General features: G+C 45.3%; 57 protein-coding genes, 1 tRNA gene and 2 pseudogenes (1 of these 60 running past the window's edge). 23 read left to right on the top strand and 37 right to left on the bottom strand.

Annotated features, from left to right (window positions below):
* A protein-coding gene (locus JCM23214_RS18815; RefSeq protein ID WP_025897447.1) for a methyl-accepting chemotaxis protein crosses the window boundary here: on the top strand, positions 1-1543 show its 3' portion. Its footprint begins 239 nt before the window's first position; the window shows 1543 of its 1782 coding nt (coding positions 240-1782); the start codon falls outside the window, past its left edge; the stop codon is at positions 1541-1543.
* Positions 1544-1592: 49 nt separating this feature from the next.
* Here JCM23214_RS18815 and JCM23214_RS02900 read toward each other — a convergent pair whose 3' ends face one another.
* The 6 genes from JCM23214_RS02900 to JCM23214_RS02920 form a co-directional block, all read right to left on the bottom strand.
* Positions 1593-2366 carry a GntR family transcriptional regulator gene (locus tag JCM23214_RS02900; protein WP_025897448.1) on the bottom strand — a complete coding sequence of 258 codons (774 nt, stop codon included), beginning with the start codon at positions 2364-2366 and terminating at the stop codon, positions 1593-1595.
* Positions 2366-3178: an enoyl-CoA hydratase/isomerase family protein gene (locus tag JCM23214_RS02905; protein WP_025897449.1), complete on the bottom strand. Its 813-nt coding sequence runs from the start codon at positions 3176-3178 to the stop codon at positions 2366-2368. The genes JCM23214_RS02900 and JCM23214_RS02905 overlap by 1 nt, the downstream gene beginning before the upstream one ends.
* Positions 3178-4962, bottom strand: coding sequence for an acyclic terpene utilization AtuA family protein (locus tag JCM23214_RS02910; RefSeq protein WP_025897450.1), 1785 nt, complete (start codon positions 4960-4962; stop codon positions 3178-3180). The genes JCM23214_RS02905 and JCM23214_RS02910 overlap by 1 nt, the downstream gene beginning before the upstream one ends.
* A gap of 63 nt (positions 4963-5025) precedes the next feature.
* A complete protein-coding gene (locus tag JCM23214_RS23265; protein WP_159104289.1) occupies positions 5026-5340 on the bottom strand; it encodes a permease in 315 nt (104 codons plus the stop codon).
* Complete coding sequence (locus tag JCM23214_RS18820; RefSeq protein WP_148301754.1) at positions 5297-6109, bottom strand: permease; 813 nt, start codon at positions 6107-6109, stop codon at positions 5297-5299. The genes JCM23214_RS23265 and JCM23214_RS18820 overlap by 44 nt, the downstream gene beginning before the upstream one ends.
* Positions 6102-6407 (bottom strand): ArsR/SmtB family transcription factor, encoded by a 306-nt coding sequence (locus JCM23214_RS02920; RefSeq protein WP_025897451.1) that lies wholly within the window; start codon positions 6405-6407, stop codon positions 6102-6104. Before JCM23214_RS02920 ends, JCM23214_RS18820 begins: the two co-directional genes overlap by 8 nt.
* 132 nt (positions 6408-6539) lie before the next feature.
* Here JCM23214_RS02920 and JCM23214_RS02925 point away from each other — a divergent pair, with 132 nt between their 5' ends.
* A complete protein-coding gene (locus tag JCM23214_RS02925; RefSeq protein ID WP_025897452.1) occupies positions 6540-7511 on the top strand; it encodes an NAD(P)H-dependent flavin oxidoreductase in 972 nt (323 codons plus the stop codon).
* Positions 7512-7528: 17 nt separating this feature from the next.
* On the opposite strand, the gene JCM23214_RS02930 is transcribed toward JCM23214_RS02925, so the two are convergent.
* The 5 genes from JCM23214_RS02930 to JCM23214_RS02950 form a co-directional block, all read right to left on the bottom strand.
* On the bottom strand, positions 7529-7957 hold the full coding sequence (locus JCM23214_RS02930; protein WP_025897453.1) for a YqaA family protein: 429 nt from the start codon (positions 7955-7957) through the stop codon (positions 7529-7531).
* Between the two features lie 162 nt (positions 7958-8119).
* The gene (locus JCM23214_RS02935) at positions 8120-8329 is read right to left on the bottom strand and encodes a cold-shock protein (protein WP_025897455.1); all 210 of its coding nucleotides are present in this window, start codon (positions 8327-8329) and stop codon (positions 8120-8122) included.
* Between the two features lie 592 nt (positions 8330-8921).
* On the bottom strand, positions 8922-9605 hold the full coding sequence (locus JCM23214_RS02940; RefSeq protein ID WP_025897456.1) for a hypothetical protein: 684 nt from the start codon (positions 9603-9605) through the stop codon (positions 8922-8924).
* Between the two features lie 236 nt (positions 9606-9841).
* Entirely contained in the window at positions 9842-10621 is a 780-nt protein-coding gene (locus JCM23214_RS02945; protein WP_025897457.1) for an SDR family oxidoreductase, read from the bottom strand.
* A gap of 30 nt (positions 10622-10651) precedes the next feature.
* A complete protein-coding gene (locus tag JCM23214_RS02950) occupies positions 10652-11497 on the bottom strand; it encodes a helix-turn-helix domain-containing protein (RefSeq protein ID WP_025897459.1) in 846 nt (281 codons plus the stop codon).
* A 161-nt stretch (positions 11498-11658) separates the two neighbouring features.
* On the opposite strand from JCM23214_RS02950, the gene JCM23214_RS26445 reads away from it, so the two are divergent.
* Positions 11659-11829 (top strand): DUF2061 domain-containing protein, encoded by a 171-nt coding sequence (locus JCM23214_RS26445; RefSeq protein WP_159104290.1) that lies wholly within the window; start codon positions 11659-11661, stop codon positions 11827-11829.
* Here the strand turns inward: JCM23214_RS26445 and JCM23214_RS23000 are convergent.
* Entirely contained in the window at positions 11819-12238 is a 420-nt protein-coding gene (locus JCM23214_RS23000; protein WP_084264529.1) for a TetR family transcriptional regulator C-terminal domain-containing protein, read from the bottom strand. The two genes, JCM23214_RS26445 and JCM23214_RS23000, sit on opposite strands and share 11 nt — an antisense overlap.
* Positions 12202-12396, bottom strand: a complete 195-nt coding sequence (locus JCM23214_RS21995; protein WP_051548001.1) for a TetR family transcriptional regulator — start codon at positions 12394-12396, stop codon at positions 12202-12204. Before JCM23214_RS21995 ends, JCM23214_RS23000 begins: the two co-directional genes overlap by 37 nt.
* A gap of 212 nt (positions 12397-12608) precedes the next feature.
* Between JCM23214_RS21995 and JCM23214_RS02965 the strand changes: the two genes are divergently transcribed.
* The 4 genes and pseudogenes from JCM23214_RS02965 (at position 12609) to JCM23214_RS02980 (ending at position 16139) form a co-directional block, all read left to right on the top strand.
* Positions 12609-13541, top strand: a complete 933-nt coding sequence (locus JCM23214_RS02965; RefSeq protein ID WP_025897460.1) for a choline ABC transporter substrate-binding protein — start codon at positions 12609-12611, stop codon at positions 13539-13541.
* A 47-nt stretch (positions 13542-13588) separates the two neighbouring features.
* Positions 13589-14421 (top strand): annotated as a pseudogene (gene choW, locus JCM23214_RS18830) (choline ABC transporter permease subunit).
* Between the two features lie 3 nt (positions 14422-14424).
* Positions 14425-15450, top strand: a complete 1026-nt coding sequence (choV, locus tag JCM23214_RS18835) for a choline ABC transporter ATP-binding protein (RefSeq protein ID WP_037492565.1) — start codon at positions 14425-14427, stop codon at positions 15448-15450.
* 119 nt (positions 15451-15569) lie between these two features.
* Positions 15570-16139, top strand: a complete 570-nt coding sequence (locus JCM23214_RS02980; protein ID WP_025897461.1) for a lysophospholipid acyltransferase family protein — start codon at positions 15570-15572, stop codon at positions 16137-16139.
* On the opposite strand, the gene JCM23214_RS02985 is transcribed toward JCM23214_RS02980, so the two are convergent.
* Positions 16136-17302, bottom strand: a complete 1167-nt coding sequence (locus tag JCM23214_RS02985) for a benzoate/H(+) symporter BenE family transporter (RefSeq protein ID WP_025897462.1) — start codon at positions 17300-17302, stop codon at positions 16136-16138. The genes JCM23214_RS02980 and JCM23214_RS02985 overlap by 4 nt on opposite strands.
* 109 nt (positions 17303-17411) lie before the next feature.
* Here JCM23214_RS02985 and JCM23214_RS02990 point away from each other — a divergent pair, with 109 nt between their 5' ends.
* From JCM23214_RS02990 to JCM23214_RS03020, 7 genes are all read left to right on the top strand, one after another.
* Positions 17412-17975, top strand: a complete 564-nt coding sequence (locus tag JCM23214_RS02990; RefSeq protein WP_025897463.1) for a helix-turn-helix domain-containing protein — start codon at positions 17412-17414, stop codon at positions 17973-17975.
* An 80-nt stretch (positions 17976-18055) separates the two neighbouring features.
* Positions 18056-19072 carry an NADPH:quinone oxidoreductase family protein gene (locus JCM23214_RS02995; protein WP_025897465.1) on the top strand — a complete coding sequence of 339 codons (1017 nt, stop codon included), beginning with the start codon at positions 18056-18058 and terminating at the stop codon, positions 19070-19072.
* Between the two features lie 248 nt (positions 19073-19320).
* On the top strand, positions 19321-20190 hold the full coding sequence (locus tag JCM23214_RS03000) for a hypothetical protein (protein ID WP_148301755.1): 870 nt from the start codon (positions 19321-19323) through the stop codon (positions 20188-20190).
* Positions 20109-21026 carry a hypothetical protein gene (locus JCM23214_RS03005; RefSeq protein WP_148301756.1) on the top strand — a complete coding sequence of 306 codons (918 nt, stop codon included), beginning with the start codon at positions 20109-20111 and terminating at the stop codon, positions 21024-21026. Before JCM23214_RS03000 ends, JCM23214_RS03005 begins: the two co-directional genes overlap by 82 nt.
* A 180-nt stretch (positions 21027-21206) precedes the next feature.
* Positions 21207-24617, top strand: a complete 3411-nt coding sequence (locus JCM23214_RS22000; protein ID WP_025897469.1) for a PAS domain S-box protein — start codon at positions 21207-21209, stop codon at positions 24615-24617.
* Positions 24610-25062, top strand: coding sequence for a response regulator (locus JCM23214_RS03015; RefSeq protein WP_199899255.1), 453 nt, complete (start codon positions 24610-24612; stop codon positions 25060-25062). Before JCM23214_RS22000 ends, JCM23214_RS03015 begins: the two co-directional genes overlap by 8 nt.
* Before the next feature lie 29 nt (positions 25063-25091).
* Positions 25092-26000, top strand: a complete 909-nt coding sequence (locus JCM23214_RS03020) for a diguanylate cyclase domain-containing protein (protein WP_148301757.1) — start codon at positions 25092-25094, stop codon at positions 25998-26000.
* A 153-nt stretch (positions 26001-26153) separates the two neighbouring features.
* On the opposite strand, the gene JCM23214_RS03025 is transcribed toward JCM23214_RS03020, so the two are convergent.
* Both JCM23214_RS03025 and JCM23214_RS03030 read right to left on the bottom strand, forming a co-directional pair.
* Positions 26154-27029, bottom strand: coding sequence for an SDR family oxidoreductase (locus JCM23214_RS03025; protein ID WP_025897472.1), 876 nt, complete (start codon positions 27027-27029; stop codon positions 26154-26156).
* A gap of 3 nt (positions 27030-27032) precedes the next feature.
* Positions 27033-27632: a TetR/AcrR family transcriptional regulator gene (locus JCM23214_RS03030; protein ID WP_025897473.1), complete on the bottom strand. Its 600-nt coding sequence runs from the start codon at positions 27630-27632 to the stop codon at positions 27033-27035.
* A gap of 626 nt (positions 27633-28258) precedes the next feature.
* Between JCM23214_RS03030 and JCM23214_RS03040 the strand changes: the two genes are divergently transcribed.
* Both JCM23214_RS03040 and JCM23214_RS22005 read left to right on the top strand, forming a co-directional pair.
* Complete coding sequence (locus tag JCM23214_RS03040) at positions 28259-28696, top strand: hypothetical protein (protein WP_025897474.1); 438 nt, start codon at positions 28259-28261, stop codon at positions 28694-28696.
* A gap of 111 nt (positions 28697-28807) precedes the next feature.
* Positions 28808-29695 (top strand): HNH endonuclease, encoded by an 888-nt coding sequence (locus tag JCM23214_RS22005; RefSeq protein WP_025897475.1) that lies wholly within the window; start codon positions 28808-28810, stop codon positions 29693-29695.
* Positions 29696-29862: 167 nt separating this feature from the next.
* Here the strand turns inward: JCM23214_RS22005 and JCM23214_RS26975 are convergent, their stop codons facing one another.
* Complete coding sequence (locus JCM23214_RS26975; protein WP_037492566.1) at positions 29863-30345, bottom strand: type II CBASS E2 protein; 483 nt, start codon at positions 30343-30345, stop codon at positions 29863-29865.
* Positions 30326-31594: a nucleotidyltransferase domain-containing protein gene (locus JCM23214_RS03055; protein WP_148301758.1), complete on the bottom strand. Its 1269-nt coding sequence runs from the start codon at positions 31592-31594 to the stop codon at positions 30326-30328. The genes JCM23214_RS26975 and JCM23214_RS03055 overlap by 20 nt, the downstream gene beginning before the upstream one ends.
* 205 nt (positions 31595-31799) lie before the next feature.
* Here JCM23214_RS03055 and JCM23214_RS22010 point away from each other — a divergent pair, with 205 nt between their 5' ends.
* Positions 31800-32900: an SAVED domain-containing protein gene (locus JCM23214_RS22010; RefSeq protein WP_159104291.1), complete on the top strand. Its 1101-nt coding sequence runs from the start codon at positions 31800-31802 to the stop codon at positions 32898-32900.
* 589 nt (positions 32901-33489) lie between these two features.
* On the opposite strand, the gene JCM23214_RS03065 is transcribed toward JCM23214_RS22010, so the two are convergent.
* The 6 genes from JCM23214_RS03065 to JCM23214_RS03090 form a co-directional block, all read right to left on the bottom strand.
* Entirely contained in the window at positions 33490-34053 is a 564-nt protein-coding gene (locus JCM23214_RS03065) for a recombinase family protein (protein WP_025897479.1), read from the bottom strand.
* Between the two features lie 346 nt (positions 34054-34399).
* A complete protein-coding gene (locus tag JCM23214_RS03070) occupies positions 34400-34909 on the bottom strand; it encodes a DpnI domain-containing protein (RefSeq protein ID WP_500801826.1) in 510 nt (169 codons plus the stop codon).
* Between the two features lie 70 nt (positions 34910-34979).
* Entirely contained in the window at positions 34980-35282 is a 303-nt protein-coding gene (locus tag JCM23214_RS03075) for a helix-turn-helix domain-containing protein (RefSeq protein WP_025897481.1), read from the bottom strand.
* A gap of 296 nt (positions 35283-35578) precedes the next feature.
* Complete coding sequence (locus JCM23214_RS03080; protein ID WP_025897482.1) at positions 35579-37420, bottom strand: hypothetical protein; 1842 nt, start codon at positions 37418-37420, stop codon at positions 35579-35581.
* 257 nt (positions 37421-37677) lie between these two features.
* Complete coding sequence (locus JCM23214_RS03085; RefSeq protein ID WP_025897483.1) at positions 37678-38670, bottom strand: integrase; 993 nt, start codon at positions 38668-38670, stop codon at positions 37678-37680.
* Positions 38671-38772: 102 nt separating this feature from the next.
* A tRNA-Arg gene (locus JCM23214_RS03090) sits at positions 38773-38849 on the bottom strand.
* Between the two features lie 249 nt (positions 38850-39098).
* Between JCM23214_RS03090 and JCM23214_RS03100 the strand changes: the two genes are divergently transcribed.
* Positions 39099-39848, top strand: a complete 750-nt coding sequence (locus JCM23214_RS03100) for a proteasome-type protease (protein WP_025897484.1) — start codon at positions 39099-39101, stop codon at positions 39846-39848.
* Here JCM23214_RS03100 and JCM23214_RS03105 read toward each other — a convergent pair.
* The 6 genes and pseudogenes from JCM23214_RS03105 to JCM23214_RS03130 form a co-directional block, all read right to left on the bottom strand.
* Positions 39845-40714, bottom strand: coding sequence for a transglutaminase family protein (locus JCM23214_RS03105; RefSeq protein WP_025897485.1), 870 nt, complete (start codon positions 40712-40714; stop codon positions 39845-39847). The two genes, JCM23214_RS03100 and JCM23214_RS03105, sit on opposite strands and share 4 nt — an antisense overlap.
* A 3-nt stretch (positions 40715-40717) precedes the next feature.
* Positions 40718-41683: an alpha-E domain-containing protein gene (locus tag JCM23214_RS03110; RefSeq protein ID WP_025897486.1), complete on the bottom strand. Its 966-nt coding sequence runs from the start codon at positions 41681-41683 to the stop codon at positions 40718-40720.
* Entirely contained in the window at positions 41673-43133 is a 1461-nt protein-coding gene (locus JCM23214_RS03115; protein WP_025897488.1) for a circularly permuted type 2 ATP-grasp protein, read from the bottom strand. The genes JCM23214_RS03110 and JCM23214_RS03115 overlap by 11 nt, the downstream gene beginning before the upstream one ends.
* A 129-nt stretch (positions 43134-43262) precedes the next feature.
* On the bottom strand, positions 43263-43463 hold the full coding sequence (locus tag JCM23214_RS03120) for a hypothetical protein (protein ID WP_025897489.1): 201 nt from the start codon (positions 43461-43463) through the stop codon (positions 43263-43265).
* A gap of 112 nt (positions 43464-43575) precedes the next feature.
* Positions 43576-44780, bottom strand: a pseudogene (locus tag JCM23214_RS18855) (metal-dependent hydrolase family protein).
* 96 nt (positions 44781-44876) lie between these two features.
* Entirely contained in the window at positions 44877-45848 is a 972-nt protein-coding gene (locus tag JCM23214_RS03130; protein WP_025897491.1) for an ABC transporter ATP-binding protein, read from the bottom strand.
* A gap of 165 nt (positions 45849-46013) precedes the next feature.
* Here JCM23214_RS03130 and JCM23214_RS03135 point away from each other — a divergent pair, with 165 nt between their 5' ends.
* The 4 genes from JCM23214_RS03135 to JCM23214_RS03155 all read left to right on the top strand — a co-directional run bounded on the left by JCM23214_RS03135 (position 46014) and on the right by JCM23214_RS03155 (position 50904).
* Complete coding sequence (locus JCM23214_RS03135; RefSeq protein ID WP_025897492.1) at positions 46014-46193, top strand: zinc-finger domain-containing protein; 180 nt, start codon at positions 46014-46016, stop codon at positions 46191-46193.
* A 32-nt stretch (positions 46194-46225) separates the two neighbouring features.
* Complete coding sequence (gene polA / locus JCM23214_RS03140) at positions 46226-49099, top strand: DNA polymerase I (RefSeq protein WP_025897493.1); 2874 nt, start codon at positions 46226-46228, stop codon at positions 49097-49099.
* A 32-nt stretch (positions 49100-49131) separates the two neighbouring features.
* Positions 49132-50076 carry an AEC family transporter gene (locus JCM23214_RS03145; RefSeq protein WP_025897494.1) on the top strand — a complete coding sequence of 315 codons (945 nt, stop codon included), beginning with the start codon at positions 49132-49134 and terminating at the stop codon, positions 50074-50076.
* A gap of 222 nt (positions 50077-50298) precedes the next feature.
* Positions 50299-50904, top strand: a complete 606-nt coding sequence (locus JCM23214_RS03155; RefSeq protein WP_025897495.1) for an Npun_F0296 family exosortase-dependent surface protein — start codon at positions 50299-50301, stop codon at positions 50902-50904.
* A 69-nt stretch (positions 50905-50973) separates the two neighbouring features.
* Here JCM23214_RS03155 and arfB read toward each other — a convergent pair whose 3' ends face one another.
* The gene (gene arfB, locus JCM23214_RS03160; protein ID WP_025897496.1) at positions 50974-51399 is read right to left on the bottom strand and encodes an alternative ribosome rescue aminoacyl-tRNA hydrolase ArfB; all 426 of its coding nucleotides are present in this window, start codon (positions 51397-51399) and stop codon (positions 50974-50976) included.
* 42 nt (positions 51400-51441) lie between these two features.
* On the bottom strand, positions 51442-52437 hold the full coding sequence (locus tag JCM23214_RS03165; RefSeq protein WP_025897497.1) for a 2-hydroxyacid dehydrogenase: 996 nt from the start codon (positions 52435-52437) through the stop codon (positions 51442-51444).
* Positions 52438-52589: 152 nt separating this feature from the next.
* On the opposite strand from JCM23214_RS03165, the gene JCM23214_RS03170 reads away from it, so the two are divergent.
* Positions 52590-53117, top strand: coding sequence for an SH3 domain-containing protein (locus JCM23214_RS03170; protein ID WP_025897498.1), 528 nt, complete (start codon positions 52590-52592; stop codon positions 53115-53117).
* Here the strand turns inward: JCM23214_RS03170 and JCM23214_RS03175 are convergent.
* The 5 genes from JCM23214_RS03175 to JCM23214_RS03195 all read right to left on the bottom strand — a co-directional run bounded on the left by JCM23214_RS03175 (position 53114) and on the right by JCM23214_RS03195 (position 57583).
* A complete protein-coding gene (locus JCM23214_RS03175) occupies positions 53114-53710 on the bottom strand; it encodes a DUF3501 family protein (protein ID WP_025897499.1) in 597 nt (198 codons plus the stop codon). The genes JCM23214_RS03170 and JCM23214_RS03175 overlap by 4 nt on opposite strands.
* A 10-nt stretch (positions 53711-53720) precedes the next feature.
* Entirely contained in the window at positions 53721-55061 is a 1341-nt protein-coding gene (locus JCM23214_RS03180) for a heterodisulfide reductase-related iron-sulfur binding cluster (RefSeq protein ID WP_025897500.1), read from the bottom strand.
* Positions 55062-55127: 66 nt separating this feature from the next.
* Positions 55128-55544 carry a rubrerythrin family protein gene (locus JCM23214_RS03185; protein WP_025897501.1) on the bottom strand — a complete coding sequence of 139 codons (417 nt, stop codon included), beginning with the start codon at positions 55542-55544 and terminating at the stop codon, positions 55128-55130.
* Between the two features lie 127 nt (positions 55545-55671).
* On the bottom strand, positions 55672-56091 hold the full coding sequence (irrA, locus tag JCM23214_RS03190; protein WP_025897502.1) for an iron response transcriptional regulator IrrA: 420 nt from the start codon (positions 56089-56091) through the stop codon (positions 55672-55674).
* A 91-nt stretch (positions 56092-56182) separates the two neighbouring features.
* Complete coding sequence (locus tag JCM23214_RS03195) at positions 56183-57583, bottom strand: NAD(P)H-dependent flavin oxidoreductase (RefSeq protein WP_025897504.1); 1401 nt, start codon at positions 57581-57583, stop codon at positions 56183-56185.
* Positions 57584-57671 lie beyond the last annotated feature (88 nt).

The raw sequence follows: 57671 nt of genomic DNA on the forward strand, positions 1-57671 counted from the left end.
GGAAGAGGAACTGCTTGCCAAGCAGCGTGAGGGATTACGCAAATATATTGCGGGTGCAAAAGAAAGCCTCGATAACTTCATCGCCAACGGTAGCTACACGGAAAGTGAACTTACGTTGCTTGAGAAGTTGCGTGTTGAGCTCGAAAATTACAGTGTTGACGTCAAAGATGTCATTGACATGACTGAAGTGGATGGCAGTACTGCTGTGATCATGATGATTGGTGCCGATGAGAAATTCGGCATCATGTATGCAACGATTAATGAACTCGTCAAAGTATGGCAGGAAGATAGTAAACTTAAATACTTGCAAGCAGTTGAAGACGGGGAAAATGCGGTTCAGCAGTTTATTGCGATCAGCGTTATTGCATTGGTTATCGCAGGTGCGGTTACCTATATCTTTGCACGGATGATCCGCCGACCAATTCTTGCTCTTACAGGTGCGATGACCGAACTTTCTAAGGGTAACAAGTCTGTGGAAATTCCATCACACGAAGAAAAGAATGAAATTGGTGAAATGGCCCGAGCTGTTTTGGTCTTTAAGGAAAATGCTATCGAGCAGGAACGCCTTGAAGCGGAAGCCAAACAGCGTGAGCAGGAGCAGGCTGAACGTGATCGTCTCGCTCGTGAGGAAGAGGAACGCCGTGAACAGGCTGAGCGTGAGCGCGAAAAGCGTGAAGCTGCCGAGAAAGAAGCCCATGCGCAGCGAGTTGCCAAGCTGATTGAGGATTTCGAAAACGAAGTATCTGAAGTTATGAGCACAGTTGCCTTGGCAACGCGAGAGTTGCAGTCTACTGCAAATTCCATGAGCTCAACCGCTGGTACGTCTCAGGAGCTTGCTGAAGGTGTTGCAAGCGCATCCAATGAGGCCTCACGAAATGTACAGACAGTAGCATCTGCGGCCGAAGAGCTAACGTCTTCGATCAATGAAATCAGTCGTCAGGTTCAGCAAGCAAATGAAGTTTCTGAAAAAGCGGTGGTTGAAGCAGGTAACAGCACAACTTCAGTCTCGACTCTCGCCGAAACCGCCAAGAAAATTAGTGAAGTTGTCGATATGATCAACGATATTGCTGGCCAGACAAACCTGTTGGCTCTTAACGCGACTATTGAAGCTGCCCGTGCCGGAGATGCGGGCAAGGGATTTGCCGTTGTTGCTTCGGAAGTTAAAAGCCTTGCCAATCAGACGGCTCGCGCGACAGAAGAAATTGCGCAGCAGATTAATGATATGCAATCAGCAACAGACAGTGCGGTATCAGCCATCGCAAATATTGATAGCGTGATTACCAGTATTCGGCAATCAACAGTGGGTATTTCCTCTGCAATTGAAGAGCAGAGTGCTGCGACTAACGAAATTTCCCGAAATGTTCAGGAAGCTTCCAACGGTACAAGTGAAGTTTCCATGAAAATTGGCACTGTGTCTGAAAAAGCCAGTGAAACGGGTGCTGCTGCTGAAGAAGTTCAGTCAGCTGCCTCAAGACTGGATAGTCTGTCGCAGAAATTGAAGCAGGACATTGAAGGATTCCTTTCAGACGTTCGCGCTGCCTGATTACAAATCACTTCAGGGAAAAAGGCTTGCATTCCCCGCAAGCCTTTTTTTATGACCGTTTGACGACCGGTAACCAGCCTGAAGCCGAGTCAGAAACCGGATCACCCATATGTTCAGTCGCCATATAGAACATGTCCCCACGATAGAAATAGTGCCCGCGTGAAATAAGCTCGCCGTCAGCATTTGCGAAAAACCGGTCAACTTCCGCTATCGGTGCAGCCATATGGCAGTGTAACAGGTTTGCGGTTTCGTAATCCGCCACATTAATTCCAAGAACCTGACGGGCAGTGTGGATTGGAATAGGAGAATACTGCTGGATAAGTGCAGCAACGGTTCTGTTGGAAAGCTCTTCTTTTGGAAAAAGATCGAATATGTCTGAAAGTACATAAATATCCATCAGGCAAAATGGTTTGCTGCCATGACATCTCAGTTTTCGTATTCGGACATATTCTTTTCCTGCAGCATAATTTCCTTTCAAGGCATGTGGGAGTTTTGAGGGCGGAGCAATTTCGAGAATTTTTATAGTTTGATCCTCACCCTCGAGAATTCGCGAAGTCTTGCTATTTTCACGGTTTTGAGTGTGGGCTGATGTTACGTATGTGCCACGTCCACGGCGGCTGTCAATGAGCCCTTCTTCGGACAGTAATTGAAGTGCTTGTCGCACAGTCACACGTCCTACATTAAACTCTTCGCAGAGTGACATGATATTTGGCAAACGGTCACCTTCACGCCATAGTCCCTTTGCGATCCTGCTTCTAAGAATATTTGCGACTTTCAAATATAAGGAAACTCGAGATGTATAAGCGGTGTCCGTTTTGCGCATTATCGCCACTCTGGTTGGCGTTTTTCCAGAAAAGCACTAATTCCCTCTTTTGCATCATCGCTTTTCAGGCAATGGTCAAGCTGCTGACGCAAATAAGGGAGTGCCTGATCAAACTCAAGGTCTTCCTGGCGGTTATAGGCGGCAAGCCCAAGTTGCATGGTTCCCGGCGCGAGAGATGCAAGTTCAGTGGCGAGATCATCTACGGTTTCATCCAGCATGTCACGTGCTACAGCCTGGTTAATCAATCCCGTTTTTTCCGCCTCTTTTGCTGTCAAGGAATGGCCGCGCATGATGAAGTCAAGACCGTCTCGTTTGGACATAACCCGAAATAAGCCGGCCATAACCATAAAAGGCCAAATGCCACGTTTGATTTCAGGTGCGGAAAAATAGGCATCATCTGCCGCGAAAGCGTGGGTGGTATTGCATACTAGTAACAATGCGCCTGCGAGCACCGGACCCTGTATTTTGGCAATTACGGGCTTGCTTAAATGACGGAGCCGTAGTGAAATTTCATCTGTTTCACCACGTTTTGGTACATTGGATATATTGGCGCTTTCCTCGCCGCTCATGGTTCTGAGGTCGCCACCTGCACAAAAAATATCACCTTCGGCGGCAATGACCACTACGCGAACGTCGCGTGACTGTCGGGCATAATCAAAGGCATAGATCAACTCATTACTCATGGTCGGATTGATCGCATTTTTTCGCTCGGGTCTGTTAAGCGTTATGGTGAATATATGATTTTGAAGGTTAAGACGCAGAGTGGTAAAATTTAGTCCTTCAAGTGTTAGTTTTTCATCAGATCCGGACATCAATGGCCCCCATTTTGTTTAAGTGATTTCGGAACCAATATTTTCCGGCTTCTTAAATATTCCCCCATTGTCTTGGCTTGCCCATCAATCCGGTCATTAGCAGCAACACCTTCTCCCAGAATTCCATGGATCATGAAGTTGAGGGATTTTATGTTGGGGAGTTCAAAGCGCTCAATTCTAAACGGAGCTGTATCCGGCAACAGTTCTATTAGTTTTTCTATAGTGAGTGTGTGATACAGCCAGCTATACGAACTCATATCTTTAGCCCAAACGCCAATATTGGCAGAACCCCCTTTGTCACCTGAGCGAGTGCCAAAAAGCTCACCAAAAAAGATTTCCACCAGTTCACTATCCTGCGATGGTGGGAGTTTCATATTGTTTGTAAATGCAGGCACCTGTTTTAGCTCTTGGACGCTGCTTGGCTGTATATCGTAACAGGTCCCATTAATATGGACTTTCTCCGTTATGTGTTGGCTGTTAATTAGTGCAGGCCAGTGTATGATAAATGGGCCACCTGATGTAGGGGCAGATCGGCCGGTGAAGCCAGGGAAATTGGCGAGTGCAAGTTCAATAATTTTCGCAGAAAAAAGGCGACCCGCGAGTTTGGGGTCTCCAGATTTGACAGAAATTCGCAAAGTTGCAAAGGCTTCTTCATTGCGTTGAGCGTCATCCTTATCGCTTCTGATCAGATCAACAGATATATCGTCAAATTGTTCCCTCCCGCCCAAAAGATGAAACAGGCTGTCAGTAAAGATTTCAGCTTTTCTTTCTATTTGTAGTCCGGTGAGTAGGATTTCCATGCTATTTTTAAACCCACCCATGATATTAAGGCATACCTTATGGGTTTTGGGAGGTGGACTTCCTCTACATTCACTGATGCGCACTCGATCCTCACCCACTTGTTCGATTTTGAGGCTATCAAAATGGCTGATGACATCTGGATTAACATAGGCTGGTGAATTTATTTCATATAGTAGTTGGGCTGTAACGGTACCTACAGATACTAGCCCGCCGGTTCCTGGATGCTTGGTGATCGTAAAGCTGCCATCGGATTCTATTTCCGCGATAGGATAGCCCACGTTTCTAAAGCTGGGAACTTCTTCAAAAAAAGCGTAATTACCACCGCATACCTGCGCGCCGCATTCAATCAGATGGCCGGCAGCGACAGCTCCGGCAAGTGAGTCAAAATCGTCACGTTGCCAGTTGAATTTCCATGCGGCGGGGCCCAGCACAACGGCGGCGTCAGTGACGCGCGGGGCGATCACAATATCAGCCCCTTCATCAAGGGCTTTTTTGATCCCCCACCCCCCAAGATAAGCGTTTGCTGTGGCGGGTTTGTAATTGGTCTGGTTCAGCGCTTTGCCGGTGTCAATATTCGTAAATGTTTCACCGGCTTTCATCAATTCGTTTAGGCGCGGAACCAGATTATCTCCGTCAATATAGGCAATATTGCACTTTAACCCAAGCCGCTCTGCGATAGCTGCAATTTCATCTGCCATCCCTTGTGGGTTCAGACCCCCTGCATTGCTGACTATTTTGATGCCTTTTGCCAAACAGGTTTCAAGAACGTCTTCAACCTGTTTGAGGAATGTCCCAACATAACCTTCTTCGGGATTTTTTCGTTGCTTGGCATACAGAATTGACATGGTGAGTTCAGCAAGATAGTCGCCGGTAAGTATGTCGATGGGACCACCTTCCACCATTTCACGCGCAGCGCTGAGTTTGTCACCGTAATATCCACTGCAATTGGCAATGCGGATTACGTCCGTCTTTTGATTTGCCATCATTTCCCCTTCACTTTTTTAAAAGTACTATATATAGAACTTTTGTGAAGGGGAAGTGCTATTCTAGAGGACTGAGAGCACCATCTGAAATGTCAATCCCGCAAGAAGGGAGCCTACTAGTGCGAAACCAACATACAGGGCAAACAGCGGTGGCTTTAACAATGACCAGATTCCAACGGCTGCCGGGATGCAGGTTGCAGCCCCTGCAACCATAAATGTTAGGGCAGTCGGTGCACTCATGCCCAGATTCATCAGGCCGTCAACAAGGGGAATGGCGGCATAACCGTTCAGGTATGTAGGTATTCCGATAAAGGCGGCGAGCAATATGGAATAGTCATTGCCCGCGCCAAGTAGGCTGGCAATGTTTTCTGCTGGCACATATGAGATCATCAACTTCGAGTAAAAAGGCAAAGGCGAGCCATTTCCCAAGGAATTTAAAAGATTTCCAGGCTTCAGATCCAAACATCTGGCGCTTATCAGCATGCCGCCACACTGGCCAATTGACATTTGGTTTTGCGAGTGCCGAGCTACCGCATTGGGGTGCAGCAATTTCTTTAAGGCCGCCTTTCATGTTGATCACACGAGAAAGTACCATCGTTGCGAATCCGGCAAACAACCCCATACCAATTGCCGCGAGTGCTTTCACAGTCGCGAAATCCAGCCCTAACTCCGCAGCTGTTAATATAAACATTTCCGGATCCATTATGGGTGAAGCAATACAAAAGGCGAGAACTGGTGCAAATGGAACCCCGCTGGCCAACAGAGCCGCGACCAGAGGAATAACGCCGCAGGAGCAAAAAGGAGACAGTGCGCCGACCATGGATGCGATTACTACTGCTTTTACAGGGTTCCCAGAAAAAGCAAGTGCGATGAGTTGGTCTGCTCCACTTGCTTTCAAATAAGCTGCTGTCAAAATGGATAGCAGTAAATAAGGGGCGATTGACACAAGGCTATCAATTGTAAAACCGATGTGTTTGCCAATGTCTGTCGGTACAAAGATTGCAATAACCAGCAGGATTAAGGCACCGCCCCAAACGGGAGTTCCAAGATTTTTGATATGTGAATAGAGTTTTTTTCCAAATGAAAGCTGAGAATCAATTTTGGGTGCACAGCAGGCTTGCGGGTTTTCGGAGATGATTTCAGTCATTTGTTGGCTCCTGATTGTCTATGCAGCATTCCTGTTCAAGCACGGAAATGATGGTAGTGATTTTGTTCAAATTTGCTCTGCAGGTGACGGTTCGGCCTTGTTTGGTTTGAGTAACCAATTCGGCGCTCACCAATCCTCTCAGGTGAAAAGCTAGTGTTGAAGCTGGAACAGACAGTCGCTCCCCTATTTCGCCAATGTTTAGCCCAGTCGGTTCGGATTTGACTAGCAGGCGGAAAATTTCCAGTCGGGTTTCGTTTCCAAGTTCTGCTAGAGCTTTTGCTATCGATGATGTTTCCATAATTCACTTATAGCAGGAAAAAACTTAAAAACAACCATAAAACTAGTTATGTGGTTGTTTTAAAAGACTTGCAGCATGCGACTGGCTCAAATAGTCTTTTGCCGACCATAAAAAATACTTTGGGAAATAATAATAATGAAAACAAGATTCACTGAAGCCTTTGGTGTGGAACATCCAATTATTCAAGGTGGTATGCAATGGGTCGGACGAGCAGAACTTGTGTCCGCAGTTGCAAATGCAGGTGCGTTGGGATGCTTGACAGCACTTACACAGCCTACACCCGAAGATCTGAGCAAAGAGATTGGTCGTGTGCGGGATATGACCGACAAACCGTTTGCTGTCAATTTTACGATTCTTCCGACGCTAAAACCAATTCCATATGATGAATATATGGACGCTATTGTCCAATCTGGTGTGAAAATAGTAGAGACAGCAGGCAATAACCCAAAAGCCCATATGCCTAAATTAAAAGAGGCAGGTATTAAGGTTATTCACAAATGTACATCGGTGCGCCATGCGATCACGGCTCAAAAAATTGGCGTCGACGCCATTAGCATTGATGGTTTTGAATGTGCAGGACATCCAGGTGAGGACGATACGCCTGGTCTTATTCTTATTCCAAAAGCGGCAGACAAAATTGACATTCCGATTATAGCCTCTGGTGGTTTTGCGGATGGGCGTGGCTTGGCAGCTGCGATTGCGCTTGGTGCTGATGGTATCAATATGGGTACGCGTTTTATGGCTACGCAGGAAGCGCCAGTACACGAGACCATAAAACAGAAAATTGTATCTGCAGATGAGCTTCAAACAACTCTCATTTTTAGGACTCTGCGAAATACCACACGGATGTTTTCCAACGAAGTATCCAAAAAGATCATTGAAATGGAAGCGGAAGGTAAGGGAATTGATGAAATCGGTCCGATTGCCAGTGGTCTTAAAGGAAAACTTGTTTACGAAACAGGTGATGAGAACGCAGGCGTTTGGTCTGCGGGTATGTGCATCGGTCTGATCAATGACATTCCAACTGTGAAAGAGCTGGTTGAACGTATTGTCAACGATGCTGAAACTATCATTAATGAGCGGTTTCGGCGGATCGTTGCTTAAGGCGGCTTAATCCTGTTTTAAATCAAGGCCAAAGTACCAGCAGTTACAAGAGAGTAGCGCGCCAGTTTTCCAATTAAGACCAGTATGAGGAAAACTGGTAATCTTACATTCAGGGCGCCCGCGACAAGTGTAAGCGGGTCGCCTATGATGGGTAGCCAGGCTAAAAGAAGCGAATAGAGCCCGTATCTGTTAAACCAACGCTCAGCTTTGATCATCTGTTTCTGATTTACGGGGAACCATTTTCGGTCTTGAAACCGCATAAGATATTTGCCGATTATCCAATTGATTAGAGAGCCCAAAAGGTTTCCGGTTGTGGCAACTACGAGTAATAGACCAATAGGTTCTTGGCCCTTAGCGACAAGCGTAATTAATAGGGCTTCTGATGATCCGGGCAATAATGTTGCAGATAACAGGCCGGAGATAAAAAGTCCGCTAAGCGCAGTCATTCAAGATTCTTGCAAGGGTTTTTTTTGGGGGTACAGGAATTGTATCGGGTTGAAACAGTTGCAGTGCAATAAGGCTCCGATTAGGCGGGCCAAATAGAATGCTTACAATTTTCGGTGTGATATTTGGGGGTGCCTCCAACCGAAGTTGGAGGCGAAATTTGGTTAGCCTGTAACAGCCAGCTGTTCAGCAGATGATTTGCCATTGCGTCCAGGAACGAGTTCGTAAGAAACTTTCGCGCCTTCTGCAAGTGTTGTCAAACCTGCTTTTTCTACAGCAGAAATATGAACAAAAGCGTCTGCTGAACCATCTTCTGGCTCAATAAAACCGTAACCTTTTGTTGCATTAAACCATTTAACAGTACCGTTAGCCATTATTGTCTCCTTAATAGCGATGTGTTGCCGCAAACCACCTATTGACCTGCAGCTGGGGTAACGTTCACATCGGTAGGAAACAAAACAGAGTAGTCTTTAGTCAGAGTCATCTAGTAAGTCTTTATCGAATGTAACACGTGGGTGAATAGTTGGGTTATCTGTGTCAAAAGTCAATGAAATACCGAATTTGAATAACAAATCTATGTTTCAAGATTGTGGCAATCCATTGAAAATGAAGGTGGGAGCTTACGTTATGACTAAAATAGCGTATTGCAGTAAATTTATGCAAAAACACATTTTAGGCGTCATTGTCAAATATTAAGATAAACTAACGAATCTATTGGGTTCGGTTGAAACTCAAGGGAATGTACTTACATCCAAGAAAGTTGATAGAACCACTTAGGAATACCAATATGTTACGGTCAACAGTGATGGCTATTTTGTTTATTGCTATTTTGAGCGGTTGTGGAACCATAAAGGTTCATAACCCTAACCCGCATGCTGAAGTGTATTCTCAGCAGGATCATGGTTTAACGGCCAAGCCCTAAAAAAGGCGGTTGTGTATGCCGCCTTGAATTCAGTTTCTTGTTTATCAGGATTTTCGCTTGCGACGCCAACCCATAAATCCAAGAACCGCCAATGCAGTACCATATAGTGGCAAAGCCGCAGGTAGCGGGACCACTGAAACTGCCGCAACTGCATAGTCGTTCCGGCCAAGGTTGTCACCGGGGCTAATGCCAGGGGCGGTAAAAACGATTTGGGTGACATTGATATTTGGCAGGAGGAACATAAGATATCCGCTATCGCCTGTGGGAGTTTCCGTTGGATCTGAAAGCGCAAAGCCCGAGCCGTTACCACTTGTTCCGCCGCTCCAACTAAACTCTGCCCGTTCCTGACCATCGCCATTAGCAGCAGTGAAAAGATCCAGAAAATAGACTGCGTTTAGAGTTACTGCATTAGCAAAGGAAATGATGATACTTTCCTGAGTGCCCCCTGAGACTTCATCATCGCGTACGCCGATGCCGTCAAGCTGACATGCCAAAGGCGGGGAGGCACAGCTACTGCCATCCTGACCAGTCCAGGTTAGTGAACCACCTGTAGCGGAAACTGTGGCGGTCGTTCCAGCGAACGCAACTTCACCAGATGTAGGCGCCAAAATGGCATCCCTAACCGCTGTGCTCGTGAAATCAAGAATGGTCGAGGCAGATGCAGTTGTTGACATCAGACCGATTGAAAGAAGGCTTGCACCGAAGAGTTTAAACAGGTTGGTAAGCATGCAACAAAATCCTTTTTTTCATTTTGATCAGCCTAACAGATGTCAATTTCTGAAGTTAGCCAAATTGCAATAAAGGTTAATATTTTGTTAATTTGTTCGCCTCTTGGTTACTTGCTCAATCCAAGCCGCAACTTATGGTAACATTCTGCTAACCATAAGTTTTGGAGTTTGGTTAATTTTCCGCAGATATTCTGATCGGCCGAATCACGTAACGCTTTGGACCAGATTAGAGTGTCTTACATTGTGCCGGGAAAGGCCCCCCCATCCATGAGAATATTCTGTCCGGTGATAAAGCCAGCCTTGTCACTACAAAGATAAGCACATGTGGCACCAAACTCAGAAGGATTTCCAAATCGGCCTGTTGGGTTAGCTGCCATTTTCTGTTTTCGTTCTTCTGCCAGGCTGTGCCCGGCAGCTTTTGCCGTCAACTCTAGATTGGAAGCAAGCCGGTCAGTTTCAAAAGGTCCCGGTAACAGGTTGTTGATTGTGACCCCATGCAGCGCCACTTCACGTGAGGTGCCCGCAACAAATCCGGTCAGTCCAGTTCGCGCGCCGTTGGACAAACCCAGAATGGCAATCGGTGATTTTACGGCGGCTGACGTTATATTCACGATCCTTCCAAATTTACGCTCGATCATACCATCGACAACTGCTTTGATCAGAAGAATGGGTGTCAGCATGTTAGCATCCACTGCGGCGATCCAATCATCTCTATCCCAGTCGCGGAAATTTCCAGGGGGCGGACCGCCTGCATTATTCACGAGGATGTCCGGATTAGGGCAAGTCTCCAGTAGGGCGGCGCGTCCCTCCTCCGTTGTAACATCAGCGGCAACGGTAATGACGTCGGAGTTGGTTGTTGAACGTATTTCATCTGCGGTTTTTTCGAGGCTGTCTTTTGAGCGTCCGTTGATGATAACTTTGGCTCCCTCTGCTGCTAACGATAGCGCGCAAGCTTTACCCAATCCTTTGGACGAAGCACAAATAATTGCGGTTTTACCAGTAATGCCAAGATCCATTTTTCGCAAGTTTCCTTATGTTAGGCGGGACTATCCCGTTAGTTGGGTTCGCATCCAATCAGACATTTCATGTGCCTGCACAGTAGCATTGCGAACAAGTTCGTCAAAATGCCGCGCGAGAGAACGAACATGATCCGTTGTATTGAGGACGAAATATCCTTGACCAATATAAATTGCAGCTCTCAGCGGGCCAAAAATAGTGATGGGAACAGAGTAATGAGTTTTTAAATCAAAACCATACATGCGGACTCTGGGATACAGCTCTTCGGTGAGACGCGCCATATAATCGATTTGGGTTAATCTTTTCCGGCGGCTTAAACCGTCCCAAATTCCAGTTCCTTCAGCCAGTTGGGTAAAGCGCTGGATAGGAACGCAAATTTCCATTTCCGTATCCGGAAGACGCGCATAATTTTGCCTGGTATTGCGATCTGCGATGGCTTGATCACCTGTTTTCAATACATAATCACGATATTCATATCGCAATACATCTTGTGTTTTCAGCATATCAGGCAGCGTATTGGGTACATGCCGTATTTTGTATCCAGCTGCTTCCATATGCCATTTTTCAAGATTTGCATCAGTTGGTGTACGCTCTGTCGTGACCTTGAAGTTTAAGGCACTGTCGAGAAATGTGGTGATGGGTTGTGCCTCTTGACTAAGGCCAATCAGCCAGTCGGAGCTGACACCCAGCACTTCAGCAATTTCTGCCAGTGTGTGACTGTTGGGTAATCGGGGTTCGGACTCGTTGAGAAGTTGACCAAGGGTTGATCGGTCTATCTGTGCGCGATCAGCTAGTTGAGATTGTTTAAGCTCAGCGGCTTCCAGCGCGCGCAAAAGATTTTTTCGAAATATTTCAGAGCGTTCCCTTTTATCCATTCCAAAATTATAAGGATGAATCTTATTTTAATCAATTTGATTGACTATAGTCCATTTATGTTCTCAAAATTAACTCTAATAGATAAATATGATATGTCTCGCCTTGAAAGAGGCGAGGGAATCTAAATACTGGGGGTATGAAGGATTCACGGAAAAAATCAATGTTGAAGGCGATAAGCTGGCAGATATTGGGCCTAGTTACGAGCTTCAGTATTTCCTGGTTGTTTTTGGGGTCGATAGGTGAAGCTGGCGAGATGACATTTTTTTTAACTCTCACCGCTTTTTGTTTGTATTTTTTACATGAGCGTTTTTGGAATCGTATTAATTTCTAGCCAAATAGGGTTGAATACATTCTTTCACCAAGGTTCGGGCATAATTGGCGTCTGCTTTTTCTATTCTTAATGCCTGACGAATGAAAATTCCATCAATCAGACTGCCAACCACTTCAGCTGCTTCTTCGGTTTTGTGTCCGCAAAGAGGACGTAAATAATATCTCAAATTAGACTGCAAACGCCGAACGTAAACCTGTAGCAGTTTTCGGGCTTCCATTGAGTTTTGAGAATAGGCATAGAATATGAGCCATGCCGATACTATTTCATCAGAAAACTGATCATCAGCGAGGCAGGCATCAATTAGGGAAATTACCTTTTCTTGCGGTGTGGTCGCATTCTTTAACTCTTTTAGTACAGCTAAGCGAAAGTCGCTTAATAAGTGGCGTAATGCAGCTGTATGAGCTGGGATTTGCTACCAAAATAGTGATGTGCCAAAGCCGAAGATACATTCGCATGGCCGGCAATATCACTTACACGGATATCGATTGTGCCTTTTTCCTGTATTGTTTTAAGCGTTGCCGCAATCAAAGTTTTGCGGCGAAAATCTTCCATTCCAATCTTGGGCATATATGTTCCTGATTAGCCGCCAAAAGTTTATTGTTATTTTGATTAACTGGTCAGTCAATAAAAAGTTGCAATCAATATCTGGCTATGTTCGAATGTTAGTTAAATTAATTGTAATATTCGGTGGCGGTGTTTCTACTTATGTAGGCAATTACTTGGGTGCGTACGCGAACGGCTTACCAATAAACTAGGAATTTAAAATGGGAGTGAGGTACATGAAAAACTATATCGCAGGAACAGTGATTGCGGCGTCAGTTGCCGTATTTTCAACGGCGGCACATTCCAAATGCGAAACAGTGCGCTTTTCGGATGTAGGGTGGACGGACATAACTGCAACCACCGCTGCAACTACTGTCGTTCTGGAAGGGCTTGGATATGAAACAGATGTAAAAGTTCTGTCGGTTCCTGTGACCTATACTTCGCTTGCAAACGGGGATATTGACGTTTTTTTGGGAAACTGGATGCCAACCATGGAGGCGGATATTGCACCTTATCGTGAAGCCGGCACCGTTGAAACGGTCGCCAGAAACCTTGTCGGCGCCAAATATACTCTAGCGGTTCCAAAGTACACCTATGATGCGGGTTTGAAGTCATTTGCCGATATTGGAAAATTCAAAGATCAACTTGATGGCAAGATTTTCGGTATTGAACCGGGAAATGACGGAAATCGGTTAATTCAGGATATGATCAGCAACAAGGCCATGGGATTGGATGGCTTCAAAGTCGTGGAATCATCTGAACAGGGGATGCTGGCACAAGTAACTCGTGCGCAAAAGAAACAAGAGCATGTCGTGTTCCTGGGGTGGGAGCCTCATCCGATGAACGCCAATATAGAGATGAAGTATCTATCTGGCGGCGATGATTATTTTGGTCCAAATTTTGGGGGAGCGGAAGTCTATACGAACACTCGAAAAGGTTATGTGCAGGAGTGCAAAAACGTGGGCGCTCTGCTTAAAAACCTTGAGTTCAGCCTGAAGATGGAAAATGAAATCATGGGTGCAATCCTTAATGACGGGGAAGATCCGGAAGAGGCTGCGAAAGACTGGTTGAAAGCCAACTCTACCGTGCTGGACAAATGGCTTGTGAATGTGAAAACTATTGACGGAAAAGAGAGTTTGCCCGCTGTTAAATCAAGTCTTGGATTATAAGGTATATTGAGCGGGTATAAACCCGCTCAGCAATTAAAGGTGATCCAGTGGACTGGCTAACGGATACAAAAATTCCCATTGGAAAATGGGCGAAGGGGTTTGTTGATTTTCTGACCGATAATGGTGCCTGGTTTTTTGACGGGCTTGCGTTTGCACTTGAAAATTTCATTGAAGCCCTCTTGTTTCTCCTGCAGCTCCCTCATCCTTTTTTGATGGCTATTGTGGTTGCAGCACTGGCATGGGTGTTGCGAAGGTCAATCGGCTTTGCGTTATTTGTGTTTTTGGGCATTCTTCTGATTGTAAATCAGGGGTATTGGGAAGAAACGACAGAAACGTTGGCGTTGGTGTTAGCCGCTACAATGGTGTGTATGGCGATTGGTATTCCCGTTGGAATACTGGCCGCAAGGAGACCGGTATTTTATGCTGCTATTCGGCCAGTTCTGGACTTGATGCAAACCATCCCAACATTTGTATATTTGATACCTGCGCTTATTCTATTCGGATTGGGTATGGTTCCAGGGCTTATCGCGACTGTTGTTTTTGCTCTTCCAGCCTCAATTCGTTTAACCCAACTCGGAATTTCTGAAACCCCTGACGAATTAAAAGAAGCTGGTTCGGCATTTGGAGGTAACAGTTGGCAAATTTTGTGGAAAATCGAAATTCCCTCTGCACTCCCGCAAATAAGGCTGGGCTGACCCAAACGATAATGCTGTCATTATCAATGGTTGTGATAGCTGCTCTGGTAGGGGCGGATGGGTTAGGTGTTCCCACGTTAAGAGCGCTTAATCAGGTCAATATTGCCAAAGGGTTTGAGGTCGGCGTTGCGATTGTGATCGTTGCGATTGTTCTGGACCGGCTTATCAGATCATCCAGGGATTAGAGAATGAATTCTGCGATTAGCTTTAAATCCGTATCGGTGATCTTTGGTGAACAGCCCGAAGCGGCATTGCAGCTTGCAAAAGAAGGCAAAAGCCGTGAGGAAATTCAGGAGCAGACTAGCAATGTGCTGGGTGTGACTGAGTGTACGCTTGATGTGGAAATTGGCGAAATAGTTGTTTTGATGGGATTGTCCGGATCGGGCAAATCTACACTTTTGCGAACTGTAAACGGCTTGAATCCCATTACTGCAGGCGATGTGACTGTTTGTGCCGGATCCGAAACAGTATCGTTAGGATCGGCGAGTAAAAAACAGTTGCATCACTTGAGAAGTCATCTGGTCGCTATGGTGTTTCAAAGCTTTGCGCTCCTTCCCTGGCGCACAGTTGCTGAGAATGTAGGTTTGGGGCTTGAGCTTTCAAAGGTTGGGAAGCTGGAGAGAGAGGAGCGCATTGGACACCATCTGGATTTGGTGGGCCTTACAGAATGGGCTGACCGAAAAATTACTGAATTATCCGGCGGAATGCGTCAGAGGGTTGGGCTTGCAAGAGCATTTGTTACCGAAGCACCTATCTTATTGATGGATGAACCTTTTAGCGCACTAGACCCGTTAATCAGGGCCCGTTTACAGGATGAGTTGCTTGAGCTTCAGCAGAAATCAAAAAGAACCATACTTTTCGTCAGTCATGATCTTGATGAAGCTATGAAGATTGGCAACCGGATAGCCATTATGAAAGGGGGGCGCATCAATCAGTTTGGCTCCCCGCAGGATATTGTTCTTAACCCTGCAGATCAGTATGTGAAAGACTTTGTGGCGCATATGAACCCCCTAAATATTCTGTGTGCAGAAGATGTAATGCGGAGTGAATTACAAACAGACTCTGCACTTATGCGGCAGGTGCCACCTCATATGGCAGTTCGGGATGTGATTGCACTTATGAATGAGGATCAAAGTCCGTTGCGTGTTATTGCAGATGGCGCTCAGATAGGCGTAATCTCGCAGGATGATATACTGCAGGCTCTTGGCCGATAAAAAACAGGGATAATGTTTTTTACTGTCTTTCATTGAATTTTAGGTTTTTCGTAGGTATATGCGGTGTCATTGAATGGTCAGTCAGACTGTTACGATAACTGATCAAAGTTTGGAAGTTCATGCATCTTACGATTTACCGGACCCCGGTTTTTAAGCAAATTTTATATGCGGTTTCTGTCGTGGGTTTAAAGCTTACGGGTTGGCGCATTGTAGGTACTCCCCCGAAAGAAAAAAAATATGTTCTGGTTGCCGCACCACATACAAGCAACTGGGATTTTCCTGTCTTGCTGGCGATGGCGTGTGTGCTCGGTTTTGAAATTTACTGGATGGGAAAGAAGAGTCTTTTTCCAAAACCGTTAGCCCCTTTGATGCATTGGCTTGGTGGTATCTCGATTGATCGCGATAAAGCCCATAATCGCGTTGAGCTGACCATTGATGCTTATAATAGCCGGGAAAATCTGAAAATTGTGATCCCGCCTGCTGGAACAAGGACGGCTTCAAAGAACTGGAAAACGGGTTTTTATCACATTGCAGTGGGTGCAAATGTACCGCTGGGTCTAGGGTTTCTTGATTTCGCCAAAAAGGAAGGTGGATTTTTGGGAACTTTCTATCCAACCGGCGATATAGAGAAAGACTTGCCCCTTATTCAAAAATATTATGAAGGCATTAAAGGCAAGAACGATAACTAAACCGATTTGAAAACTGATTTTTGTGCATATCGGACGATTAGGCCTGCAATTAGCCCCCAAAATGGGGCTCCAATTTCAAATAATGTCAGTCCGGAAGCGGTTACAGCGAACGTGAAAAAGGCGGCATCTCTTTGATTTTCGTTTCCAAGTGCCGTCGCAAGAGAGTTTGAAATAGTTCCCAGTAATGCGAGCCCTGCAATCGCAAAGATGAGTTCACTTGGGAACAGCTCGAAAATTCCTGAAACGGTACCACCAAATATTCCAACGCAGATGTAAAAAACACCTGCCCAAATTGCGGCAAAATAGCGCTTGGCGGGATCCGGATCTATTTCTTTTCCCATGCAAATTGCGGCCGTTATTGCCGCCAGGTTAAAGGCGAACCCTCCAAAAGGGGCGAGGATTAGACCAGTAACTCCACTCCAGGAAATTAAAGGTGAAGCAGGCGTTTGATATCCGTGGGCTCTGAGCGTTGCTAAACCAGGAACATTTTGCGAAGCCATTGTTACTAAAAAGAGTGGTAATCCGACACCAATAATCACTGGTAAAGAAAATACGGGTGTTGTCCATATTGGCGCTGTGATTTCAAAAGCAGGCATTTGAGTTTGCATTAAACCTTGGACTGCGGCGTACAAAACCCCGGCAAATAAAGTGAGGGGTATATTATAGCGGGCCCAGAAGCATTTGCCCGCTATATAAGTCAGGGTCATTATTCCCACCAGAATTAGTTCTGTTTCTGCTGCCAGAAAGGCTTTGAAAGCGAATTGCAGCAGGATGCCCGCTAACATGGCATTCGCGATTTCAATCGGAACAAGCTTCATAATCCTATCAAACCATCCTGTTAGGCCGCAGATCGTGATCAGACCTGAACAGGCGATAAAAGCACCAACAGACTCAGCCATAGAAACGCCGTCCAAACTGGTGACCAGTAACGCCGCTCCGGGCGTTGACCATGCGATAATGATGGGTGCTTTAAATCGTATGGATAACGCGATACCACATACGCCCATTCCAATTCCGACGGCCCACATCCAGCTTGCTGTTTTTGCTAAATCCGCACCACTTGCGATGGCAGCTTGATATACGATTGCAGCAGCGCTGCTATATCCCACGAGCACAGCCACAAAACCGGATGTAATGAAAGGCAAAGCAAAGAACCGAAACATGGGAATAATCCTTGTTCCTGAAGGAGAAAATTGTGTACGCTATAACGCACGAATTTGGAAACACTACCACTTGTGCGTTATAACGTACAGTAAAAATTGAGGAAGACTTTTGCAAAATCCGTCAGATTTCTTACCCGGAAACCTTAAAAAGCTCCGTTCGGTGCGGCAGTGGAGCCTTACACAAGCAGCAGAGCAAACGGGAGTGAGTAAAGCTATGTTAGGGCAGATTGAGCGCGGTGAATCCAGTCCTACGCTTGCAACCTTGTGGAAAATTGCTACCGGATTTGGAGTCTCGTTTTCTGAGTTGGTAAATGTCGCAACGCCTGTGAAGGACAAGACTAGAGTTGTTGACAGCAATCTTGCAAAAAAAGCAATTTCCGATGATGGGATGCTTGTGAGCATTATTCAGGATTTTGACCTTGCACTTGGTTTCGAATGGTTTGAAATTACTTTTCCTGCGGGATATGAGCGACAATCGGCTCCGCATAAAAAGGGCGTGATCGAGTTTATTTCAGTTCTCAAAGGATCATTGATTATGGAATTTGAGACTGAAATTAAAGAGCTTTCAGAAGGCCAGAGTATTCGTTTTCAGGGTGACAGGGAGCACGGCTATCGAAATCATACTAAACAGGATACAGTGGTTCATTGTCTCATGCATTATGCCGGAAAATAAGCTACCGTATAACTGACATCTGTTTGAGACAGAATAAAAAAGAAAAGCTTCACGCTAATAAGGCGATAAGGAGATGAATAATGCGTGCAATTGTAGTCCGGGAATTTGGTGAGCCAGCAAAAGTCGCAAAGCTCGAAGAGTTAGATATCACCAACCCAGGCCCCGGTGAAGTTGTTATAAAAAATTATGCAGCGGGCATCAGTTTTGCCATGTCCTTGAACATACAAGGGAAATATCAACGAAAGGCACCACTTCCTTATATTCCCGGTAGCGAGTCTGCAGGAGTTGTTCATGCTGTGGGAGAAGGAGTTAGCCGCGTAAAAGTTGGTGATCGAGTTATGTGCAATGTAGATAGCGGTGCATTGGCAGAATATAACTGTGTTCGTGATATTTGCTGTCACAAAATCCCCGGCGAAATGTCATTTGAGCAGGCGGCCACCTTAATCACATCCTATACCACCTCTTATGGGGCACTGACATTAAGGGCAAATATTAAGCCGGGTGAGTGGGTTATGGTATTGGGTGCAGCAGGTGGCGTTGGTCTTGCCGCTGTAGAGATTGCAAAGGCGCTGGGATGTATGGTTATTGCTGTCGCAGGTGGCAAGTCCCACTGTGATACGGCTAAAGCTCATGGCGCAGATCATGTGATTGATCATCGCCAGTTGGATTTTAGGGAGGAAGTCCTTCGTATCACCGGTGGCCGCGGCGTTGATGTGGTATATGACAGCATCGGCGGCGACGCGACCATACAATCCATTCGGTCGTTGGCTTGGGAAGGCAAGCTGCTTACCATTGGATATGCATCCGGGACTATTCCAGATATTCCTGCAAATCGGTTGCTGTTAAAAAACGCTTCAGTCATGGGTTTCAACATGGGGCATTATTATGGTTGGGCACCCGGCGTTGACAGAGCAGAACATAGCCATACAGTGGATGCGATGATTTCTGGTGTTCTTGAGTTGTTTTCCGATGGGCATCTCAGACCAGAAATTGGTGCTGTTTACACTATTGATCAGTTTCAGGAGGCGCTTGCGGCCGTCATTAATCGCAAGGTAGATGGCAAGTGTATTTTGCGACACGAGCACCCTGAAGACTAAGGATTCGTTTCTACCGATACCATGTACAGAATCGCTTTGGCCTTGTCTGCGGGGTCATCGGATTCTGTCGCTGATAAATTGCTGCCACATTAGCATTTTCCATCAGATTAATTGAAATCCTCTGGATTGGTTAAGCGGTTAAGAAAATATTTATATATAGCTTGTCTTATGTTGATTGAAGATGTGCGCAAAATGCATCTCTGGAAAGTATTAGTAGTGCGCAATAACAAAGTAGTAAGTTGGCGAAATTGGATTTTAAAAGTCTTAGAGAAAACTGGGCAAATCTATCCAGAAAAATATTTACGCCGCACCTGGGCGCGAAGGCTCCTCTGACCAAAAAGGAAGAGGTGTATGCACTTCAAGGCGGGACTGCACAAACATTTGACTCATCCCTTGATGAAGAAATCAAAAACCTGATTAAAGACAACGATTTCCTTGTAAACGGTAAGGTTAGCTTGATTAATCTCGGTTCAATCAAGGAAAAATTGGGTAAAAAATGGGAAAAATACGCAGAGTTTGTCCATCAATTTGCTGAAAAGGTTATCGAAAAGCGGGTCACCAGTCAGGACATTTATTATCGAGTTGGTGAAGATACATATGTTTTTGTGTTTGCGGACCTTTCCGAAGAGGAAGCTGTCATAAAATGTTCGCTGATCGCCAAGGAAATTGGTGAGCAGGTCTTTGGCGATGAATGGTCCTCTGACAAGTTTGGAACGGCGGTTGCCGTTGCGGGCGCTGATGGTGAAGTTCTTCTTGAAGAAGCTTCGCTAACGACCAGTATTACCAAAAGCCTGATGAGCGCTAAAAAAATCAATCCAAAAGAAATGCTGGAAAATACGTCGGTGGATGTCGCTGAAAAAGCGATGGCGCGTATTGAAGAGGATATCGCGGCAGTTGAAAAAGTTGCCAATATGCCCGCTAGCAGTGAAGAAGAATCATTAAAAAATTTCCGTACCGTCATGAACGGTATTGAGAAAATTGAAAAACAGATCAAAGTTACATCGGAGCTGACCGAAATTAACGAAAGCTCTCCTCAATGGGAGCTTTTACAACTCGCCGTGAAGGTGATAGCGAAGCAAAACCCATGGAAGGGTTGGCCGGAAAACTCGCGGCTTTGATTGGCGATACCGAAAAATTATACGGCAATATTCAGGATACAATCCTGGAACGGATCGAAGATGAAGAAGAAGAGGAAATCGAAGAGGAGGAGGATGAGCTTGATGAGCCGGATATGGCATTTTCCTACTATCCGATTTTGCAGCCTGCCATTTCCAGAATTCATTCCTATCGTCTGACATCACAGATTATTCTTGAAAAATCGCTGTGGAATTTTGATGAGCTTCCGCAGACCATGGAGCCACCAGCCATTGCAACATTTGATCAGTTGCTGTTACGGCGGGCGATTGTTGATCTGGTAGATTGCGTTAATATGGACATGTTGAACGTGATTATCGTCCCGGTTCATTTTTCAACCTTGAACGTTAACTCCTATCGCAGTGCATATGTGGATATTTGCTCAACCATTCCAAAATCCATGCGGGATCTGATCTCTTTTGAAATAACGCAGAGTGGTGTTCAAAATTGGCACTCTCAGCTCATAAATGCGATTTCGGCAGTGAAGAGATTTGGGCGTATGGTGTGTCTAGAAATGGATGTCTCCAGTCCTCAGTTTACCGACTTGAAAGCGATTGGGGTTGATTGTGTTGGCTTCACATGGAAGTCAGGCAGCATGTCACTGGATGCGGCCCGTAACAAGTTCATAACCTTCGGAAAAAGAGCCACTCAGGAAGGGTTGCGGACCTACATGCTCGGAACATCAACAACAGCTCTGTATGATGCTGCAGCAGCGGCTAATATTGATTATATCGGTGGCGAAGCGATAGCTGAAGGTGTGAAACAACCACAAGGGTCATTCGCCTTTACTGTTGATAAAAAAATGGCTGATGTATCCTAAATGTCTGGTGTTTTGGGAATTGCAACATTAGAATATCATAACTAATAATCTGTTGGCTAAAGTATTGAGTAAGTTCAGTTTAATTTGTTGATTGATAAATCCAGTCAATCGGGAAAACCTGTTAGTTCCCGTTCAGCTATGGAACCTGTTCTGTATTCAGTGTTTGAGGATAACGATTAAATGAACCTGCCAAGGGTACAGTCGGTTATTTTTGTACTTTTCCCAATACTTGTATTGGGTGCAGCCGTTACTTTCTGGGTGGACCAGAATTACTCATTTTACGAGAATTACCCTCTTCACTCTGTTGTCAAGCTGATTGCTGCAAGTATAGCGTTGATTGTGTTTTTTGGCCTATCTGAAGGACACTCTTATGTCATCCTCAAATCATCGGAGACTATGCTATTCTCGGCGGCCTTGGTGGCGTTGGGGCTGTTGGATATTTTTCATGCCATAGAAAGCTCAGGGAGCAGCTTTGACTGGTTGGAAAGCTTTGGTACGGCTGTGGCTGGTGTACTATTTGCACTGCTTTGGTTGCCGCTAACATTGGTGAAAATTCCACGCTTTGTCGTAGGAGCGACAAGCGTGGGAATATTGATCGTAGTATCTGCCATGTTGCTCAAGCCGGATCATTTTCCGCAATTGATCGTATATGATGCCCATAGCTCTGTTTCCATTGCGCTGAATCTAATTGGTGCGACTGGTTTCCTGATGGCGGCCTTCTATTTCCTGCGTCAGTTTTTTGTTAGCCGAAATTCACAATATGTTTTGTTGTTTCTGTTTTCGTTTTTACTCGCTGGTTCCGGGTTTCTTTATTTAATCGATATGCCTTGGTCGCCGATCTGGTGGGGTAAACAGCTACTGGAATTGCTCGCCCTTCTCGTTTTGGCAGCTTTTTTCCTGCATTCGTTCAGGGGCGTACTTTTGACCCCTTTTAATACATTGCGTGGGAAAGTTATTCTTTTGAGCGCAGGGATTTCTGTCGCTGTGGCGGTGTTGGTAAGTGGTTTGAATTATATTCAGACAACGCAGAAAACGCTAGATGCGACAATAGAAAGCCTTTCCGTTAAAGCGCATTTGATGGCGCTGAGATTTCAAAACGCCTATGACGCGGTTCAAAATGACGTTCGGATCATCGCCAATACCCCTCCAATAACCGGCTTAATTCGCAGTCTCGAAAATGGGGGTGTTGACCCTACTGATGGATCAACCACAGCTCTTTGGAAGGATAGGCTTGCAACAATTTTCTCGTCAGTGATGAGGGAAAATCCACATTATATGCGTATCAGATATATCGGCCTCTCCGAAAATGGCAGAGAGTTGGTTAAGGTCAGCCGTGCCCGTTTTGGATTTAGGGTTGTTCCAGACGTAGAGCTCCGTGAAAAAGCGAAAGAAAACTATGTAAAGACGGTACAAGAAGGACGAGACACCTTCTTTTTCACCAAAGTGACTTTGAATAAGGAGAGTGAAGCACCAGACGGTCGCTCTGTTCCCACCATTCGTGCGGTTATGCCGGTCAAGAATTCTAGTGACGAACTTTACGGCTTGGTGATCATAAATGTTGATTTTGAAAGCTTGATGCAACGCATGTTCAGACATGCCAAGCCAACACAAAGTGCTTTCTTGATTAACCAGTCGGGTGATTATGTGGAGTATGATCCTAAAACTGGTTCGGTTCATTTGGAATATCATGAGCGTTTCACCAAAGAACAACCGGATTTTGTAAAAACCATAGTTGCTTCTAGGCAGGATCAAGCTGTTTTGGAAGATGCCCAAAATCTGACGCTCTATAGTCGGATGCAGATCGATAAAAGTACAACAAGTGAATTTGTTGGGGCAATCATACGTGTTCCACGCGATGAAGTTTTGCAAAATGTAGTCGAGGTTCGCCGTGAGTCCATCTATTTGGCCGTCATTCTTGCGGTTCTGTCCGTGTTGGTTGCGCTTTTGGTTTCGCGCAAAATCACTGGCCCGCTTGAGCGGATGACTGAAAATATTAACGGGATCAAGGATTATGCTGATCCGCTTGAATTGCCAGTGAAGCTTAATGATGAAATTGGGGCTTTGGCCCGCGCCTTTTCGGAATTGACCCGCGGCATTCTGGATAGTGAAAGGCAAGCAACCGCAGTAATGGATACGGCCTTGGATGGGGTTATCATTATTTCTGAAGACGGGACAATTGAACGTTATAACCCCGGTGCTGAACGGATTTTTGGATATTCCCCGGAAGAGGTTATCGGCCGGAAAATCAATATGCTAATGCCGGAACCCCATAGCGGAGATCACGACCATTATCTAAAAAATTATATCCTGACAGGTTTAAAAAAGATTATCGGAAGCGGCCGAGAGGTAGAGGGCCGACGAAAAAACGGAACTGTCTTTCCAATGAGTTTGTCGGTGAATGAGCTTGTACAAGATGGTCGGCGCAGCTTCACGGGGGTGGTCAGGGATATTAGTGATCGCGTTGCGGCTGAAGAACAGCTCAGATTGTTGCAGATGGTTATTGATTACTCACGCGATGTTGTCACCGTGACCACAGCAAACCCGGAAAACCCGGAAATTATCTATATCAATAAGGCTTCAAAAGAGGTTTGCGGGTATGAGCCGCATGAGATGATCGGGATGACCCCCAGAATTCTACAGGGCATTAAAACGGATAGGTCGCGACTGGATGAGCTTAAAGCCGCGCTTCGCAGTAACAGGGCATTTAATACTGAACTGATAAATTACGCGAAAGATGGCAGAGAATATTGGGTCGACGTAAGTATTTTTCCGGTAAATGACGGTCAGGGCAATACAACACATTTTGCGTCTATCAGTCGTGATATTACGGATAAAGTCAATTCTCAAAAAGAGAATGAAAGATTGATTGAGGATTTGCGACGTTCCAACCGGGAGTTGGATAACTTTGCTTATGTGGCATCACATGACCTGAAAGCACCTTTGCGGGTGATAGATAACGCATCTCATTGGCTTGAAGAGGATTTGGAACAGTATCTTGATGAAGACACACGCGAAAGTTTTGATTTGTTGCGCAGCCGGGTTAAACGCATGGAGCGGCTTCTTGATGATCTATTGGAATATTCCCGCATTGGCAGAAAAGAGGATGCAGGGTATTCGCAAATTGTCTCGGGCGGTGAATTGGTGCGGGAGCTGTCACTTTTGATCAATGCGCCGCAAGAATTCGCTATTACTTTTTCAGATGCATTTTCCGTCATTGAGCTGCCGCGAATGCCATTACAGCAGGTTCTGCTTAACTTGATCAATAATGGCATAAAACATCACGATCGGTCGGATGGTAAAATCAACCTTGATGTGATCGATCAAGGCAACTTTCTGTTATTTACTGTTGAAGATGATGGGCCGGGCATCGCCGAGAAATATCAGGAACAGGTTTTTAAAATGTTTCAGACACTGAAGCCACGGGATCAGGTGGAAGGAAGTGGAATGGGGCTTGCAATTGTCAAAAAACATATCGAGCTACTGGGGGGTAGCATCACACTTAGCTCCGAAGAAGGACATGGATGCAAATTTCAGTTTACATGGCCGAAATCGCAACAGCTAACCAGCGAGAGGGGGATTGCATATGGTTGAAATGATGAATGAACAAAACGGGACAAAACCACTTAATATATTGCTGGTGGAAGATGACGATGGGGATGCGAAGGCTGTAAAGCGTACCTTTACCAAGGCGCGCATTGCAAACCCGATTATCCGGGCCATCGATGGGGTTGAAGCACTTGAACTAATGCGTGGTGAGAACGGTCACGAAAAACTTCGGGCGCCTTATTTGTTGCTGGTTGATTTGAACATGCCCCGTATGGACGGTATTGAATTTGTAAAAGAACTTCGAAAGGACCCGGAATTTAGCAAAACGGTCGTCTTTATTCTCACTACATCCAAGAACGAGGAAGATAAAACGAAGGCGTATGAGTTAAACGTCGCGGGCTACATCGTCAAAGAAACTGCTGGGCAGGATTTTTTGAACCTAGTGGATCTTGTTCAATCATATTGGCGAATTGTGGAATTGCCCGAGTAAAAGCCAGAAAAGTTGGTGGTGTTTTTATAATGAAAGATCGATTTTTAAGCCTTTTACATGTGGAAGATGATGACGGGGATGCCAAGGAGGTAATGCGATCCTGCCGTCAGGAATTTGGTGCGCAAAATCTTGATCTGACGCGTGTTGTGTCGCTAACTGAAGCAAAGGCGGCACTGAAGGAAAGACGTTTTGATGCAGTACTGCTGGATTTGAATTTGGGCGATGCGAGCGGGCTTGAGAACGTTCGGGCAATCAAGATTGAAAATCCAGATGTACCTATTGTTGTGTTAAGCGGTCAGGATAGTACAGATACAGCCCTTGAAGCCGTTCAGTATGGGGCTCAGGAATATCTGGTAAAGGGGCATAGCAACAGTCGTATACTGGGATTGATTATCCGTTCTTCAATCGAGCGCAAAGCCTACGAGCGGCAATTATTTCGAATGGCAACGCAGGATGAACTAACCGGGCTCCCCAATAGACGGTATTTTAAAGAATATATGCAACAATGTATTCCCCGCGCGACCAGATGGAACAGAACTGAATGCATTTTGTTCATGGATGTGAACGGGTTTAAAAGCGTAAATGATACTTACGGGCATGATGTTGGCGACCTACTGCTAAAACAGGTCGCTGCCAGTCTAAGATCCGGATTGCGCATGAGTGACATGCTTGCCCGGTACGCTGGTGATGAGTTTGTGGCTCATCTGGATACGGGTGCTACAAACGCGAAAGAGGCTAGCGTGAGTGTCATCTCAAACATTGAAGACCAATTTCGGCGGGCTTTCACAATTGACGGAAATGACATTAAAACGGGCTTAAGTATTGGAGTTGCTTTCTTTCCCGATCATGGCCGAGACACCGAGGCCCTAATTAAAAGCGCCGATAAAGCGATGTATAAAGCGAAACAGGCTGGCATTTCACACGCAATCGCGGACTAACGGTATTGTGTGCGCGAATTTAGTTTTCACATACCTAAGCGCTGCTCCTTCATTCAACAAAAAGAATTTCATTTCCTGTTCATCAGGCAGCGAACATATGAAAAGCTGCTGCCTGAGATATTTAACCCGCCTTTAGCAGGTGATTTCGGTAGATCACGCAGGCGAATAAATAGGCTTTAACCCTTCGATAAGAGCAGCTTGTATAGGGGCGCTTGCATCGTTCAGTGCCTGTACACCCATATCATGACCCACTTGCGTCCTAATAGGCCTTGGGCCATCAGCATTTATGAGCTGTAGGATACTGGTGGCCACATTGACTGCATCAGTTGCCCGATCACCTTGTTCAAACATGGCTTGAAAAGAACCAAGTAGTTTTTCTCGACCACCAGCAAGCACCCCATATTCGCTTAGGCGATGATTATCTGCTGGAGCGGGTGCGGTTTTAACCAAGTCAGTGCCATGCCCACTGGGTTCGATAAGGACGGATTCAATTCCGAATGCTTCAAGCTCATAATGCAGCGTTTCGCAATATGCCTCCATCGCCCATTTGGAGGCACAGTAGACGCCAAAATACGGGATCGCAAAACGACCAGCGGCAGAGCTCAGGTTTATCAGTAATCCGCTTTTACGTTCCCGCATGTGGGGCAAAACAGCTTGGCAGGTTCTGATGACACCATAAAGATTGACGTCAAAAAATGTCTGCACCTGTTCAAGGCTGTAGGCTTCCGTCAGGCCTGTTGGCATAACGCCCGCGTTGTTAATCAATATATCTATGGTATATTTCTGTTCGATTTTCTCAATGGCTTGCTGAACCGATATGTCGCTGGTGACATCAAGTTCAATGGGCTCAAGCAAGACCTTGTTTTCATCCGCCCAAAGCGTCAGTTCGTCGGAAATTTTCTTGTTCTGCCCTGTAATATTGCGCATGGATGCGTAGACCCGATAGCCATTTTCTGCAAGCAGCTTTGCGGTGAGAAATCCAATGCCGCGACTTGCACCGGTTACCAATACTGTTTTTGGGTTTGTCATATTTTATCTGCTTTCGCGAAAAGTTGTTTTAAGGAAGAGTTGAAGTGGAGAGCCGTTTTGGACGGCTTTCATGCGTGTGAGTGCGCCGCTCCAGGCATTTAGTAACCAATCGGCTGCTTCTTTATCGGACAAATGCGTCAGTCCGATTTCAGATTTATCCAGTTCGCTAATGCAATCAGCAATGACGGCACATAGCGCAGTCCAATGTGTTGACAGTTCTTGTTTAAAAGTAGTGTGCTCTTCACTTAATTCGGTGGACAGATTGCACATCAGGCACCCTTGTGAAAAATCACGGGCCTCAAAGTCATCATACGCCATTTGGAAAAAGGATTTTAATCGCGCCAGCGCCGGTGTGCTGTGCTCTTTCAGGATCTTCTCAGCCGTTGCAAGTTGTTCTGCGTTGTAGAATCTGGACACCTCAACCGCAAATTCCTCTTTGGAGGAAAAATAATGGTAAAAAGATCCTTTGGGGACATTTGCCTCTCGCAAAATATCGCTAATCCCAACAGCTGCGTAACTGTTCGCTCGAATTAACTTAAGACCAACAGACAGCAGCTTTTCTCGCGTGTCGGCATAAGTCGCTTCATTCTTCTTTCGAGCCATATTTCTCTCCCTCCAGCCTTTGGTGCAGGTGGCAACCAGACTCCTTGTCCACGTCAACAGCCATCAATTTTGAAATAAAATAGACCGGTCGATTATAAATTTCAACTAATTTTATGTGGGAGGTTCGCTATCGTGGGTTTTAGGGGTGTTTACTGCTCGAGAAAACCAGAAGAACAAAAAGAGGAAAATATGGCGCACCCGACACGATTCGAACGTGTGACCTCTGCCTTCGGAGGGCAGCGCTCTATCCAGCTGAGCTACTCGGGTGTGATAGAAAGTTTAAAAATATCAATCTGTTAAGTGCGCCGATGATAACCTACCGTCTTGTCCTGAGCAAGAGATATGTTAGTTTAATGTAATAACTAATGTGACAGCACTGTGACAAAATATCGTTACTTTTTCTCGGAAGCTGAATGGTCGTAGTAGGCCCGTGTTCAAGTTTGACCGCCGAATTCCCAAGCCCCTGCCCTACTTTTTTAAAGCTGCTAAACACTCTTGTTTTTATTATTGATTATTGCTCTCTTATAAATAGAATTACTAGACATAGTAAGGTACCCTTAAGAGTATGTTTGCCAAGTTGAACTGAGTAGATATGAATACATGGGTAATCGAAAGGAAGGGATCCAATGCTAGAAGTTAACGATGTTAAAGAGTTTGTTAAGGCTTTAGTAGAGGCATGTCCTGAGCTAACTCCCGTGCCGTCGAAGAGCGGTTTAATTGATCTTGTACATCTATCAGTATATGAAACTAGTCGCGGGTCTCCAATTGGCGTTGAGTATGATCACGCAAATTTCCTCAACATATGGGTTCGTCAAGCGGATGTAGATATCGAGCAGTTACGTCTTAAAGAGTACGTCTGTAAAATCTGGCAGCCTGAGACCAAAACTGACAACAATGACAGTCCATGGAGAAGTTCTGAGGATGTATCAGGTCAGCGGAATGGTGCAAACAGTAATTTGGAATCTCCGGTGAGGCCTGTTTTTCAGAAGCATGACTTGTATCGATTTAAGGTAGATAAATGTTCTCAAGTTTTGAGATTGTTTGGCGAGGTATTGGGGGCATAGCTCGTTATTAGCTTATGTAGTACGAAATCGCCTTTATTGAGCATTGATGTGCTTAGAGATGTAAAAATTAGTGCCATTGTGTAACTTGGTTATTAGATTTGAAGAGTTGAAATGACTATACAGGAAACGAGCATAGACTACGAGGAGCTTCGGTCTCGCTTTCTACGGGAAACGACATACAAAAAATTTCCGCTTTCTAAGTATGAACTAGAAGAATCTAACTTAAAGCATAAGATTGAGCTGATTCAAAGCTTGGCTGACAAGAAGGACGCGAAAGAGACTGATAGAACGAAGTGGTTTGAGAGATTTCTTGGAGAGCTTTCAACTCATAGCTCGAAGTCTGGTTCGGTACCTTTTATTTTCAAATGCTCTAATGGTTCGGCTTATTTTCTGGACAAGGGAATTGTCAAATTCTTCATTCGAAATGATCTTATGGAGCCTTTAAGTAAAGAACAGCTCCATACAGACCCAGAACTTCTTCATCTAACATTAACTGATAAATATTGGGTTAAGCATTCAACGACAACTAATGCAATTGATCCGTTGGGGGAAGAACTGTCGGATAAGTCGTTGAGGGAGGCCAAGAAAGTATTAGTAAAGTCGAGAGACAAACAGCGCCAGTTTAGAAATACTGTTTTTAGCAAGTTGGGGACACAGTGTTTGATAACTGGGAGCACCACAGAAGCTTTGTTGGAAGCGGCCCATATAGTGCCTCATAGTTTAACAGGTTCATTGAAGTATGACTTAAACGATCCCGCAAACGGATTAGTCTTGTGTGCAAACATGCATCGACTCTTCGACAAAGGGTTGTTAAGGATTGTTACAGACGGAGAAAATTACAAGGTAGAATTTTCTGATGAGTTTAAGACTATCTGTGATGAGGAAGAGCTGCTTCAGTGGGATGGGCAACCAATACTGAGCCGTGTCATCGATAATAAGATTTACCCTAGCCCGAATATGATTAGATTGGCAAATGTATTGAGGGATAAAGTTGAGTGAAGACATATCTCGGCAATGTTAAGGTTGCTGGCTCTTAACTCACACTCATCAGCTATGCGATCGTTGAGTTTGTGAAGAAGTAGGAGCTAATACTAAATTTTGCCTCACACTCATTTAGATCACATTATTTCACTAAAATTACTAGTTTCTTCTGAATTTAGTGTTGTTTAGGTTTGTTCTGAGGAAGAGAGCTTGGCTTGAGCGATTGACTCTGGGCCGACGCCTGTGCCTAACCATACTCCGCTATGGATCCAAAGTTCGTAGTAATAAAGCCACTCAGCTGTCCACGGGATAGTGGTATCTGCAATTAGCATTTTATTTGTCCATTCCCGTTTATCGGGGTCAAACAAGCACAGGGCTGATTCTTCTGGGTTCTTTAGATTAAACATAAGGTGGGGTATTTCCTCAAAGGTCCCTCCTTTGCGAGGCCGTAATTTTGGACTAAGCAGTTGGACTTGTGGACAGCTATTACTGGTGTACATCCAAGCTAGACTGACTTTGTAAACCCTCTGAAAACCTCTGACACTGACATGCAGAACAATCCAGTCTGAATTCACGTGGGCTAAATTAAAGGTTGGCCATCTACCTCTGATTCTATTTAGCTGGGTATGTACGGAGCGGATCTTTCTATCAGTTATGCGTTTTTTCATATTCAAGAGTGCTAATGTGGAAGTTGTGATTCTGGACGGTAGATATATTCTTAGATAATCCCGGTGAAAGCAGTGCACCAGATGTCAGAATTGTCCCAGATTTTTTCTCATACCTTGTTTCTGTAGAACGTGTCGCGGATGTTGCTCTATCCATAAGAGCTTTAGCGGCATTCCTTGACACTCTTTCACCAAATAACCTCGTGAATAAGTTTATGATCTCTTCAAAGGATGCTGACTTTGTCTCTTCAATGTTATTGATTAGATCTGTCATGTCATCTTTAAGAACCTGCCTGTCTATCTGTAGGTTTGGCCAACGATCATTTAGTCTGTCTTCTTGGTAGGATGGGTTTCGCTCATCTGGCCCATCAGAAATTTGGATTGATTTTTCCATTTCCGATTGTAGATATGAAGCTAGTCTTTCGAGTTGTGCACAAAGTCCCTCATGGGTTACACCACAGTCGATCGCAGCTTTTGTCAGATAGACTGAGGGTGGTTTCTTTAGATCTCTGTTTACATATTTCAGGTTGAGATATCTCTTTAGTAGCTTGAGAGCGACAATCTGAGGGGAGTCAATCCTTGGAGGAATGGAAGTAGGCAGTTTTTCTTGCTCAGCCGCTTTTTGATCCGGTGAGAGTCTGTCGATGCTATATTTTGCCCTTCTCTTGTCTAGCATTTCTCTGAAATCTTTGTTCTCGTTCTCAGGTAATTCAGCGCTCGTTCGGACCCAAGCAGAAAACCCATAAGGGTTAGAGGGCACCCTGTATTCGGTACCTGCATCAGGACTGTGAAAGATGTCTCCTTGTCTTGGGACAGTGCGAAATTGAGTGGGGTCTAGAATCGATACATCCATATGCATGAAAGCAAATTGTAATTGTATGCAACGTGTGCATCTTTCTATCTTACGCACGTTGGGAAACCCTTGAAGTGACTCTTCAAGTATATCTAATGCATCAGACGGAGACCAATCAGACGGAACGTTTATTTCTACAATGGCGTCAACGTCAAACCTATCATCATCAGTACCGCTTACGATAGTAGCTCCAATCGCCATGGAGCCTTGAGGATATATCTGGCTCTCGTTATCTGATAGATATGGCTTTAAAGGACTTGAAGGTCTTTCAAGGTGTTCCTTGAGCATATTATATCTTGATGCTGCTACATTCCGGTCATTGTCACTGAGTTCAATAGTAGTTGCAATATCCAGAAGTAGATCATCTAGATTTAGATTTGTTGTGAAAGGTCGCATCATTTTCCCTTTAAAAGAGTTGGAACATAATGAGAACTTATTTGATACTACTATATCCTTTATGCAAGCGATTTTTTCTATATATTGTGGTATGAATGGCTTCTTATATAAAATATGGCACTATATATCGAATTTCTTGAAAGGTTAACCATTGCTGAATCAAGAACTTACATAAACTTTTTACTGAGTATCGGAAATGTGGAAATCAGTGGTAAAAATTCTGAAACTATTAATTGAATGGTATTTTCGTAGGCCACCGGTAGGAAGATATTTGGTTAATATCGGCTTGGCGATTCTCACATTAGTTCTGAATTTCGACATTGGTCATGTTTTCAGTGTCGTGATTGAAGATATTCCTATCTCATATCAATGGGCTAGGGGTCCTGATCTTCCAACGGTACTAAATTATGTTCTAATTACTTTAGGCCTAGCGTTTCTGATTCTGGGGTTGATTTTCATTTTACTGGATTGGATTGACGAACGTAAGACGACTTTAAAGCAAAGGATAATTGCAATAGAGCTTAAAGGGTTGCGTGATATGGATGGCCCTTCGTTGGTAAGTTCAATCCCTGCCAAATTTAAGGGACAGCGTGAAGATATGAAGATTGATCTCCGACAAAACATTCATGATGGGTACATCTCAGACCCTACGGCTGCGCTAGAGAAACTTAGGGCTGCTCCAACAGACTTGAAACGTCGTTTAAGCAGTTTCAACCAAAGTGATGTCAGAGTCTTCTTTGGAGGATTAGCCCCTGTTCCAATGACCTTTTACTTGGGTTCAGCTATCGATGACGAAGTACCTGTTTGCTGTATGGACTGGGATAGGCATATAAAAAAATGGCGTGAATTGGATGAAGAAGATGATGATGCGAGGTTCGAAGTTATTGGACTTGATGAGTTTGGAGTAGGTTCAGTTGAGGTAGTTCTCACTGTATCAGTTTCAATGAAAGTTGACTTAGTTAGTGCTAGTAAGATCACAAAAGGCACCCCTATAGTACAACTTGAGCTTAAGGAAGTTTCCTTTAACTGTCATTGGTCGGAAATGAAGCAAAGAGAATTAGGAAAACAGTTCTTAGATGTAATAGGTCATTTATCCAATTTAGGAGTAAAGACAATTCATTTGTTTCTAGCAGGTCAAAGTAGCATTGTTTTTAGGTTTGGCGCATTGCTGGATAGAAGAAACATACCAAACGTACGAGTGTACCAATATCAACGAGATAGCGAAATAAAGTATCCTTGGTCAGTTTTGATACCTAGTGGAGGAAGAAAGCTTCCTGAAATAATAGCAACTAAAGTGTACGAGAGATAGTAATAGGTGGGTATTGAGAAGGCGCAGTTAGATTCAGGAAACTGTAATCCTCACAACGCTGTATCGGTCGATATAACAATACAGAGCTTAGCTCAAGTTAAAGATTTTATTCCGACACTAAAATAATCAGGGTGGTCCTTGAGTATTGTCTATAGTTACTGCAGCGGATGATTGTATCAATTGTATGCTATGGTCGCAATCAAAGGCTCAAACATTGCAGTACAAAACTACTACATTGCTTTTGAATTATTACCTTTGACTATCTTCAATCTCGAAGTGGGTTAGATGTGACCTGAATCCATAGTTGCCGCCAGTTATAATTGAAGCCCTTGGATGGTGTTTTGCAGCAAACGTTGTAGGCGGTGTTCCGTTTTGAGCCAAATGTGGTTCGGCGTGATTATAATCTTACTTCTAGTTTGCCAATTCTAACCGGGCTTTATGAAGGCTTTGGAATAAGGTTACGTTCAACAACTAGTGCCCGGCCGATTAAATTCTATGGTACGGTTGCTAGTCAGATTTAACGTGACATATCTCGAGAAAAGCAAATTTACTTCTAGTGGGAAGTTTCTGAAAAAACAGTTTTAGGGGCTCAGGCATGAAACCCAATTATCTTTGCTTCGGAAAGCACCCTATAGACAGAAGCTCGGCCAATTCCTAGCTCTCTAGCGATCTCTGAGGCACCTTTCCCTTCTTCTTTGAGCTCATGAACCCTTTTTCTATCTATGGACGCTGTACGTCCCTTATAGGCTCCTCTTTCTTTCGCTTTCGCTATTCCCTCCATTTGTCTCTCTCTCCTCAGGTTTGTCTCAAACTCTGAGAAAATACTAAGCATATCCAAGAAGCATTTCCCGGCAGCAGTAGAGGTGTCAATTGGTTGTTCAGTGGCCTTAAGAATAACGCCTCTCTCGGTTAGTTCATGAACTATGTTTTGGAGATCTCGCACAGATCTGGCTAATCTGTCCACCCTTGTCACAATCAACTCATCTCCCTCTCGAACAAAGTCCAAAAGGTTTTTAAGCTCATCCCTACCTTGGACAGATGTGCCGGAAACCTTTTCGGCTCTTATAAGCTCGCAACCGGCCTTTGTAAGGGCTTCTTCTTGTATAGAGAGGTCTTGGTCGGTGGTGCTCACTCGAGCGTAGCCATAGATCATAAAATGCTCCGAGGTGTATCGTTAGAGTCTAGAATTTAAGAGTCTAAAGTCTCAGAGTCCCGTTAACAACCCTAATAATACGCTTTTAGTGTCTCGGGCTAACGTCTCGTGTGGGTATAGGCTAATTGGAGGTACGTATTCAATTTAGAAAAGATAGGAATTGTGCTTGTTGATAATTTAGTTGTAGAAAGCGACGATTATTTGTTAAATGTCGTCTGAAAGTCGACTCTTGGTGAAGCAGGTTTTACATTTTAGGAGGTTGGAATTTCTATATAGTACTTTACTTCACTGAGCGCTTTGAAAAAACCCCTAAGTGTTTTAGGCACATTCCACTAGTTACATCTATTCAATTTACTTTCAACAGTACCAACGCATCATCAACTGATTGCATATCATAGTAAAACCCCTGCCAACCTGCTCGCTTTGCAGATGGAGAGAGAGGTTTTCGTGGAATAAACATTCCTGGGGTTTGTAAGTCAGCTGACAAATAGTAAATACCAAATTCCTTTATTGTTACTTTACTTATTAGAACCACAAAGAGTGGAAAATAAATTCCCGCATCCATGCGAAGTTTCTGAGGTCCCCAAGCAGCACCCAATATTGTCTTTGGCATCACTGTCACGTCTTTTACCTTAGAGGCTTTGACTTGAGCCAAGTAACCACAGAAATCACAAACTAGATCTGCACACTTAAAATTAGCGGGTAGACGCTTCAGGGTCTTGTTGCGTTTACATCTTGGGCAGATGCAATGTTTAGCCACCAGAACTTCACCAAGCTCTCCTAATTGTTGCTTTGCTGTAGCCATTTCCCCTCCAACTTCAAGTGCATTATAGTAAAGGTGGTTTGTTTTTTCAATTGAAGGGGGTGGAGGGGGAACATTGTTTTCGAACCTGAATACTTATTCCCCCCGAAAAAATTTACTGAAATTATTGCTCATTAAGAGCTTTGGGTTGTACGCACAGTTTCATCACTAATAACTCAAAGAGATCGGGTTTATAGTCTCTCATTAAGTTAATTGTGAACTGGTACAGGTCAGCGCCCAACACCTCAGCATATTTTAGATAATGTGGAGGAGCTAATGTCTTCCTCCCTTTCTCGATGTTACTGATCAAACCATATCTGGGGAAACCAACAAGTTCAGCCAGTTCCTTTTGAGTCAATCCTTTCCGAGTTCTCAGTTCCTTTAGATATTTACCTGCTTTAATAAATTTCTTCTTTGTATGGGTCATGGCTACCTTTCCTTTCAATAAACCATAGTAAGACCAACCTCCAATCCATTAGGTGTTGGTCAGTAGTTTTTAAGTTTGAAGTGATTATTGTGGGAGGAGGAATTTCAAGTATCTCCCTTGATGCCTGCTCTTACATAGAGAGACAATCGGACTTGTCTTAGAGAACTGGAGTATATCAACCTCTAAGATAAATAATGGGGGTAAAGCTCTATATATATTTAGAGTAAAACCCCCACTAATTTACTGTTGCTTCTATCTAGGTTAGCTAAAGCTATTTTAGAAAAACTAGTGTTCTGCTAAACTTTAGTAATGCCAGTAAGACGTGAATTAGGTATGTAGAGTGACGCTCCAATACGATCTAGAGCTTCAATCATATCTGTTGATTTCATACTCTTATTGAAGTGCTGAGCATCTTTAGCCCCTACAAGACTTCTCAATTCAGCTAGCCTTAGCACTGAACCTTTAGGCACATCACACAACCATCTCTTAACATGGTTATATGCTGCCTTTAAATTTCCCTTCAACCTCTTTGAGGCCATGGTTTGCATTGCTCCCCAGTCTTCAACGGTGCAGAAAGGAAATAAATAACTACTGTCATACGACTGGTTCCGGTCCATGGTTAGCGCTGATCTTATTCCAGAGGCGGCGGAAGCGATGATGAAAACTTTACATTCACCACAATCGTTGAATACTGAATTGCGAACTTTACCCCTACAAATAGCTTGTAGAATATGATGTTTACTCTCTCCTAAGACTAGTTTTCCCATATCATCAGAAGTAGGCTTTCCTTTGTTTGGTGCCTTGTTCGAACATAAACGAGTCAAGCTTTCACTATGACTTCTCGGATAGAACAAAGTTCCTGCAAGCACCACTCTATCACATTCTCTGAAGTCGTTACTTGCAGCATGCTTTCCCCAAGTAGTATAGCTCACTTTAATATCACTGGGTAGTTGCCTCGACACTTCAAGCTCAATGTTTGGAATTGATGCAGAACCAGATTCTTTAGGGAGATGATGTACTATCAGCCACTTCCTTTCAGGTTCTTTCTTGATCGTTTCTACTATTCCAGCAGTAAGCACTGAATGATGTTTGATCCATGATGACTTTCCTCCACCACGTGACCATACACAGACAGTTAAATTCTTGTAGTGCTTCTTGGACGTTGGTAGTTCAAGGATATCTCCCCTGTCTCTTTTCATAAGATGGTAAGTATATCGAACTCTTCCAGAGGCATCCGTGACAAGAAGAGGAGCTAAATCTTTTGGCATTGTTTCCCTATAAGAGATGATCTTTACCCCACCATTTCTGCCACCATCACTCCCAATTACCACACTCTTTCCAGACAAGAAAAACAATGAACTCATGACAAGGCATAGATCATCTCTAGACACAGAGTGTTCTTGAATATCGGCGAGTAGTTGGTGTTCGGAAGTGTTGATTAATTCATGAAATTCTGGAAGGAGAATTACCTCTCCCTTCTCTTTGCTTAGCACTTCATCAGACAGCTTGCGAATTTCTTCAGACAGCCTTAGATGTCCACACTTTCCTATCACTCCAACTAGCTGAGCAAGGTCGAATTCCTGAATTACTATACCCTTACCCGGTAAATAGCTTTCATCCCAGATTCTAACCTGACGAACCTTATCGTTGAAGTGAAAGAGTTTGCAGTTTTCGAATGAACCGCCATCTAGTCGAGACTCTAGCATTTGCTGTGTGGTGAAAATGACCCTTGCAACTCCATATCCTTCAGCATTCAGTCCTAATTCGTTGATTTCAGGGTCAGAAGTTATGCAGGCGAAATCACTTGGCGCTAAGGACATTTCTTTGACCATTTTTTCAATTTCTTCTAGGCGAGATAGAAAAACGATCACCCCTACATCATCTAGTTCAGGGTAGTCTTTAGAAAAAGCACTCAAGGTTTTCACAAATTGCGTAATGGTAACTGTTTTTCCACTGCCGGGGTCCAAACTACTTAAGTGAATTTTGTGAGTGGCCTCACCTAACGCCATTGTGGACAGAGTAGTAGCTATCGCTTTGAGTGCTATGTATGTTTCTTCTGATGGGCGGTGTTCCGTTTCTTGATTGAAGAACCGTTTAACATTATCGATTGTTGCATTGCTTAGAAGCTCAGAGAGCATTTGTATTGTCCTTTCCGTGAACTAGCAAAACACCCCCGCCCTATCGCTATTGGAAAGGTAATAACTGAAGACGAGGGTGATTGCGGCTCAAGCTGATGTACCTTCAGCGAGCTATATGGGATTACCGACGTTAGTAATTGAGTGGTACAAATGTCGACCAGCAAGAAATTCGGTTTCTCTTGGTATTAGGATTACAAATAGAAATCCGAGGTTCTCTTGGTATTAGGATTACAAATAGAGTTCGAGCAGGTTTATCCTTATCGACGATTCAATTTATTGACAATATCGCCTGCTCTGAGGTGCGTATATCTCATCAGCATTCTTGGTTCTCGATGACCGCTAATAAGAGCCACTTCTGGGAGGCTTAAACCCATCTCAAAGAACCTACTGATAGCTTCATGGCGAAGGTCATGGAAGCGCAGGTCTTCTAATCCTGCCCTCTTGCGCAAACGTTCCCACGATAACCTTAAGGCATTTGCACTAGTGTTGAAAACGAGGCCACTGGACAGGGGGCCCATCTCTAAGAGAATAGCTTTAGCGTTGTTTGTGAGAGGGATCTCTCGTGGAATACCGTTCTTTGTCCGAACAATATGCAGAAGAGAGTTATCAAGATCTATGTGCTCCCAACGAGTCAGCAGTAGCTCTCCTCTTCTCATGCCTGTATGAACGGCCAATTGAATAGCAAATAGTAATTCAGTATTCCTGCTATTCTTTCCTTCTTCTAATAATGTATTTAACTCCTCTTGGCTGACTCTACGATTACGGCCATGGGCTGGTTTGGGCTTATCTATGCTAGACACAGGGTTTACGAGTATTGGCACACCCCATTCTCTGATAGCGACGTTAAAGGCGTGGCTAAGTATTACCAGTTCTCGCCGTACGGTTTCACCTTTCACTGTCTTTAAGCGTTGATCTCTATATTGAGCGATGAGAGAAGGAGTGATGCTTTTAATGCTAACTTGGCATAGTGAGTGCTGAAGGATTTTAGTAATCCTGATTTCTTCAATACTTTTGCCACGCTTCTTGGAGGTTACTAATTCTTTGTAGCGAGTCATTAAATCACCAAAAGATCTAAGACTAGTCGAGGAGCCTGAACTTGGTATTAGTTCGCCTCTATCAATTGCAGATTCAATACTTCTTGCCCATCGTTCCCCGTCCGCTCTTAACCTAAAAGTCTTTGAAAGAGGAGGATGATCCTCGCGGCGTATCTGAACCTGCCAGTTGCTCCCACGTTTGCGATAGGTAGCCATATTTGTCTCCGTCACTGTGACATTGGTGTGACAGACTGATGTTTTTAGCTTTCAGGAGTTTCTTCAAATCTCAGTAAATATCTGAAACTGAAGAGGAAAATATGGCGCACCCGACACGATTCGAACGTGTGACCTCTGCCTTCGGAGGGCAGCGCTCTATCCAGCTGAGCTACGGGTGCTGAAGAGAGGTCAGCTATAGCCGAAGGCTGTTGAAAGTGCAATGGAAAATCGTGAATTTGCCCAGTATCCGGGGCTCAGTGCATTTTGTTGTTCGCGAATGCTGCTCGAAGGTCCTGACGTCTGCAGCCTAGAAATATTTCTTTTTGCCCGTCTTGAAACTATTTCGCCACACGCAATTTATAGTATGCTGCGATTGAAATTTCTGCTCAATTGGTGATGTGGAAGAAAATCGCTTTTCGGAGTGGGAAATGACTTATTGTGTGGGTATGGCCTTAAAAGACGGGCTTGTGATGGTTTCGGATTCGCGCACCAACGCTGGTGTTGATCATATTTCCGTATTCCGAAAGCTCAATATCTGGAAAAAGCCGGGAGAGCGGATTATTGCGCTAACGACTGCTGGAAATCTTGCCATTACTCAGGCGGTTATTGATCTGGTCACAGAAGGTCTGCCCTTGGATGATGAGGAAGACATTGTCTGCATGGACACAGTTAAAACCATGCGAAACGCCGCGCGACTTATTGGAAAAGCGCTTCGAATTGTTGAGGCACAGGACGGTGAAGCCCTGCGCCAGCAAGGTGTGGATTTTAGCGCTGCCATATTGCTGGGTGGTCAGATCGCGGGGGGACGGATGCGTCTGTTTCAGATTTACACCGCTGGTAACTTCATTGAGGCGACAGAGCAGACCCCATACTTTCAGATAGGCGAAACGAAATACGGCAAACCCATTCTGGATCGGGTCATTCAGTATGATTTAAGTCTTGAAGATGCAGTGAAGCTGTCTTTGATTTCTATGGATTCGACTTTACGATCCAATATTTCTGTGGGCCCGCCTCTCGATGTGATTACCATCAAACGGGATGCTTTCGAGCTGGATATTCAGCGAACCATTGAAGAAGATGACCCCTATTTGAAAGAGATTCAGAAAAAATGGGGTCAGGCGTTAAGATCCGCGTTCAAGCGTATTCCCCCAATGCCTATTGATGTGCCAACACCTTAAATCTGTTCCACGGTTACGCTGACATCCATGGATTTGAAATCGGCCGCGTCTCCAAAATAGCTCCCACGAACAACGATTGCCTGTGAGGGATCACGGGCAACGGCGACGCGGATCAGATTGGCGCCTCCGATAATGCCGTTAGTTGGATCATATTCAATCCAGCCAGCTCCGGGTAGAAAAATCTGTGCCCATGCATGAGTTGATCCTGCGCCGCGAAGGGCCATATTTGAATTCTCTGCAGGATCGTAGAGATATCCGGTCACAAAGCGTGCTGCCAGACCAATGCAGCGAGCAGCTTCAATCATCAATAAGGCAAAGTCACGGCAGGTCCCCTTGTTGCTCAGCAGCGTTTGATGTGGAGACTGCGTTCCCTCTTCCAGACGCGTGACATATTCGAAATTCTGATGAATATTGATTGTCATCGCCTCCAGAACTTTTTCGGTCATGCCGTAAGCTTCCCTGAGCCGAGCCATCGACCAGTCGTTAATCAGTCCGTCAGGGTCGGGATAATGTCGCTCATTTGTGCGGGCTAGATCCCCCACTTCGTCTGCAGAATAGGTGAAAGGAAGCGTTTGTGCATATTGATCGATAGGAAATATAATGTCATCGCGGTTATATTGTTCAACGACAACATTACTTTGCAGGCAAAGCTTATCAGAGGGTTCCGCAAACTTTACAACTGCGATGGAGTTGCTAAACACGTCATGATGCCAGCGAATATCGGCTGTCGGGGATAATATCAGTTCACTCGAGACATGCCGCAGGTCGTGACTGTCACGGGGACGAATCATTAACCGATGTTCCCCAAATTTTACCGGTTTGTGGTAATTATACTCCGTTCTGTGACGGATTCTCATAGTTTGCATGAATTAATCCTGTTTATCCAGCCCGAAGCAGCCTTCAGCCAAGCGTTGCGTAAAGGTAATTAACTGTTGCTGTAATGTATCAGCGAATTCATGCAAATCTGAGTTTACCAGTTGTTGGATGTCCGCATTTTGGAGTTGGGATAGAGCAACTTCCAGCTCTTGAAGAGCTGGGTGAGCTGTCTCTACACCATGTTCATTAATGAGTTTACTAACGTCGTCATGAGCCTCCTGCAGGCAATACATAACTGATCGAGGGAAGGATTTATTGGTTAGGACAAATCCGGTTACTTCGCGAGCTCGCAGTCGAATGGGATGGGTTCGTCTGTAAGCTTGGTACCCACCTACAGATCTTAAAAGGCCGGTCCAGTGAGAAAGGCTCTCGCCTGCATTGTCGTCCGAGTGTGCGAGTTTAAGTGCACGCCTGAAACCAACATCTAAAAGGCGAGAGGCCTGATCCGCTCTCTCCACCATTTTGCCGATCCAGTAAAACAGATATGCCTGATCCCGATACAGGGTCGCTTCGGTTATACCGGTATGGGCCTGACAGCTTTCTTTAATTGTAGAACAGAACCCGGCGAGCCTGCGTGGCTGGATATCTTTGTTTTTGACATCCCGGAAACGGGAATGCATCACATTTATCTGTGACCACATTTCAGTGCTGATCAAATGACGGAGCGAGCGGGCATTCTCCCTCGCATAAGCAACGGAAGATGCGAGCGAGGTCGCGTTGTTCAGGTCGATTGTATAAAATTTGACAACGTCGACTGCGGTTACCTTACCATACTCCTGCCTGAAATGATCGAGGTCACCATTCACTTCAAGGATCAGTTTCCAGTCTTGATCCCCATGTTCATCGCGCGAATGGGTTTCGGTAACTTCCAGAAGACGCGCAAGGCTGTCGGCCCGCTCCATATACCGGGCGAGCCAGAATGTGTTTTTTGCAAATCGAGCTAGCAGACTATTTTTCAAGTACCCAGGTATCCTTTGATCCGCCCCCTTGCGAGGAATTAACGATTAATGATCCTTTGTTTAATGCAACACGGGTAAGCCCGCCGGGCAGAACCCATGTGCTTTTGCCGGTAACGGCAAATGGCCGTAAATCCACATGACGCGGTTCAATGCCATCGCTCATCAAAGTGGGACATACGGAAAGTCCGACAACTGGCTGTGCAATATAATTGGCAGGATCGTCTTTCAGCTCTTGCCGTCTTTCATCCAATTCCGCTTTGGTGGCGCGTGGCCCGACAAGAACCCCATAGCCACCTGCCTCGCCAACGGGTTTGACAACCAGTTTATCAATATTGTCCATTGTGTATTTGAGGCCTTCAGGTTCACCGCAAATATGAGTGGGAACATTTTGCAAGATGGCTTCTTCGTCCAGATAATATTTAATAATGCGCGGCATATAGGCATATATTGCTTTGTCGTCGGCGACACCTGTTCCAATGGCATTGGCAAGGGTCACATTACCGCGGCAATAGGCATCGAATAATCCCGAAACTCCCAACATGCTATCTTTTCGAAAGGCTTGTGGATCCAGAAAATCATCACCAATACGCCGATATATAACATCGACCCGCTGCAACCCGCCTGTTGTTTTCATATAAACAACACCATCCTCGGCCGTCAGGTCACTTCCTTCAACCAGCGGGACACCCATTTCGCGCGCCAGAAAAACATGCTCGAAATAGGCTGAATTAAACACCCCGGGAGAGAGGAGCACTACAACCGGATCTTCCTCGCGACCTGCTGGGGCTACTTCGGCGAGCGCCTGATAAAGTCGCAAGCCGTAATCAGAAACCCGTCTGACGCCAACGCCTTTGAGCAAATCTGGAAAGGTGCGGAGCATTAGATGCCGGTTTTCAACTACATACGAGACGCCAGATGGTGTCCGGGCGTTATCTTCAAGCACTTTGAAGCTGCCATCCGTATCACGAACAATATCGATGCCGCAGATATGGACATAAGTATCGCCCGGAATTTCCACGCCTTCCATTTTTTTGCAATAATTCTCGTTCCCAAGCACAAGCTCTTTTGGAACAACCCCATCTTTTAGGATTTTCTGATCGTGATAGATGTCCTTCAAGAACGCGTTTATCGCGGCGACACGCTGTTGGACACCTCGATCAATAATATCGAAATCAGCAGCCGAGATAATGCGAGGTAGAACGTCAAACGGTAGAATTCGGTCTATGGCTTGTGAGTCTGTATAAACGGTAAATGTAATTCCCAGATTATACAATTCATGCTCGGCTGCCAGCGCCCGTTTTTTTAAAGCTTTCAGATTCAGTTTATCTAGTCGCTTGATTATGGTTGCTGCTGTTTTGGAGGTAACGGACGAGCCATCAGGCAAGCCAAGGAGTTCGCAAAAATACGCACCTTGCTCATAGGTTGACAGCAGCCCTTTCAAATCAATCATGTGTACCCTGTTATTTCCCTTGTTACCGAAACGGTATCACGCAGATATATAATTGTCTAATGTTTGAGCTGTCGTCAGATCACTTGATAATTGAAATTGAGGACAGGAAAATGTCAGTGCAGGTCAGACTTACTGGGAAGAGGATTGCCGCCTGAGTTGATTGATTTTGGCCAGATGTTCGTAGTGGGCCTGTTCACCAGCGACTACTCTGGAATATTCCTTCGCGTGATCTGTTGGCTGTTCACTTTGTAGCGCCTGTTCCCGTCGAACCCGTTCCCAGTATTTCTGTCTGCGCTCGATGGTGCGGATCATGTCTCTTCTCAATCCCATGACATCCTCCTTCTGCAGTGGAGCTTCTAAAGCATATGTAGTGTCGCGGGACAGAAAATCGAGTCAAAAATCCGGCTAATGATTAGCCGGATTTGATGTAGGGGGCTAATAGTTAATCCAGGATGACTTCCCGGCCATTTTTTATAACCATTTTATGGTTTGCACTATCCGCAGCCATCATAATGTCTTCGGCCGGATTACCGTTTACAATCAATAAATCGGCTTTAAAGCCTTTTTTATTTGACCGCGGTCTTCATATTGCATGCAGGCATGGCCCACTGATGTTGCGCTTCTCAAGCTATCAAGTGGGCTCATTCCGCATTCTACCATATAGGCAAGCTCCAGCGCATTTTTTCCATGTAAATTAAAGGGTGTTCCGGCGTCAGTTCCCATGGCGATCTTGCCGCCAGCCTTATAAAACATGGTAAAGCTTTCCTGATGCCGGTCAAAAACCCGCAAAGATTTTTCGACCACGTAGTCGGGAATACCATTGTCCTTGTTCATTATTATGTTTTTAACCGCGGCGAGCGTTGGCACGAGATAGGTCCCGCGTTCCAGCATTGCATCAAGGCACTGTTGATCCATAAAAATGCCGTGTTCAATTGAGGTGATCCCGGCATTTACGGCATTCATTATGCCTTCCGCACCTTGTGCATGGGAAGCTGACGATTTATGAAAGCGTTTCGCCTCGTGAACACCTGCGGCCATTTCATCGGCGCTATAATGGGCATCTTCCGGGTTTACACCTGGTGTCATGACACCTCCGGTTGCCATGATCTTGATAAGGTCGCTTCCTGCATGGACCTGCTCGCGTACTGCTTTGACGACCTCATTACAGCCATCAGCAACACGCCCGTTTTTATTTCCATGACCACCCGTCATACAGATGATTTTTCCCGACGCCATAATGCTGGGCCCAAGAAAGCGACCACTATTGCAGGCATCACGAACTGGAAATTCAAGATAGTCCCGGCCGCCGCAATCTCTAACGGCTGTAATCCCTGATTTGAGTGAGGTTTGCGCATTTTCTAGCACGCGTAATGTGATTTCTCCGGGGTTCGCGCCATCTACGCTTGCCTGTGGGTTCGCTTCGCCCTTATAGACCAAATGGACGTGACAATCGGCGATTCCGGGCATTAGCGTTGCATCAGTGGTGTCTACGCGTTTGCCTTTGTAGTCCGCGTATTTTTCAACAGGAGCTACATCAATAATGCTGTCACCCTCAACCAGAACGGCATAATTCTCTTGTAGATCACCCTCACCATCGAAAAGAAGGCCGCCTGAATAAAGTGTTGTCGACATAGCGTTTCCTGTCATTGTGTAGGAACTCTCACCAATCAGAGAGTTCTTGTATTTATTGTTTGAAGCCCCACAATTATGGCACGTCCGGAAGTTCTTTTGCCAGCGAATATTCTAACGATTTTGTGTTTTGGAAGAGGTCATCTGAAGAAATGCATCTTCCAGATCCGGCTCCTCCGTCGTTAAATCCTTGATACTTAGCCCGCTTTCCGAAATCCGACTTAAAATACTGCCAATATCCGCTTCACTGGGTTTGTATTGGATGGTCAAACGATGGCCCTGCGACAGGGCCGGATTGAACACATGCAAGCTGTCAGGAATGTGCTCAATGTCCTGATCAAGTACAATGGTTATGGATTTCGCATCCAGTTTGGAGAGAAGTTTATCTGTTGGCTCGCACGCGACAACCTCACCGTGGTTGATGATCGCTATTTCATCACATAGCTCTTCGGCTTCTTCCAGATAATGAGTTGTGAGGATAATCGTGGTTCCAGCCTCGTTCAGCTTTCGGATATAACCCCATAACTGTTGGCGTAATTCAATATCTACGCCCGCCGTAGGTTCATCCAGAATGAGAACATCTGGCTGATGAACCATTGCCTTGGCCACCAGAAGACGTCTTCGCATACCGCCCGACAGGGTGCGTGCGTAGCTGTCTGCTTTATCGGAAAGGCCCATTGCTTCCAGAATTTCCGAGGTTCGCCGTTGTGATTTAGGAACGCCATAAAGGCCGGCCTGAAATTCCATCACTTCGCGGGCGGAAAAGAATGCATCCAGATTAAGTTCTTGAGGAACCACTCCAAGTGCGCGGCGGGCAAGGCGCATGTCTTTGTTGATGTCATATCCACAAACCGAAGCTGTTCCAGATGTTTTATTAACCAGACCTGCGAGGATGTTGATCAAAGTTGATTTGCCAGCTCCATTTGGTCCTAGCAGTCCAAAAAATGACCCGCGTGGGACAGAGAGTGATATACCTTTTAACGCTTCTTTGTCAGGGACCTTACCTTTGCCTTTATAGATTTTACGTAAATCTCTAACTTCGAGTGCATTTTCCGAGGACTGATTATAAGCTTTAACAGCGGTCATGAAGAAAAACCTGGCAGGAGTTGTATATTATATGCTTTTCGCCTTGCGAAAGCACCGGCATTCGATATCATCCGACGCGGAAAGCGGTGCTATTGGCCTATGATTTAGTCACATTAGGCCATAGTTGCAAGTAGCACAGACCAAAAACAGAAGGTGATCACAGTTATGGCTGCAGCGCAAAAAAGCGAAGTTGAAACCCTGAAGGTACATTGTGATGGTGGAAAAGGGGCTTTGGGCCATCCACGTGTCTATTTGAATTTGGGGGATAAGGGTGAAGTAGAATGCCCTTATTGCGGACATCTATTTGTCCTCAAAGAAGGCGCGAAAATTTCTGACGCCCACTAAGTTTGATTTTGGGCTCATAAAAGGGGACCGACATGAAGGAAGCCGACGTCACGGGCGATCCTAATCAAAAGCATCGGGTATATCTTGTAGATGGCTCTGGCTATATATTCAGAGCTTATTTTGCAATGATCCGCGGGCGCGGACCGATTACAAGATCTGATGGGACGCCGACCGGCGCGGTTCTTGGCTTTTCGAATATGTTATTCAAGCTTATTCAGGACACACAACGAGATGAGCGTGTAAGCCATCTGGCGGTGATCTTTGATACAAGCCGAAAAACGTTTCGAACTGATATTTATCCAGAATATAAAGCTAACCGTGACGCTCCACCGGAGGATTTGATCCCTCAATTCCCCCTGGTTCGTGAGGCTACCCGAGCCTTCAATGTACCTGCCATCGAAAAGGAAGGGTTTGAAGCCGACGACATCATTGCCACTTATGCAAGGCAAGCGCGTGAGCAGGATATGGAATGCGTGATTGTCTCTTCTGACAAAGACCTGATGCAGCTTGTTGGCGGTCCGGTGACGATGCTTGATCCAATGAAGAACACTTCTATTGGTGTAGATCAGGTTTATGAGAAGTTTGGTGTTGGCCCGGAGAAGGTTGTTGATATTCAATCGCTCGCGGGTGATAGCGTAGACAATGTACCGGGTGTTCCCGGAATTGGCATCAAGACCGCCGCGCTCTTGATAAATGAGTATGGTGATTTGGACACGCTCTTGGAGCGGGCTGGCGAAATCAAGCAGAAAGGTCGGCGGGAAAAATTACTGGAAAACGCGGATAAGGCTCGTATTAGCCGAGAGTTGGTGCGTCTTAAAGACGATGTTGAACTGGACATAAATGTTCGGGATCTGAACATCCAGGAACCTGTAGCAGAAGACCTGAAAAGCTTCTTGAAGGAAAATGAGTTTCGCCAACTGAGTAGCCGCGTTTCGGCCTTTTACGGCAGTGAGTTCACTGTAAGTATTCCACAAGCAAAAAAGGAAACGGGTTTAACTCAAGACTCCACCGCTCCAGCGCTTGATCTTTCCAACGTGGAAAAAAAATATACCACAGTCACTCAGCAAGAACAGTTGATGAGTTGGATTGAAAGGGCTCAAAAATCTGGAGTTCTGGCCATTGATACTGAAACCACTAGCTTGAGTCCAATGGCGGCCGAGCTTGTCGGAATATCACTTTCTGTAGAACCCGGTGAAGCTTGCTATATTCCTGTTGGACATAAGCGGCCCCAGACCCAGGGTGGTTTCGATTTCGGTGCGGATATGCAAGAAAATACGGAGCCTGGTCTGGATCAATTACCCAAGTACGAGGTGATCAAGGTTCTGAAGCCTTTGCTGGAAGATCCCGGTGTTTTGAAAGTTGGTCAGAATATCAAATATGACATGACAATTCTCGCCAAGGAGGGGATTGGTGTTACACCAGTAGATGATACGATGCTGCTCTCCTACTGTCTCGATGCCGGCTTGCATGGACACGGAATGGATGAGCTTTCGAAGTTACATTTTGATATTGCCCCGATACCTTATAAGGAGATCACCGGTACTGGAAAGTCACAGATTAGCTTTGCTGAAGTGCCGATTGATAAAGCAACAGAGTACGCAGCTGAAGATGCAGATATTACGTTGCGCTTGCATAAAGTATTGAAACCAAACCTGTTTCGCAAACAGGTTGCACGTCTGTATGAAACCATCGAACGTCCGTTAATTCCAGTTATTTCGGAAATGGAACAAAATGGCATTAAAGTCGATTCTGCGTTCCTGAGTCAGCTTTCAGAAGACTTCGGTGGACGTATGGAAAGCCTTGTTTCTGAAATACATGAGCTGGCCGGTGAAGAATTTAATGTGGGCTCACCCAAGCAATTGGGGGAAATCCTGTTTGATAAGATGGGTCTTGAAGGCGGTAAAAAAGGTAAGACGGGTGCCTATACCACGGATGTTACCGTACTTGAAACATTGGCTGCAGAAGGTGTTGAACTTGCACAGCGCGTCCTTGACTGGCGCCAATTGTCTAAGCTCAAAAGTACCTATACTGATGCCCTTCAGGCACAGATTAACCCAAAGACCAAAAGGGTTCACACGTCCTTTAGTTTAGCGGCTGCAGCCACAGGTCGTCTCGCATCCAGTGAGCCAAATCTTCAGAATATTCCAATTCGTACTGAGGAAGGCCGAAAGCTCAGGAAAGCTTTTATAGCCGAAGAGGGATACAAACTGATTAGCGCGGATTATTCTCAAATCGAACTGAGGATTTTGGCGCATATTGCGAATATTGAAAGCCTTAAGCAGGCTTTTGCGGATGGTTTGGATATCCATGCGAAGACGGCATCACAGGTGTTTGGAGTTCCACTCGACGGGATGGATCCAATGATGCGTAGATCCGCGAAAGCGATCAACTTTGGGATTATTTACGGCATCAGTGCATTTGGCCTCGCCAGACAACTTGGCGTGTTACGAACCGAAGCTCAAGGATATATCGAAGCATATTTTGAGCAATATCCGGGTATCCGCCGATATATGGATGAAACAAAGCAATTCTGCCGTGACAATGGCTATGTTGAAACCTTATTCGGCCGGAAAGTACATTTACCCGGTATTTCAGACAAAAACGGTGCTCGTCGCAGTTTTTCTGAACGGGCAGCAATCAATGCACCCATACAGGGGTCAGCGGCGGATATTATCAAACGAGCAATGATCCGCATCCCGGGTGCGCTTGAACGCGAGAAGCTGGACGCGAAAATGTTGCTTCAGGTACATGACGAGTTGATTTTTGAAGTTCATGAAGACCAAACCGCAGAAGCCGTGAAAGTCATTCAGGAAATTATGCAAAATGCAGCAATGCCTGCTATTGAGATGTCAGTTCCGCTAACGGTTGATGCGGGTATTGGGGATAACTGGGGCGAAGCACACTAGACCCGATTGTCCGGTTAGGTAGGGAGTTCAGAATGCTTACGGTACTCAGTGTCATTGGGCCGGTTTTTGCCCTTGTGGCGCTGGGCTATTTGAGCGTTCGGATGCGCCTATACCCTGAAGGGGGAGTCGCTGGCTTAATCAGTTTTGTGAATAATTTTGCAACTCCGTGTCTGCTGTTTCAAGCCATGCTGAAAGTGGATTTTGGGTCCACATTTAATCCGAAATATTTGCTTTCTTTTTATATTGGCGCTTTTTGCTGTTTTGGAATCTCATTCTTAATCGCCAGAAAAATTTTCAAGCGACGAGCAGGGGAATCTGTCGCAATTGGTTTTTCTGCCTATTTTACAAATACGGTTCTATTGGGTCTGCCAATTATCCAGAGGGCTTACGGAAATGAAGCCCTGCCCTTGTTATTTGCAATTGTGGGATTTCATGCACCGGTCCTGATGAGCTTTGGCATGGTGGTTATGGAATTTGCTCGTCGTGATGGGGAACCTTTGGCAAAAGCGATTGGTCAATCGTTGATGAGGGTAATTAAAAACCCGTTATTGATTGGAATAAGTTTGGGAATTGCCGCTAATCTGCTGGATATATCAATTCCTGAAATTCTGGATGATGCGACCCAGATGATGGCAACAGCTGTATTACCGGCCGCGCTGTTTGGTCTCGGCGGCGCGCTGGTTCAGTATCGATTGCGCCAAAGCTGGGGTCAGGCTCTGATTTCCAGTGTTTTGAAGTTGGTGGTTCATCCGATGATAGCGCTGGTATTTTCCTACTATGTATTTGATCTTGAATTTGAACTGGTACGGGTTGCTGTGCTGACAGCAGCCATGCCATCAGGGTTAAATGTTTACATTTTTGCGACCTTTTACAATCGTTCTACAGATATTGCCGCAAACACGGTCCTGCAAAGTACAGTGCTTGGTGTACTGAGTATTTCTGCCTGGTTGTTGATATTACAGTATTTGCAGGGGTGATTCGGTTGGTCAGCTCAAATGACAAATCATGTTATGGTTAACAAGCACCTACATTCTATCATCCATATTGAGTAGAAAACGTAAAATTATCTAAAATTTTATATAAATATCCGCGTTCATGTTTGACCCCTTTGTGTAAACATGAGAGAAAATCAAATATCACGTAGAGTTTTTGGCTTTTTTGGGCATTAAATTGCTCAATGGCAGAAGGGTAAAAATCAGATGAATACATTGATTAAACATTTTTTGGCTGTCATGGCCCTGACTGTTGTGTTTGCGAGTCCTGCTCGTGCGGCCACAGTATCCATTATCACTGATGATCCCATTGCAGCTCTTCCCGTGTTAACTGCTTCTGCCACCAGCGGAACTGTTTACCAGAACGTAACTGGTTCAGTGGGCGGTCTACGTCGTTCCCCTTGGGATACGGTTTCCGGACTTGAAAGCAGTGCCTATACATCTGTCTCCGCTGGTTCTTGGGCCAGTTATGTATTTCAGACAGCTATGAATACCCTGACCTTTATGTGGGGTTCAGTGGATTTGTACAACTCCATCGAATTTTACAATGATGGCGTTCTTCTGAACGAGTCTATTGTGGGACAGGATGCCATTAATGCCGGCGCAGTTCGGGGTTCGGATTTTGTGATTGCAACGATCTTGACCAATGGCATGTTTGATGAAATTCGCTTCCTGTCTGGCAGAAATGCGTTTGAGTATGCGAACGTGGAAGTCTCTGCAGTACCACTGCCTGCCGCATTGCCTTTGTACGGCGCAGGAATGGCGTTACTTGGCCTCTTAGGCTGGCGAAAACGCCGCGCTTCTATAGCGTAACACTGATACTAATCAAACGAGACTGGCGATCATATTTTGGTCGCCATTTTTTGTGTCTATTTAGGCACCTTAAAAGTCTGATTTGGATATCCTGCCCCGGTTTTTCTTAATCGCTCCTCGCTGTTTCTTTGCATCAAGTCGTTTCACTTTTGAAGATCTAGTGGGTTTGGTCGCAATTCGTTTTTTAGGGCGAAAAGCGGCGCGGCGAATTAATTCCACCAGTCGCGAACGAGCTTCTTCACGGTTACGGCTTTGCAGTCTGTGTGTATCTGCTGTGATGACAATCGTGCCTTCTTTCGTCATCAAATGATTGGCTAGGGTGCGAAGACGATTAAAGACGTAATCTGTTATTGCAGGGCAATTTTTTGCATTAAAACGCAGCTGCACGCTTGTTGAAACTTTATTGACATTTTGACCACCAGGACCTGAAGAGCGTACAAAGCTCTCTTCAAGGTCATCTTCAGAAATCTTGATCTGTGGTGTGATTTCAATCATGCCAGTAAAAAGGCCCGCCAAATATTGCGGGCCATTTCCTATTCAAAGCATTGCTGCCAATACTCTGTCCGGGGGGGTATGCCCGTCAATGAAGGTTTTGATGTTGATGATTACTTTTTCACCCATATCAATTCGGCCTTCGATCGTGGCGGACCCCATATGCGGCAAGAGCACCACATTATCAAGCTCCAGTAACTTGGGGTTAACTGCTGGCTCATGTTCAAATACGTCGAGCCCTGCTCCCGCAATTTCATTGTTCCGCAACATGCGTGTGAGCGCATTTTCATCCACGACTTCGCCGCGGGACGTGTTTACAATATAGGAATGCTTCTGCAGCAGTTTCAAGCGGCGCGCATTCAAAAGGTGGAAGGTGCCGGGTGTGTGTGGGCAATTGATGGAGACAATGTCCATGCGGGCCAGCATCTGATCCAGACTTTCCCAATAGGTTGCCTCAAGCTCTTCCTCCACATAGTCAGGCAGCTTGTTTCGATTGTGATAGTGTATGGACAAGCCAAATGCTTTTGCTCTGCGGGCAACAGCCTGACCAATTCGTCCCATACCTACGATACCCAGCCGTTTACCCCAGATACGATGCCCGAGCATACCGGTTGGTGACCAGCCTTGCCATTCACCACTTCGCATGAGCCGTTCACCTTCTGTCAGCCTTCGTGGAACAGCCATGATGAGTGCCATGGTCATATCCGCTGTATCTTCTGTCAGTACGCCCGGTGTATTGGTGACGGTAATATTGCGCTGACGCGCTGTTGCAAGATCAATATGATCAACGCCAGTGCCGAAGCTTGCAATCAGTTTCAAATCTGGATTGGCCTGACTAAGCACCCCAAGATCAATTTTATCCGTTACCGTTGGAACAAGAACGTCTGCTACCTTTACTGCCTCAACAAGATCGCTTTGACTCATGGGCTTGTCATCGTGATTCAAGCGTGTGTCAAACAGTTCCATCATGCGGGTTTCTATCGCTTCTGGAAGCTTTCTTGTGACAACAACTACGGGTTTCTTTTTTGCTGTACTGGACATGTGAGGCCTCTCGTTCAGGGTCTCTTTTGATTATTACCTTTCTGTTTATCTAGCAGATCACGAAGAGGGAAACAATTATGTGCTTGCGCAAATCGCTTTTTTTGTGTTCTTGACCCCGGTGCTCATGCCTGCATATAAGGATGTAATTCTTGATGACAGTCTTTTGGGGTGCACAGGTGAATATTCGTGTTTTAGCGAAACTATTGCTCTTTGGTATATTCTGTTTTGGTGGGAGCGCAGTATTTCAGCCGCAATCCGCACCAGCATCTGATGCCAATGTCCCTCGTTTTGCCTCTCTCGCATCGTCAAAGGTAAATGTTCGCGTCGGACCGGGAAAACGGTACCCGATTTCCTGGGTTTATGTTCGCTCAGGTTGGCCTGTTGAAATAATTGCGGAGTATGAACTTTGGCGTCAGATCCGTGATGTGGAGGGAGATACCGGGTGGATACATACCAGCCTGCTGTCCAATCGTAGAACCATTTTAATTACAGATGCACAGCGACCGCTATACGAAAACCCAAACGAAGAAAGCAGCGTCATCCTCCTTGCTGATCCCGGGGTTCAGGGGCGGCTTTTGGAGTGCGATGGTCATTGGTGTCTGGTCGATATAGCTGGTAACGAAGGTTGGTTGAAGACGACAGATTTTTATGGTGTTCACGAAAACGAAAAAATCCGCTAATCCCCGAAGTCATTCGACAAAGACCGGCGGGTTGCCTCGTTCAGTTTTGTCATATGGGCATAACTATCGTGTTCTATCCCAATAATGATTTCAGCGCCCTCCTTTTTAAAAGCGTTAATTTGATCTTCGGATAAATTAAAATGCAGAAAATGAATAGCTGAAGTTTTTCCGTCTTCCGTTGTTCTGTCCACATCCATTTCAGGCACCGCGAGCGTTTTCTTGCCGTTTACGGACATGTATATCTTATCTTCGATATACCCTAATGAGTATAATGTTTGTTCCCGCTGAACAGGGTCATCAATTTCAATCATGAAAGTCGCCACCAGTTCTTTACCTTGCGGAATGAGGGGATTGTATGCAGCAAGTTCGTCTACAATCTGGTCCTCTCCCCCACGTTCTATAAAAAGCATTTCGTGAACCTGTGCCCACATGGTGTCGTAATTTTCGAAATAGAAAGTTGCATGGGGGCCAATCGCAACTCTCCGATCCCGCTTAATCTCAATCAGCTTTTTCTTTAAGTCATTGCGCTGCTTTTCATACTCAGCCATCGGCAGAATATCGCTGCGTTCGATTTTCCGAGATTGTGCCGTCATTTTTGTTCCTTTAGTCAAGGCCGTAGGCGCGCGCCATAAACTGAATTGGATGGGCTGCTGTTTTTGTTTTTACGGCTTCGGAGTCCTGCTTTTCAATTCCTTGTAAAAGATGTTCCGCAGCCAGTGGGCATTCAGATGCGATGTTTGGGGCGCCTGACTGAAGAGCATTTTTGGCTGCTGTCTTGCCAACTTTAAGAGCTGTTTCGAAATTTTCTTTCATAATACCCCATGACCCTCCATGGCCAGAACAACGCTCTACAATGGTAAGGCGTGTATCTGGAATGAGCCTTAGCATTTCTGCACCTTTTGCGCCCATATTCTGGGCTCGCGCATGGCAAGCGAGATGCATGGATACTGCACCATTTAAGGGGTTCAGTCCTTCACACAATCCTTCATTCTTGGAAATATCTACGATGTATTCGCTAACATCGTATGTCGACGTGCTCAGAGTTTTGAGATTTTGATCATCCGGTAGAATAAGCGGCCATTCAAATTTCAGCATCAAAGCACAAGAAGAAACCAGAGCAATAACGTCGTAACCTTGGGATATCCACTCGCAAAGCTCGGCTGATACTTTTTTGGCAGTCTGCGCAACAGTGTCAATATTACCTTGCTCTAATTGTGGCATGCCGCAGCATCCGGGATACACAACTTTGGTTTCAACACCGTTCTTAGCGAGAACTTTTCGCGTGGCCTCCCCTATATCGGGGTTATTGTAATTTCCAAAGCATGTCGCATATATGACAGCTTTTCGCCCAAATGCGGGTGCCTGATCATTTAATGGGTAGCTGTTTGCTTCCGCTAGGTCCTGTAATGTTTTGGAGTGATATTTTGGAAGTTCTGCGTCTTTATGGATGTGTAGCGTTTTTTCCATTATCCCCCGTGTAAGCGTGTTCTCGCGTTTGCTTGCCCAATTTGCAATACCTGCAACCGGTTTGGCCAATTTCCCGTTTCTGTCTGTTTTTGCAAGTTGCCCGCTGACAAATCCCATTTCACCATTTTTTTGCTCAACCGCCCGATATCGCAACATAAGATGCGGAAAATCCAAGTTAAATTCATGGGGTGGAACATAGGGGCACTTCGTCATGAAGCACATATCGCAGAGTGTGCATGCATCCACGACCGTTTTAAAATCCTCCGATTTGACACTGTCCAACTCCTCGGTGGGAGCGGCATCTACCAGATCAAATAGCCGTGGAAATGAATCACAAAGATTGAAGCATCGTCGACAACCATGACAAATATCAAATACCCGGCGCAGTTCCTGGTCGAGTAATTCTTCATCGTAAAAGGCATCGTTTTGCCAGTCTAAAGGGTGGCGTGTGGGCGCTTCCAAGCTGCCTTCGCGCATGTTTTGCCTCCAGTTTGATAGGGGAGGGGGGAGAGAATATGGATGTCTCCATATTCTCGATAGGCATCAGCTCATTTCATCAAGAGCTTTTTGAAAACGACCAGCATGACTTTTTTCAGCTTTTGCAAGTGTTTCAAACCAATCAGCTATTTCGTCATGGCCTTCTTCTCGTGCAGTTTTGGCCATGCCCGGGTACATATCTGTATATTCATGCGTTTCACCAGCAATGGCAGCTTTCAGATTGTCGGATGTTGTGCCGATAGGTAGGCCAGTTGCAGGGTCGCCTGCCTCTTCCAGATATTCGAGATGTCCATGAGCGTGACCGGTCTCTCCCTCAGCTGTAGAACGGAAAACGGCGGATACATCATTGTAACCTTCAATGTCTGCTTTTTGTGCAAAATATAGGTAGCGACGATTAGCCTGAGACTCGCCAGCAAAGGCGTCTTTGAGATTTTGTTCGGTTTTACTTCCTTTGAGAGACATGGACTTTCCTCCTGATCGTTAGCTCGGACCTGTTTATTAGTTTTTTATTTTTTAACTATATGGAATAAAAAAAACAAATGTCAATTGATTAGAATTATTCCAATTCAGGTCGATGCTGAAAGGCCGTTTAGCCGGTGGGGTTCGAGCGAACCCTAACAAATATATCTACTGATGAAATATCTACCCCTTCCGGTAATTCCGGTAATTGGCGAAGGCGTATATTATCAGATTGGATATCTTCAAGACGTCCTTCATTCTCATAATATAGATGGTGGTGGGGAGAAGTGTTGGTGTCGAAATATGTTTTACTCGAATCGACAATAACTTCTCGCAAAAGTCCTGCTTTGGTAAATTGGTGCAGATTATTGTAAACGGTGGCAAGAGAAAGAGGCAGCCGATAAGAGGAGACCTCCTTGTGAAGTTCTTCCGCAGTAATATGACGATTTCCGTCTGCAAAAAGGGCGCTTGCCAAAGCCATCCGTTGTTTGGTTGGTCGTAGGCCTGCCGCCCTGATCAGGGCCTCATAACTGGAAAAATCATCCGGCATCCGAAATCTCGCATATAATTGCCAAAGCCTAATGAACAAATATAGTTCATTAATGCAGTGTGGCAAATCAACCGGACGAGAATGACCAGAATTATTTCCCTGTCATAATCCGATCAACCAGCTGCTTCACTGTTGGCACGAACCCGTTTGCGTAAAATGGATCCGTTGCAAAGCGATAAGCGCCATGACCCGCAAACATCAAATTGTTGTTGATGTTGCTGTCAGAATGGATCACATCCTGTAGCGTCTTTTGAATGCAAAAACTTCTAGGGTCGGCTTTTCGGCCTGTATTTCCTTTTTCGTTTTCCGCCCAGTTTGAGAAGCTGCACTGCGAAAGGCACCCCATACAATCAATTTGGTCTTTACGAATTTCCTGCATTTTTTCTTTAGTCACAAAAACCATGGTAGAATCCGGTGTTTTCATGACCTGATCAAAACCTGCGGCTACCCATTTTTGTGCATTGACCAAATCTTGCTCTGTGAGAAAGACTTCCCGTTTACGTGCTCCCATGCTGAATGCAGCGGTATGTGCACCAACAGGTTCATTTGAATAGGCAACCTGACGTTCTGATCTTTCCTTGAGTTCGTCAAGAAAGTCGTTTCGAACAGCAGATGACCAGAAACCAGTTGGGCTAAAGCGGTTCAGGAAGACATCGCCTTTTTTAAGGGTGCCCAGTTTTTTCTTCCAAGCATCGGAAATTGGACTTTCTTTGGTCAGCAAGGGGCGTGTGCCAAATTGAAAAGCAATTGGACCAATTTCCGGGTTGTCGAGCCAGTCTTCCCAGTCTTCGATATGCCAAACACCACCAGCCATGATTATTGGGGTGTTGTGCAGGCCCATTTCATTCATCAACTTGCGAAGAGCCGCTACACGTGGATAGGGGTCTTCGGGCTTCATCGGATCTTCCGAGTTGCTCAAACCATTATGGCCGCCGGCAAGCCATGGATCCTCATATACGACACCGCCCAGCCATTCAGAGAATTTGTGATAGGCTCGTTTCCATAGGGCCCTAAAAGCACGGGCAGAGGAGATGATGGGGTAATAATGTACTTTATAGTCTGCGGCAATTTGTGCCACGCGATAAGGCATACCCGCGCCGCAAGTTATACCATTGATTAGACCTTTGGCACCTTCCAGAACACCGTGCAAAATCCGCTCAGCGCCGCCCATTTCCCATAGAACATTCATGTGAACAGCTCCCTGTCCACCTGCAATTTCATGAGAAATCTGAGCTTGTGTAATACCACCGCGAATACCATAGGCTACCAGCTCGTCATGGCGTTCCCGGCGTGTTCTACCGTGGTAGATTTGGGGAATGATGTCTCCGTTTTCGTCGTAACTATCTGCATTCACACCGGAGAATGTAGCGACACCTCCCGCAGCTGCCCAGGCACCTGAACTTTGGCCGGAGGATACAGCAATACCTTTACCGCCCTCAACGACCGGGAGAACTTCTTTACCTGACATTACAATGGCATTTAGTGACTTCACGTGACAATCCCTAATACTTAGACCTAACCATTACCATTTAGCGCAAAGTTGCATTTACACCAAGCGGTAAAGACCTGCAAAGGCGGCA

This window comes from Sneathiella glossodoripedis JCM 23214 (assembly GCF_000616095.1).
GTDB classification, from domain to species: Bacteria; Pseudomonadota; Alphaproteobacteria; order Sneathiellales; family Sneathiellaceae; genus Sneathiella; species Sneathiella glossodoripedis.

Coding starts and splice junctions, on each gene's coding strand:
- JCM23214_RS02900 (WP_025897448.1), bottom strand. CDS start 2,366: ATGCGCAAAACGGACACCGCTTATACATCTCGAGTTTCCTTATATTTG.
- JCM23214_RS02905 (WP_025897449.1), bottom strand. CDS start 3,178: ATGTCCGGATCTGATGAAAAACTAACACTTGAAGGACTAAATTTTACC.
- JCM23214_RS02910 (WP_025897450.1), bottom strand. CDS start 4,962: ATGGCAAATCAAAAGACGGACGTAATCCGCATTGCCAATTGCAGTGGA.
- JCM23214_RS18820 (WP_148301754.1), bottom strand. CDS start 6,109: ATGACTGAAATCATCTCCGAAAACCCGCAAGCCTGCTGTGCACCCAAA.
- JCM23214_RS02920 (WP_025897451.1), bottom strand. CDS start 6,407: ATGGAAACATCATCGATAGCAAAAGCTCTAGCAGAACTTGGAAACGAA.
- JCM23214_RS02930 (WP_025897453.1), bottom strand. CDS start 7,957: ATGACTGCGCTTAGCGGACTTTTTATCTCCGGCCTGTTATCTGCAACA.
- JCM23214_RS02935 (WP_025897455.1), bottom strand. CDS start 8,329: ATGGCTAACGGTACTGTTAAATGGTTTAATGCAACAAAAGGTTACGGT.
- JCM23214_RS02940 (WP_025897456.1), bottom strand. CDS start 9,605: ATGCTTACCAACCTGTTTAAACTCTTCGGTGCAAGCCTTCTTTCAATC.
- JCM23214_RS02945 (WP_025897457.1), bottom strand. CDS start 10,621: ATGGATCTTGGCATTACTGGTAAAACCGCAATTATTTGTGCTTCGTCC.
- JCM23214_RS02950 (WP_025897459.1), bottom strand. CDS start 11,497: ATGGATAAAAGGGAACGCTCTGAAATATTTCGAAAAAATCTTTTGCGC.
- JCM23214_RS26445 (WP_159104290.1), top strand. CDS start 11,659: ATGTTGAAGGCGATAAGCTGGCAGATATTGGGCCTAGTTACGAGCTTC.
- JCM23214_RS21995 (WP_051548001.1), bottom strand. CDS start 12,396: ATGCCCAAGATTGGAATGGAAGATTTTCGCCGCAAAACTTTGATTGCG.
- JCM23214_RS02965 (WP_025897460.1), top strand. CDS start 12,609: ATGAAAAACTATATCGCAGGAACAGTGATTGCGGCGTCAGTTGCCGTA.
- choV (WP_037492565.1), top strand. CDS start 14,425: ATGAATTCTGCGATTAGCTTTAAATCCGTATCGGTGATCTTTGGTGAA.
- JCM23214_RS02980 (WP_025897461.1), top strand. CDS start 15,570: ATGCATCTTACGATTTACCGGACCCCGGTTTTTAAGCAAATTTTATAT.
- JCM23214_RS02985 (WP_025897462.1), bottom strand. CDS start 17,302: ATGTTTCGGTTCTTTGCTTTGCCTTTCATTACATCCGGTTTTGTGGCT.
- JCM23214_RS02995 (WP_025897465.1), top strand. CDS start 18,056: ATGCGTGCAATTGTAGTCCGGGAATTTGGTGAGCCAGCAAAAGTCGCA.
- JCM23214_RS03005 (WP_148301756.1), top strand. CDS start 20,109: ATGGGAGCTTTTACAACTCGCCGTGAAGGTGATAGCGAAGCAAAACCC.
- JCM23214_RS22000 (WP_025897469.1), top strand. CDS start 21,207: ATGAACCTGCCAAGGGTACAGTCGGTTATTTTTGTACTTTTCCCAATA.
- JCM23214_RS03015 (WP_199899255.1), top strand. CDS start 24,610: ATGGTTGAAATGATGAATGAACAAAACGGGACAAAACCACTTAATATA.
- JCM23214_RS03020 (WP_148301757.1), top strand. CDS start 25,092: ATGAAAGATCGATTTTTAAGCCTTTTACATGTGGAAGATGATGACGGG.
- JCM23214_RS03025 (WP_025897472.1), bottom strand. CDS start 27,029: ATGACAAACCCAAAAACAGTATTGGTAACCGGTGCAAGTCGCGGCATT.
- JCM23214_RS03030 (WP_025897473.1), bottom strand. CDS start 27,632: ATGGCTCGAAAGAAGAATGAAGCGACTTATGCCGACACGCGAGAAAAG.
- JCM23214_RS03040 (WP_025897474.1), top strand. CDS start 28,259: ATGCTAGAAGTTAACGATGTTAAAGAGTTTGTTAAGGCTTTAGTAGAG.
- JCM23214_RS22005 (WP_025897475.1), top strand. CDS start 28,808: ATGACTATACAGGAAACGAGCATAGACTACGAGGAGCTTCGGTCTCGC.
- JCM23214_RS26975 (WP_037492566.1), bottom strand. CDS start 30,345: ATGAAAAAACGCATAACTGATAGAAAGATCCGCTCCGTACATACCCAG.
- JCM23214_RS03055 (WP_148301758.1), bottom strand. CDS start 31,594: ATGATGCGACCTTTCACAACAAATCTAAATCTAGATGATCTACTTCTG.
- JCM23214_RS03065 (WP_025897479.1), bottom strand. CDS start 34,053: ATGATCTATGGCTACGCTCGAGTGAGCACCACCGACCAAGACCTCTCT.
- JCM23214_RS03075 (WP_025897481.1), bottom strand. CDS start 35,282: ATGACCCATACAAAGAAGAAATTTATTAAAGCAGGTAAATATCTAAAG.
- JCM23214_RS03080 (WP_025897482.1), bottom strand. CDS start 37,420: ATGCTCTCTGAGCTTCTAAGCAATGCAACAATCGATAATGTTAAACGG.
- JCM23214_RS03085 (WP_025897483.1), bottom strand. CDS start 38,670: ATGGCTACCTATCGCAAACGTGGGAGCAACTGGCAGGTTCAGATACGC.
- JCM23214_RS03100 (WP_025897484.1), top strand. CDS start 39,099: ATGACTTATTGTGTGGGTATGGCCTTAAAAGACGGGCTTGTGATGGTT.
- JCM23214_RS03105 (WP_025897485.1), bottom strand. CDS start 40,714: ATGCAAACTATGAGAATCCGTCACAGAACGGAGTATAATTACCACAAA.
- JCM23214_RS03115 (WP_025897488.1), bottom strand. CDS start 43,133: ATGATTGATTTGAAAGGGCTGCTGTCAACCTATGAGCAAGGTGCGTAT.
- JCM23214_RS03120 (WP_025897489.1), bottom strand. CDS start 43,463: ATGGGATTGAGAAGAGACATGATCCGCACCATCGAGCGCAGACAGAAA.
- JCM23214_RS03130 (WP_025897491.1), bottom strand. CDS start 45,848: ATGACCGCTGTTAAAGCTTATAATCAGTCCTCGGAAAATGCACTCGAA.
- JCM23214_RS03135 (WP_025897492.1), top strand. CDS start 46,014: ATGGCTGCAGCGCAAAAAAGCGAAGTTGAAACCCTGAAGGTACATTGT.
- polA (WP_025897493.1), top strand. CDS start 46,226: ATGAAGGAAGCCGACGTCACGGGCGATCCTAATCAAAAGCATCGGGTA.
- JCM23214_RS03145 (WP_025897494.1), top strand. CDS start 49,132: ATGCTTACGGTACTCAGTGTCATTGGGCCGGTTTTTGCCCTTGTGGCG.
- JCM23214_RS03155 (WP_025897495.1), top strand. CDS start 50,299: ATGAATACATTGATTAAACATTTTTTGGCTGTCATGGCCCTGACTGTT.
- arfB (WP_025897496.1), bottom strand. CDS start 51,399: ATGATTGAAATCACACCACAGATCAAGATTTCTGAAGATGACCTTGAA.
- JCM23214_RS03165 (WP_025897497.1), bottom strand. CDS start 52,437: ATGTCCAGTACAGCAAAAAAGAAACCCGTAGTTGTTGTCACAAGAAAG.
- JCM23214_RS03170 (WP_025897498.1), top strand. CDS start 52,590: ATGACAGTCTTTTGGGGTGCACAGGTGAATATTCGTGTTTTAGCGAAA.
- JCM23214_RS03175 (WP_025897499.1), bottom strand. CDS start 53,710: ATGACGGCACAATCTCGGAAAATCGAACGCAGCGATATTCTGCCGATG.
- JCM23214_RS03180 (WP_025897500.1), bottom strand. CDS start 55,061: ATGCGCGAAGGCAGCTTGGAAGCGCCCACACGCCACCCTTTAGACTGG.
- JCM23214_RS03185 (WP_025897501.1), bottom strand. CDS start 55,544: ATGTCTCTCAAAGGAAGTAAAACCGAACAAAATCTCAAAGACGCCTTT.
- irrA (WP_025897502.1), bottom strand. CDS start 56,091: ATGCCGGATGATTTTTCCAGTTATGAGGCCCTGATCAGGGCGGCAGGC.